Genomic DNA, 55,848 nt, shown 5'->3' on the forward strand with positions numbered 1-55,848 from the left:
CGGAGACACGGCCACCAGGGTAGAGACATGATCGATTTAGTGCGCACTTTTCGCCGTTCCCGAGGGGAAACTACGAGGTCAGCGCGTTGTACTCAGCGGCGATCCTGAACCGTGAGCCAAGTCAGGTTGTACTCAGCGGCGATCCTGAACCGTGAGCCAAGTCAGGTCTCAGGGTCTCGGGTCACTCCGGGACCCTTCGCCGATTGAAGCACGAAAGGCCAAGCTCGAAAATGATGAGCATTTGAGCAATAGGCGGTCGAATTGCTGCATCGGCCGCGGGTGGCGCGACCGTAGAACCTTCCGAGGGCGGCAGGGCAAAGCCGGACATGTGAGAGCTACCGCGGTAAAGGGGGAAGAAGCTTAGCTAGGAACGCTTGAGTAGCCGGATCGGCGGAATAGATAACTGTGCCAACCAGTCCTCGTGTGAGCAAGACCCTGTATGTATTCCGAATCAGCAGGTCGGCCTGTCGGTCGGTAATGTTGGATTTCATAAGAGCTGGGTCTTTGCTGGCCTTGCGTACGGTGATTAACCTACCGTTGCGATAGACGAGATCGGGCCCGATGATGACGCCGCTCCAATCGTAATCGAAGCCTTGTGCGGTGTAAACGGTTCCTACCTGCCCGAAACCGCCGGGCAGTGTCGCCCACAGTGCGCTGCTGGGAGCCTCTCTGGCTGGGCGATCTCCTTTAGCAGTCCATGGTCGAGCCCATGTGCCGATCCGCACATCGGGGACCAGGGTGTCATCTGTCTTTGGGGCGCTCCACTGCCAGCAATATCCCGCGGTGATCCGTGCGGAATGGCCTTTTTCGAGTTTTCCCCTCAGGAATTCTTCCAATTGATGGGGGGTTTCGGCAAGCGCGATGCTGAAGAGGTTCTCTTCCGTCCATCCCTGGGCTTTTTCGTTGCCCAATCCCAAGAGATTCTCGACCCATCGCTCGTATTGGAGGCTACCACCAGAGCGGAATTGTCCATCGAGATCTACCGTGTGTACAGCGATACCAGTCACCTGGGCGTGTGCCTGGATAGCGTCCACCGTCCCGACCTCGCCTGGGCGGACTACTTGACGTTCGTCCAGTAGGAATACCGGCACCCAAGCAGCAGAGATGAGCTCCTCTACCTGTCGGCGGCCCGTACGGGCGCCCGCCGGTGTGAACCTGTTAGCTGAAGTCTCTCGTATGCGATGAGCTTCATCGCAAATGAGAACGTCTAACTCGTTTGGTGCTGCGTCACTGAAGCTATTGAAGTATCTGAACAACGCTTTCTGCCGGGCAGATCCTTTAGCAACCTGTCGTCTCAGGGCCTGTGTGAACGAGTGTGATCCTGTGGCGTGCATAACGCGGTACCCACTCCTATGCAGCTCGCCCAGCAGGGCCAAGCCGATCGCGCTCTTGCCTGATCCCACCCCTCCACTGACGATCACGACAGACTTAGTCTTGGATCTACGGGCCTTTTCGACAGCATGAAGGACGAGCTCATATGCTAGGCGCTGTTCGTCGAGCAGAACAAATGGATTCCGATTCCGTAGCTCTTCGGTAGCCACCTTGAACAGTGCTGGCGACGGGTGAATGTTACTGGAGAGCAGCTGCTCTGCGGCCGTCTTCCCATCAAGTTCCGCGAAACGTGACTTGAGGAAGCTCCGAAATTCGCTGCGACGGGATCCACTGAAGACGTTGTACTGGGCACGGCTGATTTGGTAGAGGTCGTGAATGTCGGAGTCGACCGCGTCATACAGATAGACGGCATCATGGACGGCACCCTGCAAGCCGCTCGCCTTGAGGAGATCGGCCATGTAATCGCGATAGGCGCGTACTTGGAGGGCTGGGTGGAGTACGGGGAGTTCGGATATGCCGGGAACGACAACGAGATCAGAATCACCTTCGTAAAGACAAGCGCGCCGCCAATGCTTAAGTTCGATGATCATATAGGCGTCGTGACCCGTGGCGCGGTCGACGCCGGCGAGGACTACATCGGCCCGCTTACTCGTGGAAGGCAGCTGGTACTCGATCAGCACCTCTATGTCGCCGAGGTCGGCTTCGACCAGATCACAGGCCAGCAGTCGCAGAGCGCGTTCTTGAACGAGGCGCTCGCCGGGACGGTCCGTCCTTTCTGCGATGCATTGCTCGTTCGAGGCGGAAGCGCCGAGCCCGCGAGCAACCGCTGGCCTTGCTGCGAGATCTCGTGCCTTTCGGCGCACTCCTACCCGCCCGTGATCCGACATGTTCAGTGCTCCCATGATTTAGCGCTGTCCCTGGCAGTGGTTGGGACTGTTCCTCTGGTGGTGGCTCTAGCACCGCCACCACCAGAGGTAGTCACCTAGCCGTCAACGCTGCGGGGCGAGTTCGGCCAGCCAATCCAGGAAACCGGTCAATTGTGCGAGTTCCGGCTCCGGAAGCGGTCGGGGTTCGTCGTCGTGGTAGTGGGCGAACTTGTTACGGATCTTTCGGACGGCTCGCAGTTCGGCGACGAAGATGCTCTGATCGAGGCGCCAGTGGAGCCCTGTCCAGACGTTGGCGCGGCCAAACACCTGTTCTACATCGAAGAGAGTCAGATCTCGTACCGATCTGATTCCCGTCTTGCCGGTCGCCGCCTGAAGGTCCTCGACGGTAGGGCAGGCCTGTTCGAGAATTTTGCGAAGGCGGCGTTCGATCTCACCGAGAATCGCGTGTGGTCCCGTGCGATCCTCCATGGCATCAACGAGATCGGCCAGCGTGACGATTCCGCTGATCATTCCGCTCTCGTCGCGGACGATGGCAAAGCGGTGCTGCCGAAGCAGGGGGAGAACCTTCCTCACCTCCGCGTCCACGGACACCTCCTGGACCGGCCGTGTCGCGGAGGCGAGGGTGAGCTCCTGGCCAGCGATGCGGACGAGCGCGATCGACTCCAGCGTGACGGCGCCGATCAGAGACGCTCGGTCAGCGAGCACTGGGAGCTGGCTGTACTTGTATCGCGTCAGAAGCGTCTCCGCACGCGTCAGCGTGTCGTCCGGGCAGACGCTGACGAGCTTCGAGAGTCGGGCGGTGGGGAGATGGCCGATGCGCAGCACGATGCTGCCGTCGCCGTTCATCGACGATCCGAGAGGTCGAGGACGAGCGAGCAAGGGCACGCTAACGCGGCCATGCGTCTGCACAGCATGGACTACTCCTACGGGTGAGGGCTGCCCTGAACCGCTCTTGCGGCGGGAGCCCGGTGGGCCGTACGTGTCACTGGACACCATAGTGGTGCCGTACGACAAGCGCGGGGGAGTTTCAGGTGGGAGCAGCCCCCGGTATGAGGTGGCGTCGCTCACCGAGCGCCGAACTCAAACTGCTGCGATCTTGCCCCGGGTGATGCCGTAGCCATCCACGCAGGTCTTGGACTTGTTTCCGTTCATCGCGAAGATGCGATCGCGAAGCCGAGAGTCTCGGGGCACGCCGGACCCTTGAGCGTTTCCGGGGCGGGTCTCATCCCGCAGAGGCGTCGAAAACCGCGGCGCGACCTGGGGAAACGCGACCAAGGTCATCCCGCGCATATCCCGTGACTGGCGACAAACCGCGGCTCTCGGTGGCCTAGGGCTGCATGTCAGGCAAGCATGATCGATAGAGAAGCCGCAGCTCAGGCAGGGTTTCCCTGATCAAACGTGGTAGGGCGGGTGGGACTTGAACCCACGACCCACGGATTATGAGTCCGATGCTCTGACCGGCTGAGCTACCGCCCCGCAATGGTGGAGTCTCTCACAACTTAGCGGGTGTGGGGATCTGTGCGCGGAGGTGAGCGGCGGCCTTCGGCCCTGGGCGTAATCGCCGCCCGATCACCCTGTCGTGATCGCCCGCAGTGGGGTGCGGCTGCCGTGGTGAGAGTCGTGGGGCGTATGTCCGGGTATGTGACTGTTGAGGCGACATCGCTCCACAAGACGGCTCTGCGAAACGTGGCTCCGCAACGAATCGGGGGTGCCCCGTGGGGAGACGACTGGCGGGCGTCTGCGTGCTTCTCCTGATGTCCCTTCCCGCCTGCGGGCAGGGCGGGCGGCAGCCAGGAGCGGAACTCGGAGCGGTCGGCGACGTGCGGGAGGGCTTCACCGTCGGCCTGCTGCTCCCCGGCGAGGGACCCGACCGGCCTCTGTTCACGCGGGCCCTGGCGTCCCTCTGCCCGCGCTGTCATGTCCAGTACGCGAACGCCGCGGGCGACCGGGCCAGGCAGGGGCGGCAGATCGGCCGGATGCTGGCCGACGGCGTGCGGGTGCTGGTCCTCGGCGCGGTGGATCCCGGGGCGGCCGCCCCCTGGGTGGCCAGGGCCAAGCTGTCCGGGGCGAAGGTCGTCGCGTACGACCGGCTGGCGAACGGGCCGGTGGACGCCTACGTGGCGACGGACCCGGCGCGCGTCGGGCGGGAGCAGGCGCTGGCCCTGCTCGGCGCCATGAAGGTCGCGGGGCCGGTGCTGCTGCTGAACGGCCCCGCCACAGACCCGTACGCCGAGACGGTGAAGCGGGGCCTGCACGCCGTGCTCGACGGCCGGGTGACGATCGGCTGGGAGCGGGACCTGACGCGGCCCGACGAGGCCGTACGCGAGGTGGCGGCGGCCGTCGCCGCGCTCGGCGGGGCCGCGAAGGTGGGCGGTGTGTGCTGCGCGAGCGACGCGGTGGCCGAGGCCGTCGCGGCCGAGATGGCGCGGGCGGGAATGGCCGGGGTGCCGCTGATCGGGCATGGTGGGCGGCCCGCGGCGCTGGGACGGGTCAGGGCCGGCACGCAGACCGCCACCGTCCGCACCGACGTCGCGGCCGAGGCGTCGGCGGCCGCCAGGCTGGCGGTCGAGGTCGCGGGCGGCAGGACCGTGTACGGCACGGCCGTCGTGTCCAACGGGACGACGGTTTCGATCCCGGCCGTGCTGGTCCCGCCCGCCGTGGTCACGAAGGCCACGGCTCACGAGGCCCCCGCCCCCGGGACCGCCCGCGGACAGGACGCGCGACCCCACTGAGACGCCGGTCAGGGGCGCGGCGCGGGCCGCCGGCCGAGTCCGCGGGCTGCGTGAACGCCCGGCCGTCCTGGCCCGTCCCCCGTTCGGCCGGCCAGGACGGCACGGTACGCGGCCCGGCGCCGAAGGCGTCGGCGCACAGTTGCGCGAACCAGCCCAGACCGGGCAGCAGCAGGACCCACCCGGCGAGCGCCCAGCCGAGATGGAGGTGCGAGGCGGCGTGGGCGAGGGCCGCCACCCCCTCGGCCCGCAGCCCGTCCGCGCGCTCGTACGTCATCCGCCGCAGGCCCCGGGGATGTTCCTCGGCCGGGCGCACCCGGAGAGCGACCGGGGCGTGGCGCAGGATCCACCTGCCGACGGGCGCGCACTGCCCGCAGGTCGCCGACACATGGACGACCGCCTCCGTCATGGCGGGGGAGGGCCGCAGACGGGGCAGCCAGGCCCGCACGGCGGACCGGTAGGCGACCCACGCGCCGCCGAAACGGCCGGCGAGCTGCTCGCCCTCGTGCCAGGCCGCGAGCCCGGCGCCGTACGCGACGGCCACGCCGGCCGCCGCGAGGAAGCGGACGTCCAGTGTGCCCAGAAGCAGGTAGCTCGCCGTCATCGACACCTGCATCGGATTGCGCACATAGGCGTACGGCCCGCTGGTGACGAGGCGGCGCGGCGCGTCGTACGGCAGCGGCGTGCCGCCCGCCGCCGCGAACTCCCGGACGGCCGCCAGGCCGAGCGTCAGCGGCGCGGCCAGCACCTGGACGCCGAGGCCCGCGAGCCAGGCGGGCTGCCGCCACACCCCGGTGAGCAGGACGGGAAGCCCGAGCATGAGCCCGCCCGCGAGCACCGCCTGCAGCGTCGCCCGCCCGGCCGCGAAGACGCCGCGGACGGTCCAGCGGGCGAGCAGGAGGCCGGGCGCCAGGCTGAGCGCCACCGCGAGCGCCTCGCCGTACAACCAGTCGCCGCCGAGCCGTACGAGCGGGCGGGCCAGGGGCATGAACGCGAGGTCCAGCCAGGTGAGCGCGAGGACGGTCAGCGGGAGCGGGAGGCGGCGGGCCGCGTGCGCGGGCAGCGCCCCCCACAGCAGCGCCCAGCCGAGCAGCAGGTCCACCGGGACGCCCTCCACCACCGCGCCCCGGGCGGAGAAGGACCACCAGCCGGCCCGCACCGCGATCACGTTGACCAGGGCGAGCGCGAGCAGGTTCCAGGCCGTCGTGAGGATCATGGCGGCGAGCGCCCGTTCGGACGGGCGGCGTACGGCTGTCGCGACCAGGACGGCGGCGAGCGGGCCGAACAGGGCCGCGCCCCGCAGGAGCCCGATCGCGGAATCCGCCATCGCAGGGCCGGTGGACACCATGTCCGCGATCACGAGGTGAAGGTCGCGGCGAGGTAGCCGGCCGCCTGGGTCGCGGCGTACCGCTGGAGCGGCCCGAAATACCAGCCCGGGTCGAAGGTGCGCCGGTAGCGGAAGGTCACTTCGAGCCGCCGTCCCCGCCAGCGGAACTCGGCCTCGCGCAGGTCCATCCACCGGGCGAGGGTCGTGTCGCGCTCCACCCGGAAGACCACCCGGCCGGGGGCGCGCCCGGCGACCCGCAGTGTCATGGCGCGCGGCTCGAGCGGAGCGTTGATCCCGAGGGACCGCCGGGGTGTGAACGTGATCGTCCGGGTGTCCCCGACGGCGAGTCCCCGACCGTCGGAGCCGAGCGGCCGGGGGAAGCCGAGCCGTAACAACGACGAGGTGACCGGGCCGAAGGCGGGTGGCCGGGCCAGGGCGGCCTCGATGTCCGTGTCCCGCGCCGCTGTGGCGACCGCAGTGACCTCCTCGTCCCGCGGCAGCGAGGTGACCGGCGTCGCCCCTTCGAGCAGGGCGGCCAGGAGCAGCGGGGCGACGACGGCCACGGCGTGCCCGCCCCTGCGGCGCGTGTAGTCGATCGAGACGCCCACGAGCAGGCCGACGAAGTAGAAGAGCGGGGCCGACATCAGCAGGCAGACGACGCCCTCGCCGAGCAGCGGGCCGGCCAGCGCGAGCCCGATGGTGATCGTGGCCATGGCCGTCCCGGTGGCGCTCTTCGGCCGCGCCGTGATCGCCACGGTGATCGCGATGGCCGCCGGGATGCCCACGTAGAACAGCGAGGTCTGCTCCAGACGGCCCGCGTGGAGCACCTCGTAGAGCAGGTAGGCGGCGAACAGCCCGGCCAGCGTCACGACCAGCACGAGCCGGGGCCGCGTCGGGTCTTCCGACTCCATACGGCGCTCCTTGAGCGAGAGATTTAATCGAGTGATTAAACCGTATGATGAGGATCGAGGGCGCTGTCAAGGGAGGCGGGTTGACGACACGGCGGGACTCGGGCGCGGAGACGCGCGACCGGCTCATCGAGGCGGCGGCGGAGACGCTGAAGACCCAGGGGTACGCGGGCACGAGCGCCCGGACGATCGCGAAGGCGGCGGGTGTCAACTCCGCGCTGGTCTTCTACCATTTCGGCGGCGTCGACCCGCTGCTGCTCGCCGCCCTCGACCGCTCGTCGGAGGAGCGCATGCGGGCCCATCGGGAGACCGTCGCGGGAGCCGCGACGCTGGAAGAGCTGGTGGAGGCCGCCACCCGGGTCTACAGGGCCGACATCGAGGGCGGGCACATCACGCTCTTCTCCGAGCTGGTCGGCGCCAGCATCGCCCGCCCCGAGCTGCGGGCGGAGATCGTCAAGCGGGCCGACCCCTGGATCGACTTCGTGGAGCAGACGCTCGAGCGGGTGATCGGCGGCTCTCCGCTGGCCCGGCTCCTGCCCCCGCGCGACGTGGCGTACGCCGCGATCACGTTCTACCTGGGCGTCAACCTGTTCACGCACCTCGACGCCGACCGTACGCGGACCGAGGCGCTGTTCGGCCTCGCGGCGCGGGTGGCGCCGCGCGCCCGGCTGCTCACCCTGCGGATGCCCCGGCGCCGCCGCCCGGCCTCCACAGAATCGCCGGAATGAGAGGGCCGCGGTCGCACCGGGGTGCGACCGCGGCCGGGAACAGCCGGTTCACTCCTCTTCGTCGGAGGGGGCGGGGGCGTCGGACGGGCGCAGGCGCTCCCAGAGGAGGAACGCGCCGCCGACGACGAGCATCGCGATGCCCGTCCACAGGTTGATGCGGATGCCCTCCGCCTTCTGGATCTCCTGGGTGCCGTCGAACAGCCCGGTGACCGTGAGGATCAGTCCGTACACCAGGAACAGACCACCGATCACGCGGCGGATGTCGAAGAGCCGTTGCGGGGCGGCCATGCAAACCTCCTAGAGGAAGGGCAGGTAGAACGCCGCGGCGAGGACCACCGCCCCGGCGCCGAGGATCACGGGGGAGCGATACCAGGCGGCGTCTCCCGCCAGCGCGTCGTCGGAGACGGACGCGTCGCTCAGGCCGTAGACGAGCCCGCGCAGCTCGCTGTCCGGCTTGGGGGTGGTGGCGAGCGTGACCACGACGGAGACGATCGCGTCGACCACGAAGGCGATGCCGGCGCCCCAGAAGCTCGCGTTCAGCTCGGTGCCGAAGTCGAACACACCCGCTTTGTAGAGGATGTACGAGGCGAAGGCGCACACGGTGCCGCTCAGCAGGCCCCAGAAGCCCGCCCAGGCGGTCATCCGGCGCCAGAACAGGCCGATGACGAACGTCGCGAACAGCGGGGCGTTGAAGAACGAGAACAGCGACTGCAGGTAGTTCATGATGTTGCCGAACCCGGCGGCGATGAACGCCGTGCCGATTCCGGCGAGGACGCCGACCACGGTGGCGATGCGGCCGAGCCGCACGTACCACTCGTCGGGGTGGTCGCCGTTGATGTGCGCCTTCCAGATGTCCTGGGTGAAGACCGTGTTGAAGCCGCTGATGTTGGCGGCCATGCCGGCCATGAACGACGCGAGCAGGCCGGTCACCGCGACGCCGAGCACGCCGTTGGGCAGGAACTCGTTCATGAGCAGCGGGATCGCCTCGTTGTACGTCGGCCCGCCGTCCTTGCCGATGTTGCCGAACAGCACGACCGCGACGAGACCGGGGATCACGGTGACGATCGGGATCACGAGCTTCGGGTAGGCCGCCACGATCGGGGTGAGCCGGGCGGCGTTGGTGTTGCGTGCCGACAGCGCGCGCTGCACCTCGGCGAAGTTCGTGGTCCAGTAGCCGAAGGACAGCACGAAGCCGAGGCCGAAGACGATGCCGATCCAGTTGGCGTTGAGCGGGTTGTCGGTGCCGGCGGTGTGCGCCCAGGTGTGCAGGCCGCCCTCGCCGAGGACGCTCTGCTTGACCTTCTCGCCGAGGCCGGAGAAGCCGCCGACCCGGGTCAGGCCGATGATCACCACCGGCACGAGCCCGGCGACGATCACGAAGAACTGCATGACCTCGTTGTAGATCGCCGAGGACAGGCCGCCGAGGGTGATGTACGCGAGCACGATCGCGGCCGACACGATGATCGACAGCCACAGCGGCCAGCCGAGCAGGGCGTCCATGATGAGCGCCAGCGCGTACAGGTTGATCCCGGCGATGAGGATCTGCGCGACGGCGAAGGTCCCTGCGTTGAGCAGCTGGGTCGCCCCGTTGAAGCGGCGGCGCATGAACTCGGGGACGCTGTGCACCTTTGACCGGTAGTAGAACGGCATCATCACGACGCCGAGGAACACCATGGCGGGGACCGCGCCGATCCAGTAATAGTGCAGGGTCATCGCGCCGTACTGTGCGCCGTTGGCCGCCATGCCGAGGACCTCGGTGGCGCCGAGGTTGGCGGACATGAAGGCCAGGCCGGTGATCCAGGCGGGAAGTGCGCGGCCCGAGAGGAAGAAGTCCAGACTCGTCCGTACGGCCCGTTTCGCGGCGAAGCCGATTCCCAGGACCACGAGGAAGTACAGGGCGAGGATCACGTAGTCCAGAACGTTGACGTCGAGCCGCAGATCCTGTGCGGCCAGCAATTGGGCATCAGGCACGCAACGCCAGCTACCCGCAGGTCTCGTCGTTTCACAAACTCGCCCCCCGTATACCCAATCGTGACAAAACCGCAGGTGGGGCACTGTAAAGCCCGGCCCGGGGCGTGCGGGGCGGAGTCCCGAGTGGCGGGGGAGTAACCGGGTAGGCGAGGGAGAGCAGGAGAACACCGACGAAGGGAGGCACGTCATGGCCGACGCGCCGAACCCGATCCAGCTGCAGAAGCACCTGAAGGGCGTCGACTATCCGGCCGGCAAGTCGGACCTGATCCGCACGGCCCGCGACCAGGGCGCGGACGACAACGTCATCGACGCGCTGGAACGCATTCCGGACCGGCAGTACGACGGCCCCAACGCGGTCAGCAAGGCGGTCACCGAGGCCCGGTGAGCAAGGGGCCCGGTGAGCAAGGGGCCCGGTGAGCAAGGGGCCCGGGAGCAAGGGGCCCGGCGTCGGGCGGCCGGCGCGGGAGCGTACCCGCGCCGGCCGCCCGCGTGACGCCGCGCGCCGTTCGGGCGTGTACGGCGGGCCGGCCCCGAAAAGTCAGGACCAGACGGCGGCGATCGGCTCGGCGAGGGCGGCGGCCTGGTCGATCCCCGCCGCGAAGGCAGGTCCCCACAGGGCCGGGTCGAGGACGTTCTGGCCGAACACCGCGACCGACGCCGTATCGGGGTGGACGACGTACGACGTGGCCGCGCCCGCCTTCGCCATCTCGGCGTCGAGGACGGCCCGGGGGGTCAGGTTGCCGAGCGGTTCGAGCACCACGAGCGCATGGGCGCCCTCCGCGAGGTCGGCGTTGGTCGCCGAGCGGACCCCGCCGTCCACGTACTTGCGGCCGTTGATCTCCACGGGCGGGAAGACCATCGGCACGGCGCAGCTCGACGCGACGGCGAGCACAAGCGGCGTGCCCGAGGACCGGTCCCACACGACGAACTCGCCGGTGGCCGCGTCCACGCTGGTGATCAGGAGTTCGCGCTCGGGCCATTCCTTCACGGGCAGCCGTTCGCCGACCGCCGCGAGCCGCTCGGCGTAGTGGTCGACCCTGGCCGCCAGGGCCATCTGCCCGACCCTGCGGCGGGCCTCCCGCCGGTCGAGGTTCGGGTCGAACATGATGGCGAACGCCTGCATGACCTCGTCCATGTGGTCGACGGCCGGGGGCGGGCCGGTGTCCACCTCGGCCTGGTGGGCGATCGCCTCCTCCAGGTCGGCGCCGGTGGCCACGAGCGTGCCGACGACCGAGCCGGCCGAGGTGCCGATGATCCGGTCCGCCGTCCCCAGGTCCAGGCCGAGACGGCGCAGGCCGGTGACGATCCCCGCCTCCCAGGCGATGCCGGCGACTCCTCCGCCGCCGAGCACGAGAGCAGTAGTCATAACCAGAATTATGTTCCACGGGAGCGCGTGCCCGGGCCTAGGTGAAACCGGTTGCAATTAGTCTGGACGCCAAACTATTGACGGCGCTTCCGCCGGTGTGTGAATCTTCCCTTCAGATTTCCATGCACGTGGGAGAAGGACGGTCAGGGTCCCCGCCTGGTCGTGCATGGCCGGTTGTCCGTGCTCGGAGGGAAACCGTCCATGCGAAGATTCGCAACCCTGCTCGCGGTCGCCGCCGTGGCGCTGGTCACGGCCGTGATCAGAATGTCCCCGGTGTCGGCCGTCGCCGCCGACTCGTACACGTTCAAGAACGTGCAGATCGCCGGGGGCGGCTTCGTCCCCGGGATCGTCTTCAGCCCGGTCCAGAAGGACCTGATCTACGCGCGCACCGACATCGGCGGCGCGTACCGCTGGAACCAGTCGTCCCAGACCTGGACCCCGCTGCTCGACTGGGTCGGGCAGTCCAACTGGGGCTACAACGGCGTCGTCAGCGTCGCCCCCGACCCGGTGGACGCCAACAAGGTGTACGCCGCCGTCGGCATGTACACCAACAGCTGGGACCCCAACAACGGCGCGATCCTGCGCTCGTCGAACAAGGGCGACACCTGGCAGGTGAGCCCTCTGCCGTTCAAGCTGGGCGGCAACATGCCCGGCCGCGGCATGGGCGAGCGCCTCGCGGTGGACCCGAACAAGAACAGCATCCTCTACTTCGGCGCGCCCAGCGGCAACGGCCTGTGGCGGAGCACCGACTCCGGCGCCACCTGGTCCAAGGTGACCAACTTCCCGAACGCCGGCAACTACGTCGCCAGTCCAGGGGACGCCTACAACGGTGACAACCAGGGCGTCGTCTGGGTGACCTTCGACAAGCGGACCGGCACCTCGGGCAACGCCACCCAGACGATCTACGTGGGCGTGGCCGACAAGAGCAACACCGTCTACCGCACCACCAACGGCGGCACCTCCTGGGAGCGGGTCGCCGGGCAGCCCACCGGCTACATCGCCCACAAGGGTGTGCTCGACACGGCCAACGGCTACCTCTACATCGCCACCAGCGACACCGGCGGCCCGTACGACGGCGCCAAGGGCGACGTGTGGCGCTACGCCACCGCCACCGGCACCTGGACCCAGATCAGCCCGATCCCGTCCAGCAGCTCCGACGACTACTTCGGCTACAGCGGCCTGACCGTCGACCGCCAGCACCCCGGCACGATCATGGTCGCCACCCAGGTCTCCTGGTGGCCCGACGCGATCTTCTTCAGGAGCACCGACAGCGGCGCGACCTGGACCCGCATCTGGGACTGGACGTCCTACCCGAACCGTAGCTTCCGCTACAAGATGGACATCTCCGCCGCTCCGTGGCTGACCTTCGGCACGAACCCCCAGCCGCCCGAGGTCACGCCCAAGCTCGGCTGGATGAACGAGTCGGTGGAGATCGACCCGTTCGACTCCGACCGGATGATGTACGGCACCGGCGCGACGATCTACGGCACCACCGACCTCACGAAGTGGGACTCGGGCGGCCAGTTCACGATCAAGCCGATGGTGAAGGGCCTGGAGGAGACCGCCGTACTCGACCTGATCAGCCCGCCGAGCGGCGCCCCGCTGGTCAGCGCGCTGGGCGACATCGGCGGCTTCCGGCACACCAACCTCGACGCCGTGCCGTCCATGATGTTCACCCAGCCCGTTTTCACCTCCACGACCTCGCTCGACTACGCCGAGACCAACCCGAGCGTGATGGTGCGGGCCGGAAACTTCACCGACTCCGACCGGCCGAACGACAGCCACGTGGCCTTCTCCACCGACGGCGGGGCCAACTGGTTCCAGGGCACCGAGCCGGGCGGCGTCAACAACGGCGGCACGGTCGCCGCGGCGGCCGACGGCAGCCGCTTCGTGTGGTCGCCGGCCGACCCCGGCATCCAGGTCGTCTACTCCGTCGGTTACGGCAACAGCTGGTCCGCTTCCACCGGCGTCCCCGCCAACGCGATCATCGAGTCCGACCGGGTGAACGCGCAGAAGTTCTACGCCTTCTCCGGCGGCAAGTTCTACGTGAGCACGAACGGCGGCGCGAGCTTCGCCGCCACCGCGGCGACCGGGCTGCCCACGACCGGCGTGCACTTCAAGGCGCTTCCCGGCGTGGAGGGCGACATCTGGCTGGCCGGTGAGGGCGGCCTGTGGCACTCCACCAACTCGGGCGCATCGTTCACCAAGCTGTCGAACGTCAGCAGCTCGATCAACATCGGCTTCGGCAAGGCGGCGCCCGGCAAGACGTACCAGGCCCTCTACCTCGCCGGCACCGTGGACGGCGTGCAGGGCCTGTTCCGGTCCGACGACACCGGCGCGGGCTGGGTGCGCATCAACGACGACCAGCACCAGTACGGCAACATGGGCGAGGCCCTGACCGGCGACCCGCGGATCTACGGCCGGGTCTACCTCGGCACCAACGGCCGGGGCATCGTCTACGGCGACCGCACCGGCGGGTCCTCGCCGTCGCCGTCGCCGTCCGCTTCGCCGTCGGCGTCCCCGTCCGCGTCGCCCTCGGCCTCCCCGTCGAAGTCGCCGTCCCCGAGCCCGTCCGCGTCGCCTTCGCCCAGTCCTTCGCCCTCGCCCAGCCGGTCTCCGAGCCCGTCGCCCTCGGCGAGCCCGTCCGGCGGCAAGGGGTGCTCGGCGACCTACAAGGTGGTCAACGAGTGGCCGGGCGGCTTCCAGGGCGAGGTCACGGTGAAGAACACCGGCAGCGCCTCGATCAGCGGCTGGAGCGTCAAGTGGGTCTTCGCGAACGGCCAGACGATCAGCCAGCTCTGGAACGGCACGGTGAGCCAGTCCGGGGCGAACGTCACGGTCAGCAACGTGAGCTACAACGGCTCGGTCGGCTCCGGGGCGTCCACCACGTTCGGGTTCCAGGCGAGCTGGAACGGCACCAACGCCGTCCCGTCGCCGGTGACCTGCACCGCCTCGTGAGATAGCACCACATCGGTCGTACGGATGGGCCGCAGAGGCGGCACATCCGTACGGCCGATCGTCCTCGGCGCCGGACACCTGCCGGCGCGGGACGGCACGGTGAGCGGCGTCATCGACTTCGGCGACCCGGACACGATGCGCAGCGGTCTGGAAGGCGTCCTCTCGCGCCTCCCGGCCTGAGCAGGCTGGGGGAGCGCTGTGGACGTGACGGGTGAGGAAAGGCCCTACGGATGGGACCTCCGGCTGGTATCTCCGTGGGGCCCTTCGCATAGCCTTGCCTGGGCGGGCCGTCGGGCCGCGCCGGGACAGGGGTGACTGCGCGATGGCGATCGGGGTTTACGTCGCGGCCGGCGACGCGAGGAGCAACAAGGGCACGATCGCCCTCGGCATGATCGAACTGCTGAGCCGCCAGGTGGGCACGGTCGGCGTGTTCCGGCCGGTCGTCCGGTCCGGCCGTGAGGACAGCCTGGTCAACACCGCGCGCAGCCGCTTCGGGATCGGCCTGCCCTACGCCATGTGCACGGGCGCCACCTACGAGGAGGTGCACGCCGACGAGGAGCGCGCGGCCGGGGAGATCCTGGCCCGCTACCGGGCGCTCGCCGGGCGGTGCGACGCGGTCGTGGTGATCGGCACCGACTACACCGACGTGGGCGCGCCCACCGAGTTCGTGTTCAACGCCGAGCTCGCCGCCAACCTGGGCACACCGGTGATGAACGTGGTGACCGGGCTCGACCGCACCCCCGACGAGATCGCCGCGGCGGTCGAGATGTCGCGCAAGGAACTGGCCGAGCGGCACGCCACCGAGCTGGCCACGGTCGTCACGCGGGTCGCCCCCGGCCTGGTGGACGAGGTGGCCGCCCGCGTCCCCGCGTACGTCCTGCCCGAGGTGCGGCGGCTGTCCGCGCCGACGGTCAGCGACCTGATGGCCGCCTGCGACGGCGACCTGTTCATGGGCGACGCCGACCAGCTCGGCCGGGAGACGGGCGGGCTGATGATCGGGGCGATGTCGCTGCCGAACATCCTGGAGCGCCTCACCGAGGGCCTGGCGGTCGTCGTCCCCGCCGACCGGGCCGCGGCGCTGGTGCCGGGGCTGCTGGCCGCGCACAAGGCCCCCACGTTCCCCGCCCTGTCCGCGATCATCCTCAACGGCGGGCTCGAGCTGCCCGACGCGGTCGTCCGCCTGCTGAAGGGCATGGACATCCGGCTGCCGATCATCACGACCGGCGGCGGCACGTTCGAGACCGCGACCAGGCTGTCGAAGGCCGAGGGCCGGTTCAGCCCGGACGCCAAGGGCAAGATCGACACCGCGCTCGGGGTCTTCGCCGAGCACGTCGACGCCGGGGTGCTGCTGCGCAACCTGCAGGTCACCAAGGCCGCCGCGATCACCCCGCTCATGTTCGAGTACGACCTGCTGGACCGCGCCCGCACCGACCGCAGGCACATCGTGCTGCCGGAGGGCGCCGAGCCGCGGATCCTGCGCGCCGCCGACAGCCTGCTGCGCCGGGGTGTGGCCGAGCTGACCCTGCTGGGCGACGAGCGGGAGATCCGGCTGGCGGCGGCCACGATGGGCCTGGCCGTCGACGGCGCCCGCGTGGTGAGCCCGTTCGACCCGGAGCTGCGCGAGCTGTTCGCCGAGGAGTACGCCCGGCTGCGGGCGCACAAGGGCGTGTCCATCGGGCAGGCCCGCGACATCGTCACCGACGTCTCCTACTTCGGCACGATGATGGTCCACCTCGGGCTGGCCGACGGCATGGTCTCCGGCGCCGCCCACACCACCGCCCACACGATCAGGCCCTCGTTCGAGATCATCAAGACCTCGCCGGGCGTCGGCGTGGTGTCCAGCGTCTTCTTCATGTGCCTGGCCGACCGCGTCCTCGTGTACGGCGACTGCGCCGTCGTCCCGGACCCCACGGCCGCCCAGCTCGCCGACATCGCGATCTCGTCGGCCGCCACCGCCGCCAGGTTCGGGGTCGAGCCGCGCGTGGCCATGCTGTCGTACTCGACCGGCGAGTCCGGCGCGGGGCCCGAGGTGGACAAGGTGCGCGAGGCCACCGCGCGGGTCCGCGAGCTGCGGCCTGATCTGCCCGTCGAGGGCCCGATCCAGTACGACGCCGCGGCCGAGCCGAGCGTGGCGCGCACCAAGATGCCCGGCAGCCCGGTGGCCGGGCGGGCGACGGTGTTCGTGGTGCCCGACCTCAACACGGGCAACAACCTCTACAAGGCCGTGCAGCGCAGCGCCGGGGCGGTCGCCATCGGGCCGGTCCTGCAGGGCCTGCGCAAGCCGGTCAACGACCTGTCCCGCGGCGCGACCGTGGGCGACATCGTCAACACCGTCGCGATCACGGCCATCCAGGCGCAGGCGCACGGGGAGGCACAGTGAGCGCGCAGGCGCGATTGGAGACACAGTGAGCGCGCTGGCGGGAGGAGACACAGTGAGCGGGCAGGTCCTCGTCCTGAACACGGGGTCGTCGTCCATCAAGTACCGCCTCATCGACATGGGGACGCGCCGGGCGACGGCAGGCGGGCTGATCGAGCGCATCGGCGAGGACGAGAGCGTGCTCACCCACGACGGCGTCCGGGCCGAGCGCCGGGTGGCCGACCACGAGGAGGGGCTGAAGGCGGTGCTCGCGGCCTTCGCCGAGCACGGGCCGCCGCTCGGCGGCGTGACCGCCGTGGGCCACCGGGTCGTCCACGGCGGCAGCCGGTTCGTCACGCCCGTGCTGATCGACGACGAGGTCGAGCGGGCCATCGAGGAGATCGCGCCGCTGGCGCCGCTGCACAACCCGGCCAACCTGGAGGGCATCCGGGTCGCCCGGCGGGCCTTCCCCGGCCTGCCGCACGTCGCCGTCTTCGACACCGCCTTCCACGGCACGATCCCGCCCCACGCGCACACCTACGCCGTCCCCCGCGAGTGGACCCGCAAGCTCGGCGTGCGCCGCTACGGCTTCCACGGCACCTCCACGGCGTACGTCTCCCGCCGGGCGGCCGCGCTGCTCGGCCGGCCGTACGACGAGGTGAACTCGATCGTGCTGCACCTCGGCAACGGCGCGAGCGCGACGGCGGTGCGCAGCGGGCGCAGCGTGGACACCTCGATGGGCATCACCCCGCTCGCCGGGCTGGTGATGGGCACCCGCTCCGGGGACGTCGACCCGGCTCTGGGCGCCTACCTCGGCCGGGTCGCCGGCATGGACCTCGCCGGCGTCGATACGGCGCTCAACAAGGAGAGCGGCCTGCTCGGCATGTGCGGCGCCAACGACATGCGGGAGGTCTGGCGGCTGGCCGACTCCGGCGACGAGGACGCCCGGCTCGCGCTCGACGTCTACGGCTACCGCGTGCGGACCTACATCGGCGCCTACTACGCCGCGCTCGGCCACGTGGACGCCCTCGTCTTCACCGGCGGGGTGGGGGAGAACAGCCCCCGTGTCCGCGCGCTCGCGGCGGCCGGGCTCACCAGGCTCGGCATCGAGATCGATCCCGGGCGCAACGCCGCCGAGTCGGCGGAGGCCAGGGTGATCTCCCCGGAGGGCGGCGAGGTGACGGTGCTGGTGGTGCCCACCAACGAGGAGCTGGAGATCGCCGAGCAGACCGCCGCCTGTCTCGGGGACGCGTGAACCCGCCGATCGCCGCCGCGGTCGTCCGCTGGCTATCGTGGGCAGCGAATGGGGGTGAGCCGTGTGGCGACGACTGAGGACAGTCGTACGGGTGGGAAACAGGACACCGCCGATTCGCCGGGCTGGCTCGACCGGATCCGGGCGACTCCAGCGGGCCGGTTGACGCTGCGGATCGTCATCGGGGTGATCGGCACCGCGCTCGTGGTCACCGGCCTGATCATGGTGCCCTTTCCCGGGCCGGGCTGGCTGGTGGTCTTCGCCGGGCTCGCCGTCCTGGCGACGGAGTTCGCCTGGGCGTCCCGGCTGCTGGAGTTCGCCAAGGAGAGGGTCAGGGCGGCGACCGACTGGCTGAAGCGGCAGAACTGGTTCGTCCGCATCGTGGCGGGGGCGCTCACTCTGCTCTGCGCCGGGGCCATCGTCTGGGTGTCGGTCCGGCTGACCCTCGGCGTCGACCTGATCCAGAAGGCCCGCGAGTTGCTGAGCTGACCGTCAGGCGCGGGCCAGCCTGCGGACCGCCAGTTCGCCGAGCAGCGTCGCGCCGTCGGACAGGATGGCGTCGTCGAACTCCGCCTCCGCCGAGTGGTTGGCCGGGGCGGTGGCGAGATCCCTGCCGGGCGGGCAGGCGCCGACCACGAGGAACGCCCCCGGCACCTGCTCCAGCACGTAGGAGAAGTCCTCGGAGCCGGTCGCCGGGGTGGGCAGCGGGAAGTAGCGGTCCTCGCCGAGGGTCTCGCGCACCGTGTGGGCGGCGAACTCCGCCTCGGCGTCGTCGTTCACCGTGACGGGATAGCCGAGGCCGAACGCGCAGTCGACGGTGAGGCCGTGCGCCTCTCCGATGCCGCGGGCGAGCCGCACCAGGCCCTCCCTGATGCGGTCGCGCGAGCCGGCCGAGAACGTGCGCACGGTGACCTCGAAGACGGCCTCGTCCGGGATCACGTTGTCGGTGGTGCCGGCGTGGAAGCTGCCGACGGTCACCACGACCGGATCGAACACGTCGTAGCCGCGGGTGACGTGGGTCTGCAGGGCCGTCACGATCTCGCAGGCCGCGGGGATCGGGTCGAGGGCGCGGTGCGGGGACGACCCGTGGCCGCCTCTGCCGCGCACGGTCACGGTCAGCGTGTCGGCCGCGGCCAGCACGGGCCCGCCCTTGGTCAGGAACAGCCCGCGCGGGATCGTCGTGGAGAAGACGTGCATGCCGTACGCCGCGACGGGCTTGGCGCCGGCCGCGTCGAGCACGCCCTCCTCGATCATCAGCCGGGCGCCCTCCTGGCCCTCCTCGCCGGGCTGGAACATCAGCACCACGTCTCCGGCGAGGTCGGCGCGGCGCTCGCTGAGCAGGCGGGCGGCTCCCACCAGCATGGCCGTGTGCATGTCGTGGCCGCAGGCGTGCATGCGGCCGTCGAAGCGCGACCGGTAGGGCACGTCGGTCTTCTCGTGCACCGGCAGCGCGTCCATGTCGGCGCGCAGCAGCACGGCGGGGCCCGGACGGCCGCCGCGCAGGACGGCGGTCACCGACGACAGGCGCTCGCCTGTGGTGATCTCCAGGGGCAGGCCGTCGAGCGCCGCGAGCACCTTCTCCTGCGTGCGGGGCAGGTCGAGGCCGAGCTCCGGCTCCCGATGCAGCGCGCGGCGAAGCTCGACGAGGTCATCCTGGAGGGTCATGGTCCACCTTGGCGCGGGGTCGGGGGTCAGAGGTAGAGGCCGGTGCCGTGGTCGGTCTGCTGCGTCGCCACGGCGTGCAGGTCGCGCTCGCGCAGCACCAGGTAGAGCTGGCCCTGCACCTCCACCTCGTACTGGTCCTCGGGGTTGAACAGGACCTTGTCGCCCGTCTTGACCGACCTGACGTTGGCCCCGGCGCCGGACACTTCGCCCCAGACGAGCCGGTTGGCCATCTTGACCGTGGCCGGGATGACGATGCCCGCGCTGCTGCGCCGTTCCTCAAGCTCCCGCTCGACCTTGACCATCACGCGGTCGTGGAGCATCTGGATCTCGAACTTCGGATCAGCCACGCTCGCAGTGTACGCGGAGCGGAGTCGGGCACCGTCATCGGAGGTTCACCGGCGGCGGGGGCTCACCGGCGGCCCATGGCCAGGTCGTAGCCCGTTCCCGAGTGGCGGTAGACGCCGCCCTTGCCCCACTTCAGCACCTGGAACCGTACGTGGACGGTGTTGGAGGCGACGCCCGTCAGGTCGGCCATCATCCTCTCGGACAGGTCGACGATCGCCGGGATGTCGTGCTGGGCCACGGCCCACTCGGCCGGGCCGAAGTCCTCGACGACGCCGATCGCGCTCTTCCCCTTGTAGGTGATCCGCACCTTGGTGCCGAGGGGCCAGTAGGGGCTGGCGACGGTCCGGTACCGCATCGGCTTGCCGGACGCGGTCTCGGCGTCCCAGAAGGACGTGGCGGTGGAGACGCCGGAGGGCAGGGAGGCGGCCTTCTTCATCTCGGCGTACGCCGCGCGGAGGGCCGCGTTGAAGGTCGCGCCCAGGGCGACCAGGTCTGCGGGCATCGGGCGGGCGGTGTCCGTGGAGGCGACGGGCGCCGTCCGGGTGAGCGGCGCGGAGGAGGGAGCCTGAGGGATCACCGAGGCGTCCGCGGCGGTGGCCACGCCGGCGACGAGTGTGGTTCCGGCCATCGCCATGGTGATCGCCTGACGGGCTCGCTTGCGCATGAGGTTCCTTTCGTCTCTGTCGCGGGGCGGCCCTCGGGGAAACAGGGCCTCGCGTCGCCGAGGAGTCCCGGCCGGCCGGCGGGCTCCGCACGCGCGCCCGGCGTGCCGGAGCGGCCCTCGGGGAGGAGGGACGGAAGGCTCCGGAAGCGGGGTCGCGCGTTCCCTGGGGAAGGGGATGCGACGGTTGTGCGACGTACGGGATTTATGGGGGCAAAAGGTGATGTGAGGCACGAGTATAGGGAAAGAGGGAGTAAAGGGGACAAATCGATCTAAATTGCAGGTAGATCGTCCTTGACGGAGGCGCTCGAAAAGCGCTCTCATAGCAAGATCAGTCAAAGCGACGGCAAGGGGCCGGCATGGCGTTCGACGACTTCACGTGGATCAACGAGCCCGCCGCGTGGTCGCGGACCGAGGAGGGCCTGCGGGCCGTCGCCGGCGCCCAGAGCGACCTGTGGCAGAAGACGCACTACGGCTACTCGTACGACACGGCCCACATGTTCGGCCGGCAGGTCGCCGGGGACGCGCGGCTCATCGTGACGTTCGACGCCGACTACGCCGAGCAGTACGACCAGGCCGGGGCCGTGCTGCGGATCGACGAGGAGAACTGGATCAAGGCGGGGGTCGAGTACGTCGACGGCGGCCATCAGCTCAGCGTCGTGGTCACCCGCGGCTTCTCCGACTGGTCCGTCACGCCCGCGCCCGCCGGCCTCGTCTCCGCGACGTTCGACCTCGAACGAACCGGCGACGCCGTGACGGTCCGGTACGGCGTGAACGGCGCGGAGCCGGAGCACATGCTGCGCCTGGCCTACTTCCCGCCGCAGGCGCCTGCCCTCGCCGGGGTCATGTGCGCCGCCCCGACCGGCAAGGGCTTCGAGACCCGCTTCACCCGCGTGTCGCTGACGTAGCCCTCACGCGCCAGTGAGGCGCCGCTCCCGTCCCCGCGCCGTGAACCGGTCCTGGGCGTCCAGCACGGCGTCCGCGTAGCGCACGGCCCACATGCCCATCGCGCGCATGGGGGCGAGCAGCGCCGTGCCCGCCTCCGTCAGCGCGTAGTCGACGCGGGGCGGCGCCTCGGCGTACGCCCGGCGCTCGACCAGGCCGTTGTACTCCAGGCGCCGCAGCGCCTCGTTGAGGACCTTCGGAGAGATTCCACCGATCCGGGCGCGCAACTGCCGTGGCCGCATCGGACCGGCCTCGCCGAGCGTGTAGACCACGACGCTGTCCCAGCGGTTCGCGAGCACCTCGAACGCGAGGCGCGCCCGGCAGTCGGAGGTGTACGACCGCTCGTCGTGGAACTCGTCCATGGCCTCATCCTGCCCGGTCCGAAGGACACCGTGCGGTGTGCGTCGGCCGCTCTAACGTCGTGGGCCGTCACCTGGTTCATCCGGAAGGGAGAGGCACCATGCGCATCGGCATCCTCGGCACGGGCGCGATGGCCACGGCGCTGGGCGGCGCCTGGGTCCGTGCGGGGCACGACGTGCTCGTCGGCGGACGCGACCGGGCCGCGGCCGCCGCGACGGCGGCCCGCACCGGCGCCGCCAAGGACGGAACGCTCGCGGACGCGGCGGCGCACGGCGAACTCGTCCTCGCGGCGGTTCCCGCCGGCGTGGCGCCGCGACTTGTGGGAGGGCTCGCGGCCGTCCTCGCCGGGCGGACCGTCGTCGACTGCTCGAATCCGATCGAGCCGGGCGACGACGGGCCGGCGCTGACGACGGGAGGCACGACGTCGGTCGCCCGGCTGATGGCCGACGCCGCGCCGGACGCCCATGTGGTCAAGGCGTTCAATCTGTGTCACGACAGCATCTGGACGCTGCCGCGGCCGGCGTTCGAAGGCGTCCCGCTGGCCGTGCCGTTCTGCGGCGACGACCCGGTGAGTCTCGGCCGGGTCGCCGCGCTCGTCACGTCGATGGGGTGCACGCCGATGCCCTGCGGAGGGCTGTCCCGCGCGGTTCACATCGAGGCGACCGCGGCGTTCGCGATCGGCGTGTGGTGGTCGGGTGCGGAGCCGCGGTCCGCCTTCCCGACGTCGGAACGGGCCTGAGGTCCTGGGCCGGCGGATCAGGGAGTGTCAGCGGTCCCGTGCCCACAGCCGCAGCTTCTCCGGATTGCGGACCACCCACATCCGGGTGACGCGGCCGTCGGCGACCTCGAACGAGGCCACGGTCACGACGACGCCGGCACGCTTGGCCACCAGGCCCGGCACACCGTTGACCGGCCGCTCCAGGAGTTCGAGCCCCGGAGCGTTGCCGGCGATGGCGACCATGTACTGGGCGATGCGCGCGCCGCCTTCGATCGGGCGCAGGACCGCACCGACCACGCCGCCGCCGTCGGCGGTCATCACGGCGGCCGGGTCGAGGAGGTCGACGAGGGCCGCGATGTCCATCGTCTCCCATGCCTGTTTGACCTGCCGCACCGCGTCGGCCTGCCCTGCCGCCGTCACGGGAGCGCGCGCGACGCCCACCCGCCGCCGGGCGGAGGCCGCCAGCTGCTTGCAGGCCGCAGGGGTCCGGCCGAGGACGCCGGCGATCTCGGCGAAGGGGTAACGGAAGACGTCGTGCAGGACGAACGCCACCCGCTCGGCGGGCGTCATCGACTCCAGGACGACGAGGAAGGCCATGGCCACCGATTCGTCCAGGACCATCTGATCGGCGGGGTCGGCGCCGCGGCCGTGGTCCCACCCGGCGCGCCCCGGCGGCGAGCCGGGCAGCGGCTCGGGCAGCCACGCGCCGACATAGCGTTCACGCCGGGCCCGCGCCGAGCCGAGCAGGTCCAGGCAGATGCGGCCGGTCACCGTCGTCAGCCAGGCGCCGGGGGACACGATCTCCTCCTGCCGGCTTCGCGGCAGGGCGTACCAGCGCGCGTAGGCCTCCTGCACGGCGTCCTCGGCCTCGGACAGTGAGCCGAGCAGCCGGTAGGCGACATTGATCAGTCGGCGCCGCTCACCGGCTATCTCATCGGTGCTCGTCCCCGCCGTCCCCATGCTCCCGGCCGCCTCCGCACCTTACCTTTCGCAGGCCCGCGTCGTCGGGCTGGTGAGACCTTATCGATCGACTGCCCCCGGGGGCGGAACAGGGGACCGTGACATGGCCACCCAGGCGACGGCACGTCGCAGCTTCTCGTTTCTGCGGATCGCGATCACCCTGCAGACCCTGACCATCTTCCTTCAAGCGGTCTCCGCGGGACTGTTGCTGACCTCGTCCTACGGAGAGACGCTGCACAGTGCCGGAGCCCGCGTGATGTACGGCGCGTCGATGCTGTACGTGCTCGCGGCGGTGCTGGCGTGGAAGCCGGGCGGCGGCTCGCCCCGGCCCGTCTGGCACGCGTCGGGCTTCCTCGTCCTCGCCTCCGTCCAGGTCGCGCTCGGCATCGCGCACGTACCGGCGGTCCACCTCCCCCTGGGCGTCCTGATGTTCGGGCTGAGCGTGCTGGCGCTGGCCCGGCGCTGAAGTCCGGGGGCATCCGGGATCAGCCGGAAGGCGCGGTGGAGGGCAGGACCAGTTCGGCGAAGATCGCCCGGTGGTCGGTCACCGGCAGCCGGTGGACGCCGAACGCCCGGACCGCGACGCGCGGGTCCACCAGGATGTGGTCGAGGGTGACGGGCGGCACCGGCAGGCCGCCGAAGTCCGACGACCTCCGGTATGGCCAGGTGCCGGCCAGGCCGTTGCCGGTCGCGTCGGCCGCGTCCCGGTAGCCCGCGTCGAGCAGGCGCCGGACCCGGGCGTGGTCGAGCGTGGCGTTGAAGTCCCCGGACAGGATCTGTACGCGCCCGCCCGGACCGGGCAGCGAGGCGAGCGACTTCGACCAGCACCTGAACCGGTACACGTAGCGGGGCGCGCACGGGTGCACGGACACGACGGCGACGGGTCCCGCGCCGGGGACCTCGATGACGGCCGCCGCCTGCCGGCGGCCGTTGAAGGCCGTGAGCTCCTCCGGCCGCAGGGGGAACCGCGTGAAGAGCCCGGAGCCGCCCGAACCCTCCTGGGCCCGGTCGTCCCCGTACGGCAGGAGCGCGGTCAGGCCCGCCGCACGCAGGCCGGCCGAGGCCTGCGGCGTCAGCTCCTGCAGCGTCAGGACGTCGGGCCGCAGCCGCCGCACGAGGTCCACCAGCGCGGCGGGCGGCACCGAGCCGTAGAGCAGGTTGGCCGACAGCACCCGCAGGACCGGGGCCTGTGTTCCTGACGTGCCCAGGGCGCCGGCCGCCCGCACGCCCGCGCCGGTCGCGGCGCGCGGGGACGCGTCCGACAGCGCGCGGGGCAGCACGCAGGCCGCCAGCGTCGCGGTGACCGCCAGGCCGGCGACCAGCGCCGCCGGGCGCCGCACGAGCAGCGCGACCAGCGGCGCGACGACCGAGGCGAGGGCGACGTACGGCGTGAACGCCACCAGTTGCACCCACCGGAAATGGACGTCGCCGGGCACCAGCCGCAGCAGGGCCCACAGCGCGAACGGCGCGACCGCCGGCCACGCGAGCAGGCCGCGCCAGACCCCCGGGCGGCCCACCCAGCCGGCTGTCAGTCTCGCCATCCCGGACTCCCTCCCGAAAGATCCACTGTACGGCGGTCTGCACGTGCATTCCGGGGCTCCACGCCGGTCGGGGGCAGGCCGTACAGTCTCCGGCATGGATGCGGAAGCGAGAGTCCTGGACGCCATAGACGAGGCGGAGACCGTGCGCCTGCTGGCCGACCTGGTCAGGGTGCCGAGCGTGACCGGCACCGACGCCGAGTCGGACCTGCAGGACAGGTGCGCCCGCATGCTCACCGAATGGGACCTCGACGTCGACATGTGGAAGCTCGACCTCGACGATCTCCGTTCCCGCGAGGGGTTCCCCGGCATGGAGGCGGAGCGCGCCGAGGGATACGGCGTCGTCGGCGTCACCGAGGGCGAGGGCACGCCCGCGCTCATCCTGCAGGGGCACGCCGACGTCGTGCCGATCGGCGACCCGGGCAAGTGGGAGGGGCAGGACCCGTTCGGCGCCCGCCTCACCGCGACCGCCCTGCACGGGCGAGGCGCCTGCGACATGAAGGCCGGTCTCGCCGCCAACCTCGCCGTGGCGCGCGCGCTGCGCGTGACCGGCGTACGGCTCGCGCGTCCCCTGGCCGTCCACTGCGTGGTCAGCGAGGAGGACGGCGGGCTCGGCGCGTTCGCCACCCTGGCCAGGGGCCACACGGGGGAGGCGGCCGTGATCACCGAGCCGACGAGCGGGAAGCTGATCACCGCCAACGCCGGTGCGCTGACCTTCCGCCTGGAGGTCGCCGGCCGGGCCGCGCACGGCGCCACCCGCTACGAGGGGGTGAACGCCGTCGAGGCGTTCATACCGGTGCTCCAGGCCGTCCGGCGGCTCGAACGCGAGCGCAACGCCGATCCCGGCTCCCTCTTCGACGGCAACCCGCTGCCGTACCCGATCGAGATCGGCACCGTGCGCGCGGGCGACTGGGCGAGCACGGTGCCCGACCTGCTCGTGGCCGAGGGACGGCTGGGCGTCCGGCTCGACGAGGACCCGGCCGACGCCCGCGCCGCCCTGGAGACGGCGCTCGCCGATCTGGACGACCCCTGGCTGCGGGACAACCCCGTACGCGTCACCTGGCCGGGCGGGCAGTTCGCCAGCGGCCGGCTGCCCGAGGGGCACCCGCTGGCGGAGGAGGCGGCCAGGGCGGTGGCCGACGTGACCGGGGCGCGGCCGGGCCGCACCGCCGCGCCGTACGGGAGCGATCTGCGCCTGTACGCGGGGGCGGGCGTGCCGACCCTGCACTACGGGCCGGGCGACGTCCGCTTCGCGCACGCGCCGCGCGAGCAGGTCGACCTGCGGGAGGTCCGCGACGTCACCCGCGCCCTGGCCCTGCTCGTCCTGCGCCGATGCGGCGTGCGGTAGAGGCGGGTCAGCAGTCGGCGGTGACCGAGGCGATCTCGTTGAGCGGGAACTCCAGGTAGTCGCCGGCCTCCTCGCACCACGCGTCGAGCACGCCGCTGCGCAGTTCGCCGTGGCTGACCGTGGCGGTGACCCCGTCGGCCAGCGTGATCATCGCACGGACCTCGCGGTCCACGACGAAGCCCAGCAGCGACTGCTGCGCCGCCGGGAGCCGGGTCGCCATGCGTCCGATGACGGCCCACGTCTGGCGGGGCTGCGCCGCGGCCGCCACCGGGCCGCCGCTGACCAGCAGCCGCCTGGCGTGCTCGCGCGGGTCCGGCGGGGGCTCCAGCAGGGGGCCGGGAGGTTCGAGCTCGGCGACCCGCCCACCGGGCAGGAGGATCAGCCGCCCGCCCTGCGGCTCGCGCCGGATGGTGATCTCCCCGGTGTCGTCCACCGGCACGGGGGCGTAGCCCGCCTCCCTGAGGGCGGCCAGCGTGGCCGCGGCGGGCGCCGCGCCCGCGAGCACCGTCGGCGCCAGCAGCCGCAGGCCCAGCTTGGCCAGTTTCCGGTGCGCGGCGATCTCGGCGAGCAGCGCGGGGTCGGAACCCTGGACGATGCAGCCGACCGACGACACCGTGACCTCGCCGTGCCGCCGCGCGACGTCCCTGATCAGGTAGGTCAGCGGCTGGGGGAGCGTCCCGGCCTCCGACAGGTCGGCGATGAGCGTGTTGGCCGTGTCCCCGCCGTCCAGGGCCCGCCGTACGCTCGCGGGGCTGAACCGCCACACCGACGCCGAGCCCTGCGACTCACGGTCCGCGGCGCGGTCGAGCAGCGCCGCGAGTTCGACCGACGGCGGGCCGGTCACCACGGCGGTGAGGTCGGCGCCGAACAGGGCCGTGCGCCGCGCGCTCGCCATGGCGTGCGTGGCGGCCTTCGCCAGCGCGGGGTCGTGCTCGACCTCGGGCACGCACTCGCGGCTCTCGTCCCCGGCCACGGCCGCGAGTGGGGCGAGCGCCCGGCCGAGACCGGTGAGCGCGTCGCAGGCCGCGAGCCCCAGCAGGCGGGCCTCCTCAAGCACGGCCGCCGCGCAGCCGTCCAGCAGGTCACGGTCGAGCAGCGGGGCGCGCCAGTGCACCCGCTGCACGAGCTCCGGCAGCGTCGCGAAGGCCCTGCCCTCGGGGATCTCGGCGAGCGCCCCGAACAGGGCCCACCGGATCCTGGCGATCGTCTCGCCGGCCGGGTCGTCGCCGAGCGCGGCGGGGTGGCGGCCGTCCACCCGGCGCAGCGACGAGCGCTCCATCCGCCACCACGCGGCCAGCAGGACGCGCAGCCGCATTGGCGCCTCCTCCAGCCGCCACGCGTCGTACCGGCCGGCCGGCGTCAGCCCGCCCGCCTCCTCGTCGATCGCGATCAGCCTGGCGACCGCGCAGACCTCCAGCAGCAGCCGGGTCTCGTCCTCGGCGCAGCCCGTCTCCCTGGCCAGGCGCTTGATCTCCCGCACGCCGACCCCGCCGTTCTTGAGCAGCGGCAGCGGCGTCTTGTCGACGTTCTCCAGCAGCGCCGTGGCCCGGTCGAGCACGTGCGGCGCGGCCAGGCACATCGCGTGCTCGACGGCGTCGGCGTCCGCCTCGGCCGTGGCCAGGTCGGGCGGGTACGGCGTGAACGGCCCGCGGTAGTCGGGGCCGCGCAGCGCCAGCGCGACCTCACGGGGCATCTCCGCCAGGTCCCACTGGGTGCGGAAGAGCAGGCCGCGGTCGAGGGCCCACTTCTCCGGCGTGCCCGGCGTGATGAACCGGTTGCCGTTCACGCTGCGGACCGGGCCGTCCCACGCGAAGTCGTCGAGCATGCCGAGCGTGCCGTCGGGAGCGTCGTCGAGAAGAGACCCCAGGCGCTCGCAGTCGCCGAGCAGCGCGGTCATGCGGGCGACCACCTGGCGCCTGGCGCCGTGCGGGGGCAGGTCGAGCACGCGGCACATGCGGCGCAGCGCGTCGGTGCTGAGCTTCCACGAGTCGAGGTACGCGCTGAGCGGCTCGCCCAGGCCGCAGGGCGCGGTCCACCAGCGGGCGACGGCCTCGGCCACGCTGATCCTGCCGTCACGGCCGGGCCAGGCGACGGCGTGGTCGTACAGGCGGTCGAGCCAGGGGATCACCGCGGAGGTGCTCACCCCGAGGAAACGGGCCAGTTCGTCCTCCGTCGGACGGCCGCCGATGACCAGGCACGCCTGCAGGAGTTCGAGCGGGGGAAGGGGGAGGCCGCGCATGACCTCCATGACGGCGAAGGTGTCGGTCAGACGCTGCGCGAGGGCGTCCAGGCGCCGGGGCCACGGCGCGGCGATCGCGTCCGGCCGGTTGGCCAGCACACGGGCGAGCCTGTCTTCGTCAAGACTGGTCAGCCAGCCGATTAGGTGATCGTCCATTGTTGATCTCTCGGGAGTCCCAGGAAGCCACCGTAGTGCAGTTCACAGTCTCGGCGGGGTCCGTGGGCGAACAAAGAGCGCAAAGTCACGGATCCCGAGATCACGATATTTCTCCGCCGATCGATGGGGAACGAGCACGCCGCCGGGCCGTCACGGCCCGCTCTCCGCCCATCATCGCGTGCCCCGCCCGGCCTCAGGGGCGGTTCCGGGGAATCCGGGCCGCCGGCCGGAGGGCGCTCCCATGCATTCCGGGCTGCACGGGAGCGCTCTTCGGCCGGCGGACCATGACCGGCGACAGGTAGATCTGGCGATCGGGTTAGGTTTTCCGGCGCCCCTGCCCGGAGAGAGGTCACTCCCCGCGCGGGGCGGCCGACATCTACGGCGAAGCGCGTGGCCCCGCCGTCCGGCCGCAGGCCGGGGTTCAGGCCGCCAGTACGGCCCACACCGCCTTGCCCTGCGGGGCGAGCGGGCACCATCCCCAGCACACGCTCAGCGACTCCACGATGTGCAGCCCGAGGCCGCCCGGTTCGAACGGCGTCGGATCCCGCAGCACCGGCGCGGACGACCCGGGATCGGTGATCGCGCAGGTCACGTGCCCGCCCCGCCGGATCAGCGACAGCCGCATGGCCTCCCGCGCGCGGGTGTCGGTGAGCGTCATGCCGTGCCGCAGGGCGTTGGTGACCAGTTCGGAGACGACCAGTTCCATCCCGTCGAGCAGGTCCGCCAACTGCCAGCCCGAGAGGGTCCCGGCGGCGAAGCTGCGCGCCGAGTGGACCGATTCCGCGCGGGGCGGCAGGACGAAGGTGGCGCTGGCGGTGGCCGACCCGGGTTCGAGGAGATCGCGTGCGGGCTCCGGCCACCAGCCGATAGGCGGCCACCAGTCGAGCGCCGACCACTGGTTCTGGCCACGAGTCAGGTTCGTGGACTGCACGGGATCATGATGAGGGACACTCCCGTGCATGTGCAAGAGCGAATGCACGTGCAAGCGCGTTGTGCAAGCGCTACGGTTACCCCCGACACCACTGGGACGAAGGGGGCGATCTTTGACAGACTGTGAACCAGTCCACAAAGCGGAGGAATAGCACGTGTCCATAGATCCGCCCGGATCCGGTTCCACCGTTCGACGCATCATGCTCGGCGCGAGCCTTCGCCGGCTGCGCGAGCAGCGGGGCCTGACCCGCGAGGTCGCCGGATTCCACATCCGTGCCTCGGAGTCGAAGATCAGCCGGATGGAGCTCGGTCGGGTCGGGTTCAAGACACGTGACGTCGAAGACCTCCTCACGCTGTACGGCGTCCACGACGACGCCGAGCGGCGCGGCCTGCTGGAGATGGTCCGCGAGGCGAACACGCCCGGGTGGTGGCACAAGTTCGGCGAGGTGCTGCCGAACTGGTTCGTCACCTACATCGGCCTGGAGGAGGCCGCCAGCGTGATCCGCACCTACGAGGTGCAGTTCGTGCCCGGCCTGCTGCAGACGGCGGCGTACGCCCGCTCGGTGATCATGCTCGGTTATCCGGACGCCTCGGAGGACGAGCTCGAACAGCGCGTCCATCTGCGGATGCAGCGGCAGGAGAGGCTCACGCGCAAGGACGGCCCCCGGCTGTGGGCCGTCATCGACGAGGCCGCGCTCCGGCGGCCCATCGGAGGGAGTGCGACGATGCGGGAACAGCTCCAGCACCTGCTGGAGGTGTCCACGCTGCCCAACATCACCCTTCAGGTGATGCCCCTTCGCTACGGGATGCACGCGGCCGAGGGAGGCGCGTTCACCATCCTCCGCTTCCCGGAGTCCGACCTTTCGGACGTGGTCTACGTCGAGCAGCTCTGGGGTGCGCTCTACCTGGACAAACGTGAGGACATCGATCCCTACCTCACGGCCATGGAGCAGCTGTGCGTGGAGAGCACCACGCCCGGCGGCACTGCCGAGATCCTCGGCGAACTTCTCAGAGAGACATGAATGCAGACATATAACGGGATGCCCGCAACCGACATCGCCGGGGTCACCTGGCGGAAAAGCGCCCACAGCAACTCGACCGGCAACTGCGTGGAGCTGGCCGAGCTTCCCGACGGCGGCGTGGCCGTCCGGAACTCCCGCTATCCCGACGGGCCGGCGCTCATCTACACCCGTGACGAGATACGGGCCCTGGTGCTCGGGGTCAAGGACGGCGAGTTCGACGGCCTCCTGGTCTGACCGGTTCTGGGGTAACCCCGTGTTCACCCGCTTCTCACGGGCGTAACAGCGCGACGCGGGAGGCGTAACACGGATCCGGCACAGTGAGTCCCAGGAAAGCTCACAAGGGGGACCCCGTGCTGGACCAGATGACTCTTTACCCGGTGGCCGACGACGTGCTGTTCGCACCCGGAGGCCGCGTGGTGATCCGCACCTACGGAGTCGCCGTACCGGCCGACCCGGCCGACGGGCGGCCCAGGTCGGTGGCGTACCGGACATGGGTCAGCGGGGTGCGGGAGCAGCCCAGGTACTGGCGGTGGGGGCACTTCGAGGACGCCCGGCGCGGCCACCGCAAGGTCCTGGAATGGCTGACCGGCCGAGGCCCGCAACCCCAGCCGGTCGCCCAGGCGTGACACGCGTCTCAGGCGCGCGTGATCGGACAGGCGTGATTCAGGCTGGCACGTTCTCAGGCCGGCGCGTTCCAGCGGAGCAGGACGGGCTCGTCGTCGTGCTCGTAGCCGAGGACGGAGTACGTCCCGGTGTCCAGGCGCAGGTGTCTGCCGTGGTCGGCGGGCAGCGACAGCCAGCGCGCCGCCAGCACACGCAGGATGTGCGCGTGCGCGACGACCAGGACGTCGCCGTCCGCCGAGCGGATCCGGGCGAGGACCTTGTCCGCCCGCTCCCCGACGTGCTCGACGGTCTCACCCGGGTGCGCCTCGTCTCCCGGGACGACGCCGTCGCGCCAGACGTACCAGCCGGGGCGTGATTCGCGGATGTCGGGGGTGGAGACGCCCTCGTAGCCGCCGTAGTCCCACTCCCACAGGTTCGGCTCCACTTCGTACGGCCCGGCGCCGGCCAGTTCGGCCGTACGGCGGGCCCGCCGTGCGGGACTGACGAGGACCAGTGCGAACGACCGGCCCGCCACCAGGCGGGACAGGGCGCGCGCCTCCTCCTCGCCGTGGGGTGTCAGCGGCAGGTCGGTGCGGCCCGTGTGCCGCCCGGCCCTGCTCCACTCGGTCTCGCCGTGCCTCAGCAGGATGACGTTCATAGAGCGTCCATCTTGCCCGTACGGCCGATTTCACGCGCGACGGCCCCCTTGACCGCCCGCCCGCGGCCTGCAGTAGGGTCCCCGCGGAAAGGGGGCGCCATGGAGCCGGTGCGGGTGGGACTCGTCGGTGCGGGACCGTGGGCGGAGATGGTGCACGCGCCCGCCCTCGCGGCCGGGCCGCACACGACGCTGTCCGGGGTGTGGGCGCGCAGGCCCGACGCGGCGCGCGCGCTGGCGGAGGCCCACGGCGCGCCCTCCTTCGAGCGGCTGGAGGACCTGTTCGCGGCGTCGGAGGCGGTCGCCTTCTGCGTGCCGCCCGCCGTGCAGGCCGAGCTGGGCGTGCTCGCGGCGAGGGCGGGCAGGGCGCTGCTGCTGGAGAAGCCGCTCGCGGCCGACCTCGACGGCGCCCGGCGCCTGGCCGGGGCGATCGAGGAGGCGGGCGTCGCCTCCCAGATGCTCTTCACCTTCCGCTACTCGGCGGCGACGGTCGGTTTCCTGGAACGGGTCCGGCGGATCGAGCCCTTCGGCGGGCACGCCGCCAACGTCTCCGGAAGCCTGCGCGGCGGCCCCTTCGCCACCCCGTGGCGGCTGGAGCGCGGGGCGGTGCTCGACGTGGGCCCGCACGTGATCGACCTGCTCGACGCCGCGCTCGGCCGGGTGGTCGCGGTCAAGGCGCACGGCGACCCGCTCGGCTGGGTCGGCCTGCTGCTGGAGCACGAGGGCGGCGCGGTCAGCGAGGCGTCGCTGAGCATGGCCGCCGAGGGCGAGACCCCGCCCAGCCGGATCGACGTGTACGGACGGCTCGGCAGCGCCTCGCTGCTCGGCTCCGAACTCGGCGACGTCTTCCCCGAGGTGGTCCGGCAGTTCGCGGGCACCGTACGCGACGGCGGCGGGCATCCGCTCGACGCCCGCCACGGCCTGCGCCTCCAGGAGATCATCGACGACGTGGAGCGGCAGCTGCGGGCCGGCTGACCAGGGCGAGGCCCGCGACCAGAGCGAGGGACGCGATCACCGGCGCAGGGCCGGGCGCGAAGCCGGTGATCGTGAGGGTGAGCAGCGCGCCTCCGACGAGCGGGACGGCGGCCGGCACGAGCCGGTGGGCGGCGGCGCCCGCGGGGTCCTCGAACCGGCCGAGCGCGGCGGTGAGCGCGACCAGGACCAGCGCCAGGGCGGCCAGCCACAGCGGGACGGCGCTCCACCAGGCCGCCGAGCCCGCGTGCGGGGTCGCCAGCCCGAACCCGACGGTCGCCACACCGGCGACGGCGACGAGCGCGGTCATGTGCCACAGGTAGACGGTCATCATGCGCGGCGCGAGCGCGGTGAGCACCGCCTCGGCCCTCGGCCGGGCGGCCAGCGCGTTCAGGGCGGGGCGCAGCAGCATCGCCAGGCCGAGCTGACCGGCGAACAGCGCGAGCAGGCAGGCGCTCGGCGGGGCCATGTTCGAGATCATCCCGGGCATCCCGATCATGCTGGCGGGGTAGGGCCCGGTCGCCACCAGGGCCGCCACCATCGCGAACCCGGCCACCGCGAGCCCCGCGGCCCGCCGCCCCGTCAGCCGCTCCAGGCCGCCCTCGGCGTACCGGAACCCGACCTGGTGGACCGCCAGCCAGACGAACGCGACGTTGAGGTAGCCGGCGGCCTCCAGACCGGAGAACCGGACCACGTCCATCAGCACCGCGCCGCCCGCGAGCACCGGCAGGGCCACCCCGGTCCGCACCCGCAGCAGGTGCGGGGTGGCCACCACGGCCAGCAGGTAGACCGCCAGGAACCACAGCAGCTGGCCGACCGTCCGCGCGGCCACTTCCACCGGTTGCGCGGGCACTCCGAGGGCCACCAGGAGGTGGGGGAGCGGCAGCCACACGACCGCCAGCGGCACCACCGGCCAGGCCAGGCGGCGCACCCGCCGCGCCGTCCACTCCCGGGCCGTCCCGCCCCGGCGGGCGGCGGACCTGAAGCTGATCGCGTTGGCCGCGCCCCCGGCGAAGAAGACCAGCGGCATGACCTGCGAGATCCAGGTGACGTACGGAACCGCCGCCAGGGCGTTGCCCGTGGTGAGCCGTCCCTGAGCGTACGACAGGACCGGCATCGTCCAATGCTGGACGACCACCAGGACCATCCCGAAGACGCGCAGGACGTCGATGAAGCGGTCCCGTGGCGCGGGCGCGGCCGGGGCCCTCTCTGGTGCGGGGGGAAGCATGGTCAGGGACACGAGGGGCCGCCTTCGCTGTGTCGGGCCGCCGCGGGGGGTGCATCCGCGGGCGGCGGGGCCGGGGGCCTGGGCCTGAGCGCGCGAGTCTCGGGCGCTCGGAGATTTCGGGGGCCGATGGTCTTCGGAGCTGGGGTCTTCGAAGCTGGGGTCTTTGCAGCTCGGGTCTTTGAGGCGCTGAGACCTCGGAGTTCTGGACCCGTCGAACACTTCAAGCGTCCCGCCGCGGCCCCGTCCGGCACAGCGACGCGGTCCCTACTTCCGATCATGGGCGACCCCCTACCTCCGGGGTGGGGCCAGCCCTACCATCCCCGGCGTACGCCCAGGCAGACGGATGCGAGGAAGGCGGCCGCCCATGCCCGCGGCGCGGTGACCAAACCGGGCCGGGACCGCACCGTGGGTCCCGGGCGAAGGGCGGGCGCGTTGACCGAATAGGTCAATACCAAGCGCCGGTCCTTTTTCCAGGCGGCAGCGCCCTGCTCGACCTGGGCGCCTACGCGGTGTCGTTCGCGTCGATGGCGTTCGGCATCTCCTGGCGGTGCACGCGATCGGCCACTTGGACCCGATAGCGGCGCCCGGCCTTCCCCGTCGTGTGCGGCACACCCGGCCTCTCGCAGTATGAATGGCAGGCCCGGTTTGCGGGGTCATACATCGGCCGGAGGCGCGATCGCCGCGAAAGCGCAATTCGGTCGCCCGTCGAAATCCTCTGATATCACGAGAAATTTGTGGGATGCGCGATCTCGATTTGTGGATTAGTCTGGCCTGGTTTCCGGCACTTCGCCGTTCGAGCATCACCCGAGGTAATCCCGGTCAATCGAAACAGGCGCCCGCGAGGGAAGAATGGATCTCGAACCGCTCGCGAGCACGACGACCCGATCCGGAGGCCGGCCCGCGGATCCTTATGCGCGAATGGCCAATGGTAGCGTTTCGGTCATTTTCGGCACGACCCGCCGCCTTTATCGGCACCTGCTGACGATATGCGCCATGACCCTCGTCCCGGGCCTTGTGGCGCCGTTGGCCGTGCTCGTCGCCGCGGGCGGCCGGGTCGCAGTCGTCGGCGGAATCCCGCGATTCGTCGAGTCCTCACCGGTCTTCGGCGTGATCCTCGCCGTGTCCGCGGTGACCGCGATCGCATCAGGCCTCGCCGCCCTGGCCAGCGGCGCCCGTCTCGTGCTGGACTTCATCGACGGCCGTCCGTTGTCGGCCCGGCTCGCGGTGACGGCCGCCCTGCGCCGGCCGCGGACGTTCGCCATGCTCGTCATCCTGTTTGTGCCGGCCGTCGTCGTGCTGGTGGCCATCGGTGCGGCGCTGGCGGCCTCGGCGCCGTCTATCGTCCCGGCGGTGGTCGTGGTGACGGCGGTCGGCGTCACCATGCTGCCGCTGATGATCGCGTGGGCCGCACTGACCGATGGGGTTCCTCCGCTGCGCATGACGTGGCGGCTGATCTCCCGTGGCTACGGCGAAGCCGTCTGCATGCTGGCGCCGGGATACCTCGCCGTTCCCGTCCTGCTCCAACTGGGCCTGTTCGCACTGGGCGGACTGCTTCCCGCCCCCACCGACGGGCTGTTCCGCGACGCGGGACGGCTGACCGTGGCCGTCCTGCAGGCGCCGCTCCAGGCCGCCGCCTTAGGCTGCTGCTACGCCTACCTGCACCGGCTGGGGCCGGCCACTGTTGACGACCTCGACCGGGAGAAGGGCGACGACCGCGGCCACGAGCGCGTCGGGTGGCGGTGGCCGCCGATCATCGCGTGGCCGGCCGTACTGCTGGTCGCCCTGCTCCCCGGCCTGCTGCACGGTGCGTACGCGGCCGAGCCGCTCTCCTGGGCCCGAATGGCCGACAACGAGATCGGCGTCAAGGAGAGGGACGTGGACCACCCGTCGCGCACCGAGATCATGCTCGGCCCCGGCGGGAAGCCCGTCGTCTTCCGCGACGAGCGTCGCCCGGTGGTGGTGTTCTGCGGCGACGACACGTGTGGCGACCATGTCAGCGTCACGCTGGACGAGGACTTCCGCACCCATCCGGCGACGGTGGTCGCGCCCGACGGCTCGCTGGTCGTCGCGGGCTGGACGAGTGAGATCGGCGCCTCCCGGATGGAGTTGGTGATGTTCTCCTGCCGTCCGGACGGCTGCGTCCGGCGGCCGGGCGAGCCGCTGAAGGCCACCGAGTCGTCGGACGCGCGGGCCGCCGCCGTGGCGACACCGCACGGCCTCGCCATCGCCTGGAGCGCCTCTCTTCCCGGCCACGACAAGAAGCCGCTCTCCCGCGTCGAGCTCGCGCTGTGCGACGACGTCGCCTGTGCCCGGCGTCGCGTCGTCCCGGTGGGCGACATCACCGACAGCTTCACGCTGGAGGACATGGACGCCCGCGTCCTGGCCGTCGCCGCCTCCCCGGACGGGCGGCCGGTCGTCGCCTACACCGACCGGGGCGCCCACAAGATCGCTGTGGCGAGCTGCGAGTCCACGGCGTGTGCGCACCCGTCGATCCATGCGTTCGACCTGCCCGCGCTGACGAGGTACACCTGGCTGACCAGCAACCTGCGCACGCAGGTGGTGGTGCGGCCGGACGGCCGGCCGGTCATCGTGTACAGCGACCCCGGCGACGGCCACACCTCGACGATCCTGCTCTGCTCCGATCCGGCCTGTTCCGGCACGCCTCGTTTCGTGCCGGTGCCCGAGCTCGTCGCGGTGAGCGCGCCCGGCCTCGCCCTGGACGCCCATGGCCTCCCTCTGCTGGCCGGTTACCGCCGGAAGGGCGCCGCCCTGATCGATCTGGTCGCGTGCGAGGACCAGGACTGCGCCCGCCGCTCCGCCTCCCCTCTGCTGCCCGCCGGCGGGGTCGGGCAGTTCGACCTCGCCATCGGCTCCGATCAGCGGCCGCGCATTCTGTGGTACGGCACGGCCGATCCGGCCGGCGACAACGCGTATCACCTGCTCACCTGCGCCGACCCGCACTGCGCCCCATGAGGACCGGGGACCGGGACGCTGATCTGCCCGCGGCCCGTCTTCGCGCGACCGGGCCGCCGTCACGAGGGGGGAAATGAGTCTCGAATCGTCCACAAGCCCGGCGGCCCGATCGGAAGCGGGGTCGCAGGAGACGCTCGCCCAGCTGTGGGGCGAGCGCGTCCTCGAGATCGTGTACGGCACCGCGGGCCGCCTCTACCGGCCGTTGCTGGCCGTGTGCGCCATGACCATCGTCCCGGCCCTCATGGCGACGGCGGCCGTGGTCGTGGCCCTGGGCGACCGGATCGCCATCGTCAACGGAACCCCGCTGCTCCTGACGTCGTCGCCGGGCGTCCTGTGGGCGTACGCCGGGGTGCTGATCATCATGATCGCCGCCGGGCTCGCCTGTTCGGCCGCGGGCAGCCGCCTCGTCGTCGATCACATCGACGGCCGCCCGTCGTCGCCGGCGCGTGCCGTCCTGGCCGTCCTGCGCCGCCCGCACGCCTTCCTGCTGCTCGCCGCCGAGCTCACGCTGGCGGCCGGAGCGCTGTTCGTCCTGCTCGTCGTCGTGGCGGCGCTGGTGGAGTCGATCGTTCTGGCGCTGATCCTGGCCGCGGTGGCAGGCCTCTTCACGCTGCCCGCCCTGCTCGCCCTGACCGCGCTGACTGTGTCTCCGGGGCGCGTTCCTCCGCTGAGAACGGCGTTCCGCCTGGCCGCCCGCGACTACACGGGAACGGCCTGGAGGGTGGCGCTGGCGTGCCTCGTCATCCCCGGCCTGGCCCAGGCGGCCCTGTACGGCCTGCGCTTCCTGCTCCCGGTTCCCACCGGTGTGGCGATCGCCGACGCCGCACGGGTGACGGCGGCGGTCCTGCTCGCACCGTTCCAGGCGGCCACGCTGGGATGCTGCTACGCCTACCTCAGGGGATGGGTCGCGCCGGAGCCCACGACGACCGGCGAACCCGCCAGGCGGCGGACCAGGTCCTGGCCTGTCGTGGCCGCGCTGCTCCCCGGCCTGCTGTACGGAGTGTTCGCCGCCGCCAACCCGCTCGGGCGGGCCGAGGCGGTCGACAACGAGCTGATCGCGAAGGAGCTGTACCCGGGTCAGTCGATCAGCGCCCAGATCGTCATTGGCTCCGGCGGCCGACCGGTCGTTATCACCGACCAGGGCATGCCGAAGCCGGCCTTCTGCGGCGACGGCGCCTGCGCGCGGCAGGCCGCCGTCCCCCTGGGGGCCTACCTGGACGGGCAATCGGTCGCCACATCCATGCCCGACGACTCGGTGCTGATCCCCGGATGGGTGTACGAGCCGTCGCCGAGCGGCGACGTCGAACTCCACCTGTTCTCCTGCCGCCCCGGCGGCTGTGCGCGACGGCCGGGAAATCCGCTGCGGTTGGCGCGGAAAGGGTGGCTCCACGTGAACGTCGCCGCGGCCGCGACACCGGACGGCGTCGCCATCGCCTCGATCGCCCCCGAGCCCGGCTCCGACGGCGTTTTCGCGCGCGTCGCGCTCACGCTCTGCCGGGACGCCGCCTGCGCCGCCCCGCGGACCATCGCTGTCGGCCGCCTCCGCGACAGGGCCGCCGTCAGTGTGGACAACCGCACGGTCGCCGTCGCCGTCTCCCCCGACGGGCGCCCCGTGATCGCCTACGTCGACCGGGTCTCGCGGAAGACGACCGTGGTGAGCTGCGACACTCCCTCCTGCCCGCATCCGCGGACCCACGCGTTCACGGCATCCGGTTCGCCCGAGCCGGTCCTGTGGGGCTGGCTTAACCGCTCACTGCGGATCCAGATGGCGATCGGGCCGGACGGCAGGCCGGTGATCGTCGAGAATGACCCGGAGCGTGAGATCTCGAAGATCCTCTTCTGCCCCGACCGGGAGTGTTCCGGGCCCCCGCGGTCCGTGACCGTGTCCGAGATCGCCACGAGGAGCGCACCCGGCCTGGCCCTTGACGCCGCCGGCCGTCCGATCCTGGCCGGCTACGACACGGAGGACCTCCGGGTGACCGTCCTGGCGTGCGAGGACACCGGCTGCGCCCGCCGCCGGCTCACCCACCTCATTCCCGCGAACGCGTTCGGTCCCCTCGACCTCGTCGTCGGCCCCGACCGCCGCCTGCGCATCGTCTGGTACGGCACGCCCGATCGCGGGGGGACGCCCAGTTATCACGTCCTCACCTGCGCCGACACGTACTGCCGGAAGTCCTAGACGAAGCGCCTGGGCATCCCGAGGAGGGACATGAGTCTCGGAACGCCGGTGAGAACGACCCCAGGAGATCCTTCGACGACCTGCGACTCCAGGTCGCCGTCAGGTCGGACGGCAGACCGGTGATCGTCCACAACGGCGGTGGCACCGGGGACACGACCATCATGCTCTGCCGCGATGCGTCCTGTTCCGGGACCCCGCGGACGGTGTCGGCCTCCGAGCTGGTCACGCTGAGCGCCCCCGGCCTGGCCCTGGATCCGGTCGGCCGTCCCGTTCTGGCCGGATACGACGCGGCCGACCCACCGGTAGCCGTCCTGTTCTGCCGCGACGACGACTGCGTGGGGAGAGACGTTACCCACCTGATCCCCACGTCCCACGTGGGCGAGGCGGACGTCGCCATCGGTCCCGACCGACGCCCGCGCATCGTCTGGTACGGCACGCTCGATGGCAGGAGAGCTCCCACCTACCACCTCCTCACCTGCGCCGACGCCTGGTGCGGCCTGCGGCCGTCGCCGTCCTGACGAGCAGCCGTCGCCGATGGGGCAGCGGGCGGCTACGCCTTCTTCGCCGTGCCGATGATGAGCGGCCGGTGCTTCGCTGTCCTTCGAGGAGGCGTCCGGGCATCCCGCTGCGGTGGCCGGGTTCGCCGGTGCGGGCGCCATGGGGTCTGGGCGGAGCCCGGCGGGGGCGGGGGTGGACGCCGCGTGCGGGATTGGTACCGTTGCGTCCGACGCGCACCGCGCAGCGAAGTCCGGTGAGAACCCGGCGCTGTCCCGCAACTGTGGTTCCCCGCCCCCGGGGACGAGCCAGGTCGCCTGCGCCGTGCGCCGACGCCATCGACCCTCGTGGAAAAGGGTGATCCGTCGCTTCCAGCGGGTCCCTCGATTCCCGGCATTCCCCCTGATGGAGGACCTCGTGAGGCCCGTACGCACGGCCGTCGCGGGTGTGGTGCTGGGCGTGCTCGCTCTGGCCGGCTGCGGCCAGACCGACGGCGCCGCCACGTCCGCGACCCCCACCCCCGCCGCCTCGGACAGCGCCGGACAGGGCGCCTTCCCCGCCACGATCCAGGCGGGCAACGGCGCGGTGACCATCGCCAAGAGGCCCGAGCACATCGTGTCGCTGTCCCCGACGGCCACCGAGATCCTTTTCGCGATCGGCGCGGGCGCGCAGGTGACGGCGGTGGACGACCAGTCGAACTACCCGCCCGAGGCGCCCAAGACGTCGCTGTCGGGGTTCAAGCCCAACGTCGAGGCGATCGTCGCCGCCAAGCCCGACCTCGTGGTGCTCGCCAACGACCTGGAGGGCGTGGTCGCCGGGCTCGGCAAGGTCGGCGTGCCGGTGCTGCTCGAACCCGCCGCCACCAGGCTGGACGACACCTACGACCAGATCAGGGACCTCGGTGCGGCCACCGGCAACGCGGCCAAGGCCGACGAGGTGGCGAGCGGCGTCAAGCAGAAGATCGACGCCCTCGCGGCGGCGGCGCCGAAGGGCAAGGAGCTGACGTACTACCACGAGCTGGACACCACGCCCTACGCGGCGACGTCGAGCACGTTCATCGGGCAGGTCTACGGCCTCTTCGGGCTGAAGAACATCGCCGACGAGGCTCCCGACGCGGCGGGCGGCTATCCCAAGCTGTCGGCGGAGTTCATCGCCAAGGCCGACCCCGACCTGATCTTCCTCGGCGACACCAAGTGCTGCGGCCAGAACGCCGCCGCGCTGGCCAAGCGGCCGGGCTGGTCCGGCCTGTCCGCCGTGAAGAAGGACCGCGTGGTGGAGCTGGACGACGACGTCGCCTCCCGCTGGGGGCCCCGGGTCGCCGACCTCGCGCAGGCCGTCAGCGATGCCGTGCAGAAGGCGGCGAGCTGAGCCGGTGGTGACGCGGACGCCCCTGGTGGTGCGGTGAGCGGTGAGGCCGGTGATGGCGTGATGACGCCGGCCCGGCCGCGCGGCCGGGCGCTGTTGGTCGCGTCCGCCGTGCTGGTGGCCAGTCTCGCCCTCGGCCTGATGGCGGGCGCGGCGGGCATCTCGCCCCGCGCCATCGCGCTGGCGCTGCTCGACCGGCTGCCGCTGGTGTCCGTGCACTCGGGCCTCGCACCGGTCGAGGAGGGGCTGCTGTTCCAGCTCCGGGTGCCGCGGGTGCTGCTCGCCGCCGTCGTGGGCGGGCTGCTCGCCACGGCCGGGGCCGGCTATCAGGGCGTGTTCCGCAACCCCCTGGCCGATCCTTACCTGCTCGGGGCGGCGGCCGGGGCCGGCCTCACGGTGACGCTCGTCGTGGTCTTCCTGGGCGGCGACGCCGGGGTGACCGCGGTGCCGATCGCCGCCTTCGCCGGGGCCGTCGGCGGGGTGTTCCTCGCGTACGCGCTGGGCCACACGGCGGGCCGGGGCGGTGGCACCGCCACGCTCGTGCTCGCCGGGGTCGCGGTCACCTCGTTCCTCACCGCCATCCAGACCTTCGTGCAGCAGCTCAAGGTGGACGAACTACAGCGGATCTACTCCTGGATCCTCGGCGACGTGGGCGGCGGCTGGGACCAGCTCCGCATGATCGCGCCGTACGCCGTGGTGTCGACCGTCGTCATGCTGCTGCACGGGCGGCTGCTCGACGTGCTGTCGGTGGGCGACGAGGAGGCGGTCAGCCTCGGCCTGCGCGCGGCGCGCGTGCGTTTCGTCGTGCTGCTGGCCGCCTCGCTCGCCACCGCGTCGGCGGTGGCGGTCAGCGGGCTGATCGCCTTCGTCGGGATCGTGGTGCCGCACGTGGTCCGGCGGCTCGCCGGCTGGTCCTACCGGATCGTGCTGCCGCTGTCGTTCCTCGGCGGTGCGGCGTTCCTCGTGCTGGCCGACACGATCGCGCGTACGGTGCTCGCGCCGGCCGAACTGCCGATCGGGGTGGTCACGGCGTTCGTCGGGGCGCCGTTCTTCGTCACCGTCCTGCGCGTGACCCGGCGGGTGGAGACGTGAGCGGGCGCGCCACGCCGGCCGTCGAGGCGCGCGGCGTGGGCGTCACGCTGGGCGGGCGGCGGGTGCTCACGGACGTCACGCTGTCGGCCGCGCCCGGCCAGTGGCTGGCGGTCATCGGGCCGAACGGCGCCGGCAAGTCCACGCTGCTGCGGGCCGTCGCCGGGCTGGTGCCGAGGGAGGGCGAGGTGCTCGTCGAGGGCACGGCCGTGGACGACCTGCGCCCGCGCCGGCGGGCCCGGCTGATCGCCTACGCCCCGCAGAGCCCGGCGCTGCCGCCCGACATGTCGGTCTACGACTACGCGTTGCTGGGCCGCACGCCGTACATCCCCTATCTCGGCAGCGAGAGCGCGCGGGACCGCGAGGTGACGCGGTCGGTGCTGGAACGGCTCGACCTGGACGGCTTCGCGTCCCGGCCGCTCGGGCACCTGTCCGGCGGCGAGCGGCAGCGGGTCGTGCTCGCCAGGGCGCTGGTGCAGCAGGCGCCGGTGCTGCTGCTGGACGAGCCGACCACGGCGCTCGACCTGGGCCACCAGCAGCAGGTGCTCGAACTCGTCGACCGGCTGCGCCTGGCCGACGACCTCACCGTCGTGACGACGCTGCACGACCTCAGCCTCGCCGCGCAGTACGCCGACGCGCTCGTGCTGCTCGCCGCCGGGCGCGCGGTCGCGGCCGGGCCGCCCGCGCGGGTGCTGGCCGAGCCGCTGCTGACCGAGCACTTCGGCGCCCGCGTGCGGGTGGAGCCGGGCCCCGAGGGGCGCCCGGTCGTCCACCTGGTCCGCCCGTCGATCTCCTCGATGGTGGAGGAGGAGGCATGACGGGTCTCCCGCGGCCGTCCCTCACGTACCGGGTGGAGGACGGCCGGCGGCTGGGCGCGCTGCTGTGGCGGTTCGGGCCCGGCTGGCGGATGATCTCCTCGGCCATGCTCGGCGGCGGCATCGGCCACCGCGAGTGGGTGCTGAACGCGCAGGTGGCCGCCGGTTACTCGCGCATGGACCCGGTCGAGCACATGGACGCGCTCGGTCCCGGCGGTGCCGGGGTCGGCATGATGACGGCGGCGCTGGTGGAGCGGTACGCCGCGGCGGCCGACGGGGGAGCGGAGGCCGTCGCCACGGTCGGCCTGGGCGTGCCGACCTGGGCGGCCGCGCCCGAGGGCATGCCCGACCCCGGCCTGCCGGCCGCGGGCGACGACGCAGTGCGCGACGACGCAGTGCGCGACGACGCAGTGCGCGTGCCGCGCCCGGGGACGATCAACATCCTGGTGGCCGTGCCGGTCGCGTTCTCCGACCCGGCGCTGGTCAACGCCGTCATGACGGTCACCGAGGCGAAGACGCAGGCGCTGCTGGAGGCGGGATTCCCCTGCACCGGGACCGCGTCGGACGCCGTCTGCGTCGCCGTACGGGAGGAGGGCCAGGCGGAGGCGTTCGGCGGCCCGCGCTCCGTCTGGGGCGCGCGGATCGCCCGCGCGGTCCACCGGGCCGTCCTCGACGGCGCGCGGGACTGGCGAACCTGGCGGGCCGGCTAGGCGCCGGGTGCTTACCCATCTCAAGCTGTCCCCGGGGCGTGGGTGCCGCGCGGATCGACCGGGCGCTGAGGGCGGTGGCGATGTCGGCGTCGGGCCGTGGCGAACCGTCCGCCGGGCACGGGCCACGGCTGCTTCAGCGAAGGGTCTGTGTGCCGATGACGGACAGCAGGTGCAGCTTGTCGTGGCTTTCGGTGCCGGGAACGGCGGTGTAGACGAGCAGCGAGTGGGCCTGGTCGGGGTCGACCAGTCTCTGGCACGTCAGCTCCAGGGCCCCGACTTCGGGGTGGATGAAGTGCTCGACCTTGTGGGGGCGTATCCCGATCTCGTGGGCCTCCCACGCTCGCCGGAACTCGTCGCTGCGGGCGAGGAGCAGGTCCGCGAGGTGTGCGGCTCGGGATTGCGGGCCGCGGAGGGTGACGATCTCGCGCAGCCCCGAGGCGTACATCCGTGTGAGGAATGGATGTTCTTCGGGCGCGTAGAGCTGCCGGGCGGCCGGATCGGTGAACCACCGGTACCCTGCGCTGCGGGCAGGTCCGGTGTACCGGGTCGTGTCGCCGGTGAGCGCGACGCCCATCGGGGTCTGCCGCAGGGTCTCGCCGAGCTCGGTGACGATCTCCGCGGGGGTGTCGTTCAGGCGGTCGAGAATGCGCAGCAGGCCGGGGCTGATGTGCTCGCCGACTCCGCCGCGGGCGGGCGGGTTGTGTCCCGCGAGGCGGAACAGATGGTCTCGCTCGTCGAGCGAGAGGTGCAGGCCCTGGGCGATCGAGGTGAGCATCTGGCTCGACGGCTGCGGTCCGCGTTCTCGCTCGAGGCGGGAGTAGTAGTCGGTCGACATGTGGCACAGCGTCGCGACTTCCTCGCGCCGTAGCCCGGTTGTCCTGCGACGGGGACCGCGCGGGAGGCCGACGTCCTCGGGTTGCAGCACCTTCCGACGGCTTCGGAGGAACTCCGCCAGCCCAGCGCGATCGATCATGCATTCCCTCCACTCGCGGTGCTGCCTCGTTTCTACCGTCCCCGCGTGACGGCAACCACGGACCGTTGATCCCCCTCTCCGGTCGGAGGAGCGGATGAGTCCGCATCCGTGGATCGGCGGTCCCTGGAACGGCGACGTGGCGTCCGGAACCGTGGATCCGGGACGACAACGCCAAGGAGCAGAGCAATGCCGCGTCAAGCGATCGACATCACCATTCCGGACCTGTCCGGGAAGCGCGTGCTCATCACCGGCGCCAGCGACGGAATGGGACTGGGAATGGCCGCGCGACTCGCCGCGGCCGGCGCAGACGTCCTCATGCCCGTCCGCAACCGCCGCAAGGGCGAGAACGCGATCGCCAGGATCCGCCAGAGCCTCCCGGACGCGAAGGTCTCGCTGCGCGGTCTCGACCTGTCGTCGCTCAAGTCGATCGAGGCCCTCGAAGACGCTCTGCGCGAGGAGGGCCGGCCTATCCACATCCTGATCAACAACGCAGGCGTGATGACCCCGCCGAGCCGGCAGACCACCGCGGACGGCTTCGAACTCCAATTCGGCACCAACCACCTCGGCCACTTCGCCCTCGTGAGCCGCATCCTCCCGCTGCTGCGCGCCGGCCACGCCCGCGTCACATCGCAGATCAGCATCGCCGCGAACCGCGGCACCATCAACTGGGACGACCTGAACTGGGAACGCGGCTACAACGCCACGCGCGCCTACCAGCAGTCCAAGATCGCATTCGGGCTCTTCGGTCTCGAACTGGACCGCCGCAGCAAGGCCCACGGATGGGGCATCACCAGCAACCTCTCCCACCCGGGAGTAGCCCCCACCAGCCTCCTCTCCGCCCGCCCCGAGCTCGGCCGCGACAAGGACACCAGCGGCCTCCGCCTGATCCGCGCGCTCTCGGCGAGTGGCATTCTCCTCGGCACCGTCGAGACCGCGATACTGCCCGCGCTCATGGCCGCGACCGACCCCGGCGCCGAACCCGGCACCCTCTACGGACCCAGCGGCCTCGGCAACCTCGGCGGCCCACCCGCCGAACAACGGATGTACTCCCGGCTGCGCAGCACGGACGACGCCGAGCGCATCTGGCAGATCTCGGAGCGACTCACCGAGATCACCGCTGCGACCGCTTGACCAACGCCGAGGCCCTCTTCGCCCCGGGGCCCGGCCGTTCGAAACGGGCTACGACGTGAAGGTGATGGTGTTCACCATGCGGTCGATGTTCGACCGGTCGAACCTGCCGGCCGGGCAGAAGAACGTGATCAGGACGGTCGTGCCCGTTTCGCCCTGCCGGACCAGGTAGGCGATGAATTCGAGCCGCCCGGCCTGCTGGGGGTCGCTGAGCACGCCCTCGATCCGGAACGCCGGCCTGGCTCCGACGGTCGTCGGTGTCGGCACGCCGTAGTAGGTGGTCACGCCGGGGAGCGCGGGGCCCAGGCTCTCCTGGAGCTCCATCGGCGAGTCCGAGGTGCTCAGCGTGTTGCTGACCTGGGCGAAAACGCCCGTGGCCCGATCCGGGTGGGCCGAGATGATGGGGTTCACCTTTGACCAGTCGGTGTTGCCCGGCACCGCGAACAGCGCGTCGAACTCGTTCAGGGACGGAGAGGCGATCATCCACTGGTCGGCGTTGGTCCTGGCCTCCCCCCAGGCCGAGGGGTAGGACATGGTGAACGGCGCCGCGGTGCTGCCCGGGTAGGTGTTCCACGTCGCGGCGGTGTCCCCGCCCCTGGTGAGCAGCAGCGCGGCGGCGACGGCGATGGACACCAGGACCGCCAGGCCGCCGATCAGCGGCCCGAGCGGCAGCCGCCGCCGGTGGTCCCGCGAGGCCGCCGACGCGACCGTCGCCTGCGAGTGCGGCGACCCGGGAGGGTACGACCCGTGCCCCTGCACCGCTCCCTGCGCCGCTCCCTGCGTTGGCCCCGCGGACGGGTGGCTCACGGGCGGGCGGGACGCCGCGGGCACCGCGCCGGAGGGATGGGAGACGGGCGGCGTGGTGCCGGGAGGGAACGAGGAGGGCGTGACCGGCGGATAGGACCCCTGCGGACGGGCCCCGGCGGATCCCGGCGATCCCGGGGATCCCGGAGGATCCGGGGGATACGACGGGGAGACCGGGGGATAGGAGGGGGATGCCGCCGCCGGGTCGCCCGCGCCGCCGCTGATCGCGTCGCGCAGCGCGGACACGAACGCCTGGCACGTCTCGAACCGCTCACCCGGCGACTTGGCCAGCGCTCGCGTGATCACGGCGTTCACCGCGTGCGGCAGGTCCGGCCGGTACGGCGTGAGCGGCGGCGGGTCGTGGGACACGTGGGCGTAGAGCAGCGCGAGTTCGGTGTCCCGCTGGAACGGCGGCTGCCCGGCGAGCGCCTCGTACACGACGCAGGCGAACGCGTACAGGTCGCTGCGGCCGTCGACCGGCAGGCCCCGGATCTGCTCCGGGGCGACGTAGCGCGGGGTGCCCATGAAGTGACCGTGGCTGGTCAGCCCGGCCTCGGCCGCGGAGCTCTTGGTGAGCCCGAAGTCGGTCAGGTAGACGTGGTCGGACCGCGTTACCAGGATGTTGGCCGGTTTCACGTCGCGGTGGACCAGGCCGTGGGCGTGCGCGGCGTCCAGCGCGGAGGCGATCTGCGCGAACAGCGGGTTGGCCCGCCCGACCGGCAGCGCGCCCTCCGACTGCACGAGTTTGCGCAGGTCGCTGCCCTCGACGTAGCGCATGGCGATGAACAGCAGGTCGTCGCGCTCGCCGGCCTCGTACACCGGGATGATGTTGGGGTGGTCGATGCTCGCCACCATCCGCGACTCGCGCACGAACCTGTCGCGGAAGCGGTCGTCGTGCGCGAGCTGGGGCGCGAGCACCTTCAGCGCGACGGCCCGCCCGAGCCGCTGGTCGCGCGCCCGGTAGACCGTCGCCATGCCGCCCCGCCCGACGACCGCCTCGACCGTGTAGTCGCCGAGCCGCCGCCCGACAAGCGGCGGCATCACGGGCCCCTCGGTCATGCGGTCTCCCCCTTGAACCTTCTGTTGATCACGAATCGACCGGGTTCCCGCAGAAGCCGCAGAAGCGGTGTCCCTGGCCCAGCCGCATGCCGCACTGCGTGCAGAACTTCAGCTGTGCCTGTCCCCGCGGCGGCGACGGGTTCGGCGGGTACGACTGCCCGTGCGGCGGCGAGGGGTCGGCCGGATGCGCGTGCCCGTGCGGCGGCGACGGGTCGGCGGGGTACGCCTGTCCGCCGGGCGGGGACGGGTCCGCGGGCACAGGAGTCGCCGGAGCCGGCCCCATGACCTCGGGAGACCGGGCGGCCTCGGCCCCGAACACCCTCGTCACGGCGTACGGCGGCCAGGAGTTCTCCCCGGGCGGGTAGGACCCGGCCTCGCCCGCGAGGTCCCCCCGCGCGGCGAAACCGTGCCCGTCGAGCCCCGGGTCCGTCTGGCCGCCGTTGCGGTGGGCGTCGCCGTCAGGCCGTGCGGCGGCGCTCCTGCGGCGCAGCAGCACGACCCCCACGACCAGCAGGGCGAGGACCACGACGCCGCCGGCCGCCCACACGTACGCCGGCACCGACGACTTCGGCTGCTGGGGAGCGGCCGGGCGCGCCGCCGGTCTGGCGCCGGCGTCCTCCGCCGTGCCCGCCTTGGACTGGGCGACCCGCAGGTGGTCGGCCGCGACCGCGTGGTCGGGCCGCAGGTTGAGCACCTGCTGGAGCGCCGGTATCGCGCCGCTGTAGAGCTTGTTGTGGTAGGAGGCGAGCGCGTTCTCGTAGACGACGTCGACCGGGCCGCGGCGGGGGGTGACCCCGGCGGCGACCAGCGCGCTGCGGATGTCGTCGGCGGGGGTGATGGTCACCGGCTCGTCGCCGCCCCCGGAGACGAACCCGACGACCTCGCTCTTGCCGTCGTCGATGAGTGCCGCGCCGGGCGCGCCGTCGTCGAGCAGCTTGGCGACCTTGTCGCGCTCCTTGAAGGTCCGGCTGCCCGGCGGGGCGAGGTGCGCGGTGTCGAGCTTGGGCGGCGTCTTCGCCGAGGGCCTGCTCGGGAGCGACATCACGTCGAGCGACTCGACCGCGCCGCCGATCGTCGTGCCCAGCGGGACCGTGGGCAGCGACTGCTTCTCGCCGCCCTTGGTGACCTTCAGCACGGCCGGGGACGCGGGGGACGACCCGCTGGTCAGTATCTGCGCGGGCAGGCCCCCGGCCGGCGGCGGATCGAGGTTGGGGTAGACGCTGACGTTCGTGGTGACGTCGGCGATGCACGTCGAGTCGGTCTGCTGCGGCGGGTAGCACGCCTGGAGCCGCCGGTCGAGGTCGGCGTCGTCCAGCGAGTGCCGCTTGAAGTCGGCCGGGATCTTCACTTTGAAGTATTCGGCGAACACCCGGTTGGCGGCGTACACCCGGGGGTCGTCGGCGGCCTGCACGACCTGGGTCGCGGTGACGACCACGCCGTCGGGCGTGACCGTGAAGCCGCTGCCCTTCGCCAGGTCGACGTCGTAGTCCCGGGCCAGCTGCTTGATCACGCCGCGGTCGTCGAGCAGTGTGATGCGGACGTGCGAGGAGGACTCCACGCGTACGGCGCCGGGGGTGACCCGGTCGGTGGAACCGCTGGGGTGCGGGTGGAGCATGGGCGCCGCGAGCGCCGAGAGCGCGCCCAGCCCCGCGATAAGGGAGTGCAGGCGGGGCATCTGCTTCTCCTAGGCCTGTTCGGAACGCTTCAAGCGTCTCAGCGCGGACAGTGCTCGACAAGGTGAGTATCGTGACCGACACCCACTTGATACAGGGCGATGATCGCGCCGTCGCTTGACGTTGACTTGCAGGCCGATTGCGGACGTCCGTTGCCTGATGCGCGCTGTGCCGGGCAGGGATTACTCTGCGCGCATGCGCTTGTCCCCCCTCCGCTCCGTCCCCCGCGTCGACCTCCTGATCGGCCTCGCGATCATCGCGCTGGGCACCCTTGAGGCGTTCACGGACGCCAAGGATTACGGCGCGGCCCAGAATCCCGAGCTGTGGTGGGTCGGGCAGGCGCTGGTCACCGGCGTCCTGGTCTGGTATCGCCGCAGGGCCCCGGTGGCGGTCTTCATCCTCATGATCCTCGCGCAGTACGCCTGGCACCGGCAGGGCAACGAGTCATGCCCGGTCTGGCAGCTCGCCGCGCTGCTCATCGTCTTCCACACGATCGGCGCGCATCTGCCGTTCAAACCGGGTGGGACCTGGGCCCTGGTGGGCATCCTCGTCTTCGACTCGGGGGCCGTCGACCACCGGTTCCTGCCGTTCCAGGAGGTCGTCTACCTCACCGTCATGTTCGGCTCGGCGTACGCCACGGGACTGGCCCTGCGCGGCTACCTCCTGCGCGCGCACCGGATGAGCGAGCGGGCGGCGCGGCTGGAGCTGGAGCGGGAACGCCGGGCCGCCGAGGCCGTCGCCGCCGAGCGCAACCGGATCGCCAGGGAGTTGCACGACGTGGTGGCCCACAGCGTGAGCATGATGGTCATGCAGGCCGGGGTGCTGCGCCGCCGGATGGGCGCGGGGCAGGAGGACGGCCCCTCGCCGGAGGCCGAGATGCTCGGCGGTATCGAGCGGGCGGGCCGGGAGGCGGTCGAGGAGCTGCGGATCATGCTCGGCGCGCTGCGGATGCCGCAGGACGAGGCGCTGCCCCAGCCGGGGCTCGACATGGTGCCCAACCTCATCTCGACCGTGGGATCCTCGGGGCTTCGCGTGACGCTGGAGACGGAGGGCGACCCCGTACGGCTCGCGCCCGGTCTCGACCTGTCGGCCTACCGGATCGTGCAGGAGGCCCTCACCAACGCGGTCAAGTACGCCGGGGACGCCGACGCGCGCATCCGGATCGCCTACCACCCCGACCGGCTGGAGCTCGAGATCATCGATAATGGCGGGGGCGCCGGGCCGGCGCTGTCCACCGGCAACGGGCTCATCGGCATGCGCGAGCGGGCCGAGCTGTTCGGCGGCTCCCTCGACGCCGGGCCGCTGCCGCAGGGCGGCTACCGCGTCCGCGCGACGCTGCCGATCTCCCAGGGAGTGCCGATGAGCGAGGCCACGAATTGACCATCCGCATCGTCCTCGCCGACGACCAGGCGATGATCCGGGCCGGCCTGCGCATGGTGGTCGAGAGCGAGCCCGGCATGGAGATCGTGGGCGAGGCCGCCGACGGCGCCGAGGCGGTCGCCCTGGCCCGCCGGGTGCAGCCCGACGTCGTGCTCATGGACATCTCGATGCCGCGCATGGACGGGCTCACCGCGGCCAGGCAGCTGCTCGACACGCCCCGGCCGCCCAAGGTCATCATGCTGACGACGTTCGACACCGACGAGAACCTGTACGCCGCGCTGCGCGCGGGCACCAGCGGCTTCCTGCTGAAGGTGTCGCCTCCCGAGCAGCTCGTGGAGGCCATCAGGGTCGTCGCGGCGGGTGACGGCCTGCTCGACCCCGCCGTCACCACGCGGGTGATCGCCTCCTTCGCGGGGCGGCACGAGCCGGTCCGGCCGCCGCAGCTCGCCGAGCTCACCCCGCGCGAGCTGGAGGTGCTGCGGATGCTCGCCCGGGGCCTCACCAACGCCGAGATCGCCAAGGAGCTCTTCGTCGGCGAGGCCACGGTCAAGACCCACGTCGCCCGCGTGCTCATGAAGCTGAACCTGCGCGACCGCGCTCAGGCGGTCGTGTTCGCGTACGAGTCGGGCGTGGTGACGCCGGGGTCGGCGCTCGGGTAGTACGACGCCCATTCGGCGTTCGTCATGCGCAGCACCTTGAGGCCGAGGTAGCCCATGGCGATGACGGGGGCGCCCCAGAACGGGATCGTCAGCGGGCTGTACGGCACCGGGATCGAGGCCACGTAGCCCACCGCGACGACGGCGGGCACCCACCAGTGGACGAAGCCGGTGCGCGAGACGGCCAGCAGGAGCAGCGGCAGGCCGAGCATGCCGAGGTAGATCCACGGCAGCGTGAAGCCGAAGATGACGCCGGGCAGGTTGAACACCTCGTCGAACATCTTCTGGCCCTGCTCGACCGGGTAGTGCTGCCCGAACCACCACTCCACGGGGTCCATGAGGAGCAGCGCCGAGACGCTGACGTAGCCGATGATCGTCATGCCCCCGGCGATGTGCCCGAAGACGACGGACTTCTTGCGCACCAGGTGCAGCAGGCCGAAGGCCGCGATCGGGACGAGCACCCAGCTCCAGTGGTAGAGCAGCGACTCCAGCTGGGCCAGGGCGGGGTTGTCGCCGTAGCTGACCATCTCGCGGTCGTCGCCCCAGGTGCCGGGATCGACGAGCAGCGCGACGAACTGCAGCAGCGGTGCGACGAACAGCAGAACTCCGGTGACGGTGCGCCGGAAGGCCACCGAGTCGGACAGTTTGAACATCGATCTTTCCCTTCGGGTCTGTCTCCCTACGGCCGGTGACGGTAGGTGAGCGATCCCCGGGGACTCGTCCGCCGCTCGGGTGATGTCTCCTCATCCGCTAGAGCGACTTATCGCCGCAAGGCTAGGTATGTGTATATTTTCCGGAAGACGGCTCACACTACGGGAGATTTTTCATGCAGGCTTTCCCGGCGGTCCTGTTCGACGAGGCGCACAGCGAGGCGTGGACGATCCGGCGAGAGGTCGCCGAGGCCATGAATCCCGCACACCCCGACGACAACAGCTATGCCGAGGCCGCCGGGGCGCTGCGGCGGCTCGGCCACACGGTGCGGGCGCACACCGAGGGCCCGATCACGCGGGACGTGCTGGCCGGGTGTGACGTCTTCGTGGTCGCGCACCCCTCGGCCGGGCGCTGGGAGCGCACCACCGGTGTCGGCAGCCCCGTCTTCTCCGCCGAGGAGATCGACGCGCTTGAGGCGTACGTCGCGGGCGGCGGCGGGCTGATCGTGCTGGCCGAGCACGAGCAGGAGAAGTACGGCAGCAACCTGGGCGAGCTGCTCGCCCGGTTCGGGGTCACGGTCGAGCACACGACCGTGCAGGACCCCGGCAACTGCCACAACACCGTGGCCACCTGGGTCCTCGGCGTCCCCACCGAGCAGGCCGTGACGGGGCAGGCCGTGACGGGGCAGGCCGTGACCGAGCAGGGCGGCGTGGCGCAGGACCTGCTGGCCGAGGTCCGCCGGGCCTGCTTCTACCGCGCCGGGACGCTGGGCGTGCCGGCCGGGGAGAGCGTCCTGTTCACGACCTCCGGGTCCGCCGACCCCGCGAACGCGCCGCTCGTCGCCGCCGTACGGCACGGCCGCGGCCGGGTGGTCGTCCTGGCCGACTCCGACCTGTTCGGCGACGACTCGATCCGCGACTACGACCACGAGAAGCTGTGGGGCAACCTCGTGACCTGGGCCGCCCGCGTGCCCGAGGCGTCCGGCGCCGCCCGCGGGTCCCGCCCCGAGGTGGCGGAGGAGTTCGCCCGGCTGAAGGCCGCCGTGGAGCGGCTGCGCCCGCTCCAGGCCAAGGACGGCTCGGTCACCGGGGACCACGACGAGGCCGTGTCGTGCATCAGCGAGATCGTCGACGGCATCGCACGGCTCGCGCCGCACTTCCCGCACGACGCCGAGTATCTCGACGCGGTGATGAAGGACTTCCGCGCGTGGGTGTCGGCCGGCCTCGGCAAGCCCGACTTCCTCGACTCGCTGAGCGTCTTCCACCCCGACGCCCAGCGGATCGACGGCCTGGAGCACCTGGTCGTCTTCCCGATGTACACCCAGAACGGCAACCCCGACCGCAACGTCGAGGCGGTGTGGATCCGGGTCGTGTGGCCCGACTGGCTGGCCGAGCTGGAGCGGGGCGGCTACGACAACCCGATGTTCGTGCCGATCACGTTCGTCGACTTCACCTCCGGCTACGACACCAACTCGGCCGTGCTGTTCCCCGAGACCGTCGTGGTGCGCCAGACCCCGCCGCGCTTCACCTGGGGCGGCATCTTCTGCGACCGCGAGGCGGCCCGGTTCCGCCGGGTCAGCGAGGCCGCCGCGGCCACGCTGAAGCTGGAGCTGCCGCCGGACGCCGCCCGGCTGCTGGCGTCCCAGGACCTCGCCCAGGACACGTTCGTGCTGTGGGACCTCGTCCACGACCGCACGCACAGCCACGGCGACCTGCCGTTCGACCCGTTCATGATCAAGCAGCGCATGCCGTACTGGCTCTACAGCCTGGAGGAGCTGCGCTGCGACCTCACGGCGTACGGCGAGGCCGTCAAGCTGGAGGCCGCGGGCGTGCCGCACGCGCGGTACGTGCAGTACGCCATCCTGTTCGACCGGCTGTTCCGCTTCCCCATCACCGGTGATCGGGTGCGCAACTACGACGGGCTCGGCGGCCAGCTGCTGTTCGCCTACCTGCACCGGCAGGGCATCGTGCGGTGGACCGACAACCGGCTCACGATCGACTGGTCGCGGGTCGCCGACGGCGTCGCCGACCTGCGCGGCGAGGTGGAGAAGCTCTACCGCGACGGCATCGACCGGTCCAAGCGCGCGCACTGGCTCGCCGCGCACGAGCTGGTCGCGACGTACGTCGAGCCCGACCCTGCATCCGCGTGGAAGCAGGGCGTCCAGGCGCTGCCCACCGAGCAGAAGGCCATGGTCGACGCCGTGCTGCCCGACGAGTTCCCCCTGAGCATGTTCTACGAGGCCCTGCGCCGTAAGCTCACCGACGTGGTGGAGTCGACCCGGGGCATCCGGGCGTGAACGTGGCCGGGGAGGAACGCGCGATGAGCAGGGTGATCGTGGTCATGGGGGCGGGCGGCCCGGCGGGCCGCGCCGTCGCCGCGAAGTTCGCCGAGCTCGGGGACACGGTCGTCGGCGTGGACAAGTCCGGCGCCGAGGGCTGTCTGGCCGTCGACCTGCTCGACCGGGACGCCGTACGCGGCCTGGCCGAGCGGGTGCGGGCCGAGCACGGCCGGGTGGACGGCGTCGTCCACCTGGTCGGCGGCTGGCGCGGGTCGAAGACCTTCGCCGACACCTCGCTCGACGACTGGGACCTGCTGCACGACCTGCTGATCAGGACCCTGCAGAACGTGTCGCTGGAGTTCGAGCCGCTGCTGCGGGCGAGCGAGGACGGCCGTTTCGCGATCGTGTCGGCCCGGGCCGCCCAGAAGCCGACGCAGGGCGGCGCGGTGTACGCGGCCGCGAAGGCCGCCGCGGAGGCGTGGACGCTGTCGCTGGCCGACGCGCTGAAGGACACCTCCGCCGCTGCGGTGGTCCTCGTGGTCAACGCGTTGGTGCACGATGAGATGAGGGCCGCGAACCCGGACAAGCCGTATCGGACCTTCACCGACGTGAAGGATCTGGCGGCGGCGGTCGCGGGCCTGTGGGACGAGGAGCCGGCTGCGGTCAACGGCCGCAGGATCGACCTCACGCCCTGATCTACGCTGCTGATCCGGACCCGCGGCGGGCCTGAACGGGCCGGCCGGGGGCCCGAAACCGCGATGGGGAGACATCTCGTGACAACCGATGCCGTACGCCGGCACGACCCGGCGAGCCGGACGTTCGCCAGTGACAACTACGCGGGGGTGCACCCCGAGGTCCTGGAGGCGATCGCCCTCGCCAACGGGGGGCACCAGGTCTCCTACGGCGACGACGTCTACACCGAGGCGGTCCGGGGCGTCTTCCGCAGGCACTTCGGCGAGCAGGCCGAGGTGTTCCCCGTGTTCAACGGCACGGCGGCCAACGTCGTGTCGCTGCGCTCGATGTGCGCCCACTGGGAGGCCGTGGTCTGCCCCGAGACCGCGCACATCAACACCGACGAGGGCGGCGCGCCCGAGGTCACCGGCGGGCTGAAGCTGCTGACCGTGCCGACCCCGGACGGCAAGCTCACGCCCGACCTGATCGACCGGCAGGCGTGGGGGTTCGGCGACGTGCACCGGGCGCAGCCCCGGGTCGTGTCGATCTCCAACGCGACCGAGCTGGGCACGCTCTACACCCCGGCCGAGATCAAGGCGATCTGCGACCACGCCCACGAGCTGGGGATGTTCGTCCACCTCGACGGGTCGCGGATCACCAACGCCGCCGCCGCCCAGGACGTGCCGCTGCGCGCCCTGACCACGGACGCGGGGATCGACGTGCTGTCCTTCGGCGGCACCAAGATCGGTCTGATGCTGGGCGAGGCCGTCGTCGTGCTGAACCCGGAGG

General features: G+C 71.6%; 51 protein-coding genes and 1 tRNA gene (1 of these 52 only partly in view). 30 read left to right on the forward strand and 22 right to left on the reverse strand.

Features of this window, described 5'->3' with window-relative positions; genetic code table 11:
* Positions 1-335: 335 nt before the first annotated feature.
* A complete protein-coding gene (locus tag FLW16_RS00005; protein WP_260614701.1) occupies positions 336-1,790 on the reverse strand; it encodes a DUF2075 domain-containing protein in 1,455 nt (484 codons plus the stop codon).
* Between FLW16_RS00005 and FLW16_RS44860 the strand changes: the two genes are divergently transcribed.
* Entirely contained in the window at positions 1,746-2,318 is a 573-nt protein-coding gene (locus FLW16_RS44860) for a hypothetical protein (protein WP_260614702.1), read from the forward strand. The genes FLW16_RS00005 and FLW16_RS44860 overlap by 45 nt on opposite strands.
* Before the next feature lie 3 nt (positions 2,319-2,321).
* Here FLW16_RS44860 and FLW16_RS00010 read toward each other — a convergent pair whose 3' ends face one another.
* Together FLW16_RS00010 and FLW16_RS00015 are read right to left on the reverse strand one after the other, a co-directional pair.
* Positions 2,322-3,065, reverse strand: coding sequence for a CBS domain-containing protein (locus tag FLW16_RS00010; protein WP_185949182.1), 744 nt, complete (start codon positions 3,063-3,065; stop codon positions 2,322-2,324).
* Between the two features lie 553 nt (positions 3,066-3,618).
* Positions 3,619-3,695 (reverse strand) — tRNA-Ile (locus FLW16_RS00015).
* Between the two features lie 239 nt (positions 3,696-3,934).
* Between FLW16_RS00015 and FLW16_RS00020 the strand changes: the two genes are divergently transcribed.
* Positions 3,935-4,951 carry a substrate-binding domain-containing protein gene (locus FLW16_RS00020; RefSeq protein WP_142556413.1) on the forward strand — a complete coding sequence of 339 codons (1,017 nt, stop codon included), beginning with the start codon at positions 3,935-3,937 and terminating at the stop codon, positions 4,949-4,951.
* Here the strand turns inward: FLW16_RS00020 and FLW16_RS00025 are convergent.
* Together FLW16_RS00025 and FLW16_RS00030 are read right to left on the reverse strand one after the other, a co-directional pair.
* The gene (locus FLW16_RS00025) at positions 4,881-6,308 is read right to left on the reverse strand and encodes an isoprenylcysteine carboxylmethyltransferase family protein (RefSeq protein ID WP_260614704.1); all 1,428 of its coding nucleotides are present in this window, start codon (positions 6,306-6,308) and stop codon (positions 4,881-4,883) included. The two genes, FLW16_RS00020 and FLW16_RS00025, sit on opposite strands and share 71 nt — an antisense overlap.
* A complete protein-coding gene (locus FLW16_RS00030; RefSeq protein WP_142556414.1) occupies positions 6,305-7,186 on the reverse strand; it encodes a hypothetical protein in 882 nt (293 codons plus the stop codon). Before FLW16_RS00030 ends, FLW16_RS00025 begins: the two co-directional genes overlap by 4 nt.
* Positions 7,187-7,233: 47 nt before the next feature.
* Here FLW16_RS00030 and FLW16_RS00035 point away from each other — a divergent pair, with 47 nt between their 5' ends.
* Positions 7,234-7,911, forward strand: coding sequence for a TetR/AcrR family transcriptional regulator (locus FLW16_RS00035; protein WP_142557241.1), 678 nt, complete (start codon positions 7,234-7,236; stop codon positions 7,909-7,911).
* 48 nt (positions 7,912-7,959) lie between these two features.
* Here the strand turns inward: FLW16_RS00035 and FLW16_RS00040 are convergent, their stop codons facing one another.
* Positions 7,960-8,199 (reverse strand): hypothetical protein, encoded by a 240-nt coding sequence (locus tag FLW16_RS00040; protein WP_142556415.1) that lies wholly within the window; start codon positions 8,197-8,199, stop codon positions 7,960-7,962.
* Positions 8,200-8,208: 9 nt separating this feature from the next.
* Complete coding sequence (locus FLW16_RS00045; protein WP_260614706.1) at positions 8,209-9,882, reverse strand: sodium:solute symporter family protein; 1,674 nt, start codon at positions 9,880-9,882, stop codon at positions 8,209-8,211.
* A 187-nt stretch (positions 9,883-10,069) separates the two neighbouring features.
* Between FLW16_RS00045 and FLW16_RS00050 the strand changes: the two genes are divergently transcribed.
* Positions 10,070-10,267 (forward strand): DUF2795 domain-containing protein, encoded by a 198-nt coding sequence (locus tag FLW16_RS00050; protein WP_142556417.1) that lies wholly within the window; start codon positions 10,070-10,072, stop codon positions 10,265-10,267.
* A 153-nt stretch (positions 10,268-10,420) separates the two neighbouring features.
* Here FLW16_RS00050 and FLW16_RS00055 read toward each other — a convergent pair whose 3' ends face one another.
* Positions 10,421-11,248, reverse strand: a complete 828-nt coding sequence (locus tag FLW16_RS00055; protein WP_142556418.1) for a patatin-like phospholipase family protein — start codon at positions 11,246-11,248, stop codon at positions 10,421-10,423.
* A 201-nt stretch (positions 11,249-11,449) separates the two neighbouring features.
* Between FLW16_RS00055 and FLW16_RS00060 the strand changes: the two genes are divergently transcribed.
* From FLW16_RS00060 to FLW16_RS00075, 5 genes are all read left to right on the forward strand, one after another.
* A complete protein-coding gene (locus FLW16_RS00060) occupies positions 11,450-14,206 on the forward strand; it encodes a cellulose-binding domain-containing protein (RefSeq protein WP_142556419.1) in 2,757 nt (918 codons plus the stop codon).
* A 24-nt stretch (positions 14,207-14,230) separates the two neighbouring features.
* Positions 14,231-14,386, forward strand: coding sequence for a hypothetical protein (locus FLW16_RS43290; protein WP_185949183.1), 156 nt, complete (start codon positions 14,231-14,233; stop codon positions 14,384-14,386).
* 142 nt (positions 14,387-14,528) lie between these two features.
* Positions 14,529-16,586 carry a phosphate acetyltransferase gene (pta, locus tag FLW16_RS00065; protein ID WP_142556420.1) on the forward strand — a complete coding sequence of 686 codons (2,058 nt, stop codon included), beginning with the start codon at positions 14,529-14,531 and terminating at the stop codon, positions 16,584-16,586.
* A gap of 52 nt (positions 16,587-16,638) precedes the next feature.
* A complete protein-coding gene (locus tag FLW16_RS00070; RefSeq protein ID WP_142556421.1) occupies positions 16,639-17,817 on the forward strand; it encodes an acetate/propionate family kinase in 1,179 nt (392 codons plus the stop codon).
* Between the two features lie 63 nt (positions 17,818-17,880).
* Positions 17,881-18,303, forward strand: a complete 423-nt coding sequence (locus FLW16_RS00075) for a TIGR02611 family protein (RefSeq protein WP_260614708.1) — start codon at positions 17,881-17,883, stop codon at positions 18,301-18,303.
* A 3-nt stretch (positions 18,304-18,306) separates the two neighbouring features.
* On the opposite strand, the gene FLW16_RS00080 is transcribed toward FLW16_RS00075, so the two are convergent.
* The 3 genes from FLW16_RS00080 to FLW16_RS00090 form a co-directional block, all read right to left on the reverse strand.
* Entirely contained in the window at positions 18,307-19,479 is a 1,173-nt protein-coding gene (locus FLW16_RS00080) for a M20 family metallopeptidase (RefSeq protein WP_142556423.1), read from the reverse strand.
* Positions 19,480-19,505: 26 nt separating this feature from the next.
* Positions 19,506-19,826, reverse strand: a complete 321-nt coding sequence (locus FLW16_RS00085; protein WP_142556424.1) for a co-chaperone GroES — start codon at positions 19,824-19,826, stop codon at positions 19,506-19,508.
* Positions 19,827-19,888: 62 nt separating this feature from the next.
* Positions 19,889-20,488: a hypothetical protein gene (locus FLW16_RS00090; protein ID WP_142556425.1), complete on the reverse strand. Its 600-nt coding sequence runs from the start codon at positions 20,486-20,488 to the stop codon at positions 19,889-19,891.
* 356 nt (positions 20,489-20,844) lie between these two features.
* Between FLW16_RS00090 and FLW16_RS00095 the strand changes: the two genes are divergently transcribed.
* The gene (locus FLW16_RS00095; protein WP_142556426.1) at positions 20,845-21,393 is read left to right on the forward strand and encodes a DUF1349 domain-containing protein; all 549 of its coding nucleotides are present in this window, start codon (positions 20,845-20,847) and stop codon (positions 21,391-21,393) included.
* Between the two features lie 3 nt (positions 21,394-21,396).
* Here the strand turns inward: FLW16_RS00095 and FLW16_RS00100 are convergent, their stop codons facing one another.
* Positions 21,397-21,792 carry a helix-turn-helix domain-containing protein gene (locus FLW16_RS00100; RefSeq protein WP_142556427.1) on the reverse strand — a complete coding sequence of 132 codons (396 nt, stop codon included), beginning with the start codon at positions 21,790-21,792 and terminating at the stop codon, positions 21,397-21,399.
* Between the two features lie 98 nt (positions 21,793-21,890).
* Between FLW16_RS00100 and FLW16_RS00105 the strand changes: the two genes are divergently transcribed.
* Entirely contained in the window at positions 21,891-22,529 is a 639-nt protein-coding gene (locus tag FLW16_RS00105; RefSeq protein WP_142556428.1) for an NADPH-dependent F420 reductase, read from the forward strand.
* Positions 22,530-22,556: 27 nt separating this feature from the next.
* On the opposite strand, the gene sigJ is transcribed toward FLW16_RS00105, so the two are convergent.
* Positions 22,557-23,468: an RNA polymerase sigma factor SigJ gene (gene sigJ, locus FLW16_RS00110; protein ID WP_142556429.1), complete on the reverse strand. Its 912-nt coding sequence runs from the start codon at positions 23,466-23,468 to the stop codon at positions 22,557-22,559.
* A gap of 103 nt (positions 23,469-23,571) precedes the next feature.
* Here sigJ and FLW16_RS00115 point away from each other — a divergent pair, with 103 nt between their 5' ends.
* Positions 23,572-23,934: a hypothetical protein gene (locus tag FLW16_RS00115; RefSeq protein WP_142556430.1), complete on the forward strand. Its 363-nt coding sequence runs from the start codon at positions 23,572-23,574 to the stop codon at positions 23,932-23,934.
* Positions 23,935-23,953: 19 nt separating this feature from the next.
* Here the strand turns inward: FLW16_RS00115 and FLW16_RS00120 are convergent, their stop codons facing one another.
* Entirely contained in the window at positions 23,954-25,009 is a 1,056-nt protein-coding gene (locus FLW16_RS00120; RefSeq protein ID WP_142556431.1) for an endonuclease/exonuclease/phosphatase family protein, read from the reverse strand.
* A gap of 94 nt (positions 25,010-25,103) precedes the next feature.
* Between FLW16_RS00120 and FLW16_RS00125 the strand changes: the two genes are divergently transcribed.
* Positions 25,104-26,354: an ArgE/DapE family deacylase gene (locus FLW16_RS00125; RefSeq protein WP_142556432.1), complete on the forward strand. Its 1,251-nt coding sequence runs from the start codon at positions 25,104-25,106 to the stop codon at positions 26,352-26,354.
* A gap of 7 nt (positions 26,355-26,361) precedes the next feature.
* On the opposite strand, the gene FLW16_RS00130 is transcribed toward FLW16_RS00125, so the two are convergent.
* Together FLW16_RS00130 and FLW16_RS00135 are read right to left on the reverse strand one after the other, a co-directional pair.
* Complete coding sequence (locus FLW16_RS00130) at positions 26,362-28,749, reverse strand: helicase-associated domain-containing protein (RefSeq protein WP_142556433.1); 2,388 nt, start codon at positions 28,747-28,749, stop codon at positions 26,362-26,364.
* A gap of 421 nt (positions 28,750-29,170) precedes the next feature.
* A complete protein-coding gene (locus tag FLW16_RS00135) occupies positions 29,171-29,680 on the reverse strand; it encodes an ATP-binding protein (protein ID WP_260614710.1) in 510 nt (169 codons plus the stop codon).
* Between the two features lie 199 nt (positions 29,681-29,879).
* Here FLW16_RS00135 and FLW16_RS00140 point away from each other — a divergent pair, with 199 nt between their 5' ends.
* The 3 genes from FLW16_RS00140 to FLW16_RS00150 all read left to right on the forward strand — a co-directional run bounded on the left by FLW16_RS00140 (position 29,880) and on the right by FLW16_RS00150 (position 31,327).
* Positions 29,880-30,701, forward strand: coding sequence for a helix-turn-helix transcriptional regulator (locus tag FLW16_RS00140; RefSeq protein WP_142556435.1), 822 nt, complete (start codon positions 29,880-29,882; stop codon positions 30,699-30,701).
* The gene (locus FLW16_RS00145; protein ID WP_079314287.1) at positions 30,702-30,935 is read left to right on the forward strand and encodes a DUF397 domain-containing protein; all 234 of its coding nucleotides are present in this window, start codon (positions 30,702-30,704) and stop codon (positions 30,933-30,935) included.
* Between the two features lie 116 nt (positions 30,936-31,051).
* Complete coding sequence (locus tag FLW16_RS00150) at positions 31,052-31,327, forward strand: hypothetical protein (RefSeq protein ID WP_142556436.1); 276 nt, start codon at positions 31,052-31,054, stop codon at positions 31,325-31,327.
* Between the two features lie 53 nt (positions 31,328-31,380).
* Here the strand turns inward: FLW16_RS00150 and FLW16_RS00155 are convergent, their stop codons facing one another.
* On the reverse strand, positions 31,381-31,962 hold the full coding sequence (locus tag FLW16_RS00155) for a histidine phosphatase family protein (protein WP_142556437.1): 582 nt from the start codon (positions 31,960-31,962) through the stop codon (positions 31,381-31,383).
* A 99-nt stretch (positions 31,963-32,061) separates the two neighbouring features.
* Between FLW16_RS00155 and FLW16_RS00160 the strand changes: the two genes are divergently transcribed.
* Positions 32,062-32,934, forward strand: coding sequence for a Gfo/Idh/MocA family protein (locus tag FLW16_RS00160; protein ID WP_142556438.1), 873 nt, complete (start codon positions 32,062-32,064; stop codon positions 32,932-32,934).
* Here FLW16_RS00160 and FLW16_RS00165 read toward each other — a convergent pair.
* Positions 32,897-34,171: an acyltransferase gene (locus FLW16_RS00165; RefSeq protein ID WP_260614711.1), complete on the reverse strand. Its 1,275-nt coding sequence runs from the start codon at positions 34,169-34,171 to the stop codon at positions 32,897-32,899. The genes FLW16_RS00160 and FLW16_RS00165 overlap by 38 nt on opposite strands.
* Positions 34,172-35,152: 981 nt before the next feature.
* Between FLW16_RS00165 and FLW16_RS00170 the strand changes: the two genes are divergently transcribed.
* The 7 genes from FLW16_RS00170 to FLW16_RS00200 all read left to right on the forward strand — a co-directional run bounded on the left by FLW16_RS00170 (position 35,153) and on the right by FLW16_RS00200 (position 43,785).
* Positions 35,153-37,132, forward strand: coding sequence for a hypothetical protein (locus FLW16_RS00170; RefSeq protein ID WP_142556439.1), 1,980 nt, complete (start codon positions 35,153-35,155; stop codon positions 37,130-37,132).
* A 73-nt stretch (positions 37,133-37,205) separates the two neighbouring features.
* Complete coding sequence (locus FLW16_RS00175) at positions 37,206-39,311, forward strand: hypothetical protein (RefSeq protein ID WP_142556440.1); 2,106 nt, start codon at positions 37,206-37,208, stop codon at positions 39,309-39,311.
* A gap of 203 nt (positions 39,312-39,514) precedes the next feature.
* On the forward strand, positions 39,515-39,829 hold the full coding sequence (locus FLW16_RS00180) for a hypothetical protein (RefSeq protein WP_142556441.1): 315 nt from the start codon (positions 39,515-39,517) through the stop codon (positions 39,827-39,829).
* 394 nt (positions 39,830-40,223) lie between these two features.
* Positions 40,224-41,174 (forward strand): ABC transporter substrate-binding protein, encoded by a 951-nt coding sequence (locus FLW16_RS00185; protein ID WP_142556442.1) that lies wholly within the window; start codon positions 40,224-40,226, stop codon positions 41,172-41,174.
* Positions 41,175-41,234: 60 nt separating this feature from the next.
* On the forward strand, positions 41,235-42,263 hold the full coding sequence (locus FLW16_RS00190) for an iron ABC transporter permease (RefSeq protein WP_139578104.1): 1,029 nt from the start codon (positions 41,235-41,237) through the stop codon (positions 42,261-42,263).
* Complete coding sequence (locus FLW16_RS00195) at positions 42,260-43,078, forward strand: ABC transporter ATP-binding protein (protein ID WP_142556443.1); 819 nt, start codon at positions 42,260-42,262, stop codon at positions 43,076-43,078. Before FLW16_RS00190 ends, FLW16_RS00195 begins: the two co-directional genes overlap by 4 nt.
* Positions 43,075-43,785 carry an adenosylcobinamide amidohydrolase gene (locus FLW16_RS00200; protein ID WP_142556444.1) on the forward strand — a complete coding sequence of 237 codons (711 nt, stop codon included), beginning with the start codon at positions 43,075-43,077 and terminating at the stop codon, positions 43,783-43,785. The genes FLW16_RS00195 and FLW16_RS00200 overlap by 4 nt, the downstream gene beginning before the upstream one ends.
* A gap of 133 nt (positions 43,786-43,918) precedes the next feature.
* On the opposite strand, the gene FLW16_RS00205 is transcribed toward FLW16_RS00200, so the two are convergent.
* On the reverse strand, positions 43,919-44,758 hold the full coding sequence (locus FLW16_RS00205; RefSeq protein WP_142556445.1) for a helix-turn-helix transcriptional regulator: 840 nt from the start codon (positions 44,756-44,758) through the stop codon (positions 43,919-43,921).
* A gap of 186 nt (positions 44,759-44,944) precedes the next feature.
* Between FLW16_RS00205 and FLW16_RS00210 the strand changes: the two genes are divergently transcribed.
* On the forward strand, positions 44,945-45,889 hold the full coding sequence (locus FLW16_RS00210; RefSeq protein WP_142556446.1) for an SDR family oxidoreductase: 945 nt from the start codon (positions 44,945-44,947) through the stop codon (positions 45,887-45,889).
* A gap of 48 nt (positions 45,890-45,937) precedes the next feature.
* Here FLW16_RS00210 and FLW16_RS44325 read toward each other — a convergent pair whose 3' ends face one another.
* Both FLW16_RS44325 and FLW16_RS00220 read right to left on the reverse strand, forming a co-directional pair.
* The gene (locus tag FLW16_RS44325) at positions 45,938-47,749 is read right to left on the reverse strand and encodes a serine/threonine-protein kinase (protein ID WP_260614712.1); all 1,812 of its coding nucleotides are present in this window, start codon (positions 47,747-47,749) and stop codon (positions 45,938-45,940) included.
* Positions 47,750-47,777: 28 nt separating this feature from the next.
* Positions 47,778-49,424 (reverse strand): zinc ribbon domain-containing protein, encoded by a 1,647-nt coding sequence (locus tag FLW16_RS00220; protein WP_142556447.1) that lies wholly within the window; start codon positions 49,422-49,424, stop codon positions 47,778-47,780.
* A 193-nt stretch (positions 49,425-49,617) separates the two neighbouring features.
* On the opposite strand from FLW16_RS00220, the gene FLW16_RS00225 reads away from it, so the two are divergent.
* Together FLW16_RS00225 and FLW16_RS00230 are read left to right on the forward strand one after the other, a co-directional pair.
* Entirely contained in the window at positions 49,618-50,802 is a 1,185-nt protein-coding gene (locus tag FLW16_RS00225; protein ID WP_142556448.1) for a sensor histidine kinase, read from the forward strand.
* Complete coding sequence (locus FLW16_RS00230) at positions 50,799-51,461, forward strand: response regulator transcription factor (RefSeq protein WP_142556449.1); 663 nt, start codon at positions 50,799-50,801, stop codon at positions 51,459-51,461. The genes FLW16_RS00225 and FLW16_RS00230 overlap by 4 nt, the downstream gene beginning before the upstream one ends.
* Here FLW16_RS00230 and FLW16_RS00235 read toward each other — a convergent pair.
* The gene (locus tag FLW16_RS00235; protein WP_142556450.1) at positions 51,401-52,111 is read right to left on the reverse strand and encodes a hypothetical protein; all 711 of its coding nucleotides are present in this window, start codon (positions 52,109-52,111) and stop codon (positions 51,401-51,403) included. The genes FLW16_RS00230 and FLW16_RS00235 overlap by 61 nt on opposite strands.
* A 173-nt stretch (positions 52,112-52,284) precedes the next feature.
* Between FLW16_RS00235 and FLW16_RS00240 the strand changes: the two genes are divergently transcribed.
* From FLW16_RS00240 to FLW16_RS00250, 3 genes are all read left to right on the forward strand, one after another.
* Positions 52,285-54,405: a DUF6421 family protein gene (locus tag FLW16_RS00240; protein WP_142556451.1), complete on the forward strand. Its 2,121-nt coding sequence runs from the start codon at positions 52,285-52,287 to the stop codon at positions 54,403-54,405.
* Positions 54,406-54,428: 23 nt separating this feature from the next.
* Positions 54,429-55,082, forward strand: coding sequence for an SDR family NAD(P)-dependent oxidoreductase (locus FLW16_RS00245; RefSeq protein WP_142556452.1), 654 nt, complete (start codon positions 54,429-54,431; stop codon positions 55,080-55,082).
* Positions 55,083-55,145: 63 nt separating this feature from the next.
* Positions 55,146-55,848 carry the 5' portion of a low specificity L-threonine aldolase gene (locus FLW16_RS00250; RefSeq protein WP_142556453.1) on the forward strand. 386 nt of this gene lie beyond the right edge of the window, so only the first 703 of its 1,089 coding nucleotides appear in the window; its start codon is at positions 55,146-55,148; its stop codon lies beyond the right edge, outside the window.

Origin of the sequence: Microbispora sp. KK1-11, assembly GCF_006874435.1 — a bacterium.
GTDB classification, from domain to species: domain Bacteria; phylum Actinomycetota; class Actinomycetes; order Streptosporangiales; family Streptosporangiaceae; genus Microbispora; species Microbispora catharanthi.

Excerpts from the sequence above, each read along its gene's own strand:
- FLW16_RS44860 (WP_260614702.1), top strand. The coding sequence starts at position 1,746 with ATGGACGGCACCCTGCAAGCCGCTCGCCTTGAGGAGATCGGCCATGTA.
- FLW16_RS00005 (WP_260614701.1), bottom strand. The coding sequence starts at position 1,790 with ATGGCCGATCTCCTCAAGGCGAGCGGCTTGCAGGGTGCCGTCCATGAT.
- FLW16_RS00010 (WP_185949182.1), bottom strand. The coding sequence starts at position 3,065 with ATGAACGGCGACGGCAGCATCGTGCTGCGCATCGGCCATCTCCCCACC.
- FLW16_RS00030 (WP_142556414.1), bottom strand. The coding sequence starts at position 7,186 with ATGGAGTCGGAAGACCCGACGCGGCCCCGGCTCGTGCTGGTCGTGACG.
- FLW16_RS00035 (WP_142557241.1), top strand. The coding sequence starts at position 7,234 with ATGAGGATCGAGGGCGCTGTCAAGGGAGGCGGGTTGACGACACGGCGG.
- FLW16_RS00040 (WP_142556415.1), bottom strand. The coding sequence starts at position 8,199 with ATGGCCGCCCCGCAACGGCTCTTCGACATCCGCCGCGTGATCGGTGGT.
- FLW16_RS00050 (WP_142556417.1), top strand. The coding sequence starts at position 10,070 with ATGGCCGACGCGCCGAACCCGATCCAGCTGCAGAAGCACCTGAAGGGC.
- FLW16_RS00055 (WP_142556418.1), bottom strand. The coding sequence starts at position 11,248 with ATGACTACTGCTCTCGTGCTCGGCGGCGGAGGAGTCGCCGGCATCGCC.
- FLW16_RS00060 (WP_142556419.1), top strand. The coding sequence starts at position 11,450 with ATGCGAAGATTCGCAACCCTGCTCGCGGTCGCCGCCGTGGCGCTGGTC.
- FLW16_RS43290 (WP_185949183.1), top strand. The coding sequence starts at position 14,231 with ATGGGCCGCAGAGGCGGCACATCCGTACGGCCGATCGTCCTCGGCGCC.
- pta (WP_142556420.1), top strand. The coding sequence starts at position 14,529 with ATGGCGATCGGGGTTTACGTCGCGGCCGGCGACGCGAGGAGCAACAAG.
- FLW16_RS00080 (WP_142556423.1), bottom strand. The coding sequence starts at position 19,479 with ATGACCCTCCAGGATGACCTCGTCGAGCTTCGCCGCGCGCTGCATCGG.
- FLW16_RS00090 (WP_142556425.1), bottom strand. The coding sequence starts at position 20,488 with ATGCGCAAGCGAGCCCGTCAGGCGATCACCATGGCGATGGCCGGAACC.
- FLW16_RS00095 (WP_142556426.1), top strand. The coding sequence starts at position 20,845 with ATGGCGTTCGACGACTTCACGTGGATCAACGAGCCCGCCGCGTGGTCG.
- FLW16_RS00100 (WP_142556427.1), bottom strand. The coding sequence starts at position 21,792 with ATGGACGAGTTCCACGACGAGCGGTCGTACACCTCCGACTGCCGGGCG.
- FLW16_RS00105 (WP_142556428.1), top strand. The coding sequence starts at position 21,891 with ATGCGCATCGGCATCCTCGGCACGGGCGCGATGGCCACGGCGCTGGGC.
- sigJ (WP_142556429.1), bottom strand. The coding sequence starts at position 23,468 with ATGGGGACGGCGGGGACGAGCACCGATGAGATAGCCGGTGAGCGGCGC.
- FLW16_RS00115 (WP_142556430.1), top strand. The coding sequence starts at position 23,572 with ATGGCCACCCAGGCGACGGCACGTCGCAGCTTCTCGTTTCTGCGGATC.
- FLW16_RS00120 (WP_142556431.1), bottom strand. The coding sequence starts at position 25,009 with ATGGCGAGACTGACAGCCGGCTGGGTGGGCCGCCCGGGGGTCTGGCGC.
- FLW16_RS00125 (WP_142556432.1), top strand. The coding sequence starts at position 25,104 with ATGGATGCGGAAGCGAGAGTCCTGGACGCCATAGACGAGGCGGAGACC.
- FLW16_RS00130 (WP_142556433.1), bottom strand. The coding sequence starts at position 28,749 with ATGGACGATCACCTAATCGGCTGGCTGACCAGTCTTGACGAAGACAGG.
- FLW16_RS00140 (WP_142556435.1), top strand. The coding sequence starts at position 29,880 with ATGCTCGGCGCGAGCCTTCGCCGGCTGCGCGAGCAGCGGGGCCTGACC.
- FLW16_RS00145 (WP_079314287.1), top strand. The coding sequence starts at position 30,702 with ATGCAGACATATAACGGGATGCCCGCAACCGACATCGCCGGGGTCACC.
- FLW16_RS00155 (WP_142556437.1), bottom strand. The coding sequence starts at position 31,962 with ATGAACGTCATCCTGCTGAGGCACGGCGAGACCGAGTGGAGCAGGGCC.
- FLW16_RS00160 (WP_142556438.1), top strand. The coding sequence starts at position 32,062 with ATGGAGCCGGTGCGGGTGGGACTCGTCGGTGCGGGACCGTGGGCGGAG.
- FLW16_RS00170 (WP_142556439.1), top strand. The coding sequence starts at position 35,153 with ATGACCCTCGTCCCGGGCCTTGTGGCGCCGTTGGCCGTGCTCGTCGCC.
- FLW16_RS00175 (WP_142556440.1), top strand. The coding sequence starts at position 37,206 with ATGAGTCTCGAATCGTCCACAAGCCCGGCGGCCCGATCGGAAGCGGGG.
- FLW16_RS00190 (WP_139578104.1), top strand. The coding sequence starts at position 41,235 with ATGACGCCGGCCCGGCCGCGCGGCCGGGCGCTGTTGGTCGCGTCCGCC.
- FLW16_RS00200 (WP_142556444.1), top strand. The coding sequence starts at position 43,075 with ATGACGGGTCTCCCGCGGCCGTCCCTCACGTACCGGGTGGAGGACGGC.
- FLW16_RS00205 (WP_142556445.1), bottom strand. The coding sequence starts at position 44,758 with ATGATCGATCGCGCTGGGCTGGCGGAGTTCCTCCGAAGCCGTCGGAAG.
- FLW16_RS00210 (WP_142556446.1), top strand. The coding sequence starts at position 44,945 with ATGCCGCGTCAAGCGATCGACATCACCATTCCGGACCTGTCCGGGAAG.
- FLW16_RS44325 (WP_260614712.1), bottom strand. The coding sequence starts at position 47,749 with ATGACCGAGGGGCCCGTGATGCCGCCGCTTGTCGGGCGGCGGCTCGGC.
- FLW16_RS00220 (WP_142556447.1), bottom strand. The coding sequence starts at position 49,424 with ATGCCCCGCCTGCACTCCCTTATCGCGGGGCTGGGCGCGCTCTCGGCG.
- FLW16_RS00225 (WP_142556448.1), top strand. The coding sequence starts at position 49,618 with ATGCGCTTGTCCCCCCTCCGCTCCGTCCCCCGCGTCGACCTCCTGATC.
- FLW16_RS00235 (WP_142556450.1), bottom strand. The coding sequence starts at position 52,111 with ATGTTCAAACTGTCCGACTCGGTGGCCTTCCGGCGCACCGTCACCGGA.
- FLW16_RS00240 (WP_142556451.1), top strand. The coding sequence starts at position 52,285 with ATGCAGGCTTTCCCGGCGGTCCTGTTCGACGAGGCGCACAGCGAGGCG.
- FLW16_RS00245 (WP_142556452.1), top strand. The coding sequence starts at position 54,429 with ATGAGCAGGGTGATCGTGGTCATGGGGGCGGGCGGCCCGGCGGGCCGC.